The sequence below is a fragment of the Bradyrhizobium jicamae genome (assembly GCF_018130695.1).
Taxonomy (GTDB): Bacteria; Pseudomonadota; Alphaproteobacteria; order Rhizobiales; family Xanthobacteraceae; genus Bradyrhizobium; species Bradyrhizobium jicamae_B.
In genome coordinates this window covers 57,672-110,441 of sequence record NZ_JAFCJX010000029.1, presented here as the reverse complement: position 1 = coordinate 110,441, position 52,770 = coordinate 57,672, and the positions used below count along the sequence as shown (strand labels likewise).

Below are 52,770 nucleotides of genomic sequence, written 5' to 3'. Positions count from 1 at the left end.
GATGGCTTTACGGCTTATACGTGCTCGCCCTGGTGAGACTCTGCGTTTGTGCCACCATCATCCGCGATCGGCTTTGGGCCTTTCGCGTGCTTGCCACCTGCATCGGGGCGGCAGGCCCACACGACTTCACCGTCCGCCTTGCGCACACACGCCTGTCGCACGCCCAGCGGCCACCGCATCTGCACCCGCGTCCGTGGCGTTCGCGAGCGCCCCTCGTGTCGGGTGAGACGGGCGCATTAGACACCTGATTTGGGCGGATGTCAAGCGCAATTCGTCGAATCAGAACACTATTTCTGAAAAATTTTAGTTCGTAGGATGGGTGGAGCGCAGTGATACCCATCATCTCGCCGCGCGGCACGAAAGTGATGGGGATCGCTTCCGCCTTCGCTCTTCGAGCTACGGCGGACAAGTCGCTCCACCCATCCTACAGATCCCACCGTCTATCTCACTATCTCACTCCAGCGCCGCCTGCCCTGCGAGCGAGACCACGTTGTCCTGAGCGCCGGAGCCGCCGCTGACGCCGATGGCGCCGACGATCTTGCCGTTGACAACAAGCAGATTGCCGCCGCGCGAGGCGATGACGTCGTCGAGGGTCGCGAGATAGGAAAAATATGGCCCCTTGCCCATCAGGTTCTCGAAGGCCAGCGTCGGGCGACGGTAGCGGGTCGCGGTGCGCGCCTTGTGCTGGGCGATGCCGGTCGAGGCGTATTGGCAATTGTCCTGCTTCTCGAAATAGACGAGATCGCCGGCCGGATTGACGATCGCGATGCAGAACGCATTCCAGTTGCGCTTGGCCGTCTCGGCGACGGCGGCGGCCGCGACCTTCTTCGCGGTCTCCAGATTGATCGGCTCGCCATAAGGCGGCGGCGCCAGCGCGGCGGCGACGACGTCGTTCGGATTATCCGGGTTCGACGGCACCTGGGCCGAAGCCGCCGTGATCGTCGCGAACGCAATGCAGGCCGCCCCCGCGAGCGCAGTGAAGTAACGCATATCATCCTCCCAAGTGTTTTTTCTGCCCCCGGTCGATCGCCGGGCGCGCGGACGATAGCGATTGGCTGGTTTCATGCAAGGCGCGATCTGCAGTTGCAGCGCACTATGCTGTCGACTTTGGACTGGAAGCGGTGCGTTGCCGTCGCCTGCGAACGAACCACATCATGGCGTTTAACAACCAGCTCGGCACGTTCAAATGGCGCAGCGTTTCGACCTGCTCCTGATCTTCGCGCCCCCGAAAGCTCGCATCGGAAAAATAATCCTGCTCGCTGGCGCACCAGTCCAATGTCCGCGTGATTTCCTCCCGCAACGACGCCGAGTCCGGAAGGCTGGCTGCGAAGTCCAATTCGCGCCGAAGACAAATCGATTCGATCCGGTGACGTAGCTTCTCTTCATAGAGGATTCCCCACCGTTCCAGCCTCGCATGGGTTGCTTCGTGGACAATGGTGGAAGCCAATCTCTCGAGCGTCATCGTCTCCTCGAGGACATAGCGTTCGTCGAGGACACAGGCGTTCAGCGACCCTTCGTACTGTGCTCTCGCGCCAGGGATCAGGTTGACCCATATTCGGTCGAGATCGCGAATGACGCGCGAATAGTAGAGCGGGGCATGGCGCTTGATCAGTTGAAGTGCATCCTCGACGCGACGCAAGGCGGGATAGGATTCGACCTCATGCTCCCAGCTCCCCACCCAAAGCCCATCGATCTGGCGGCCTTTTGACAGCCAGAGCGCCAATCTGTCGACACGGGCGGGCTTTCGGTCTGGCTTTCTGACCACGACGAGGCCACGCGATTGTTGCGGCGATTCCAAACCTCACCCCTGCTTTGTCGACGACAATAGGCCGGGCCTCTTTTGAGTTGATTAAAAATCTTTCCTCAATTTGCATTTGATCCTGATCGGCCTTGGACTGGACAGATGACGCCTTCGACGGAAAGATAGTCGTTAACCAAAACTGGGGAACGACAACATGGATCTGGGCCTGAAGGGACGAAACGCCGTGGTGCTCGGCGGCACACGGGGCATTGGCCGCGCGATCGCGGATACGCTCGCGAAGGAAGGCGCCAATGTCGCGATCTGCGCGCGCAATGCCGAGCAGGTGACGGGCGCGGTGGCCGAGTTGAAGGCCTCGGGCGTCAAGGTCACGGGCGCTTCCGTCGACATCACCGATGCGGCTGCGCTGAAGGCGTGGGTGGCCGGCGTGGCGCAAGAGCTCGGCAGCATCGACATGCTGTTCTCCAATGCCGGCGCGATGGCGCAGGGCGGCGATCCCGCCTCATGGGAGCAGAATTTCCGGCTCGACGTGCTCGGCGCGGTCAACGCCTTCGAGGCGGCGCGGCCGCATCTCGAGGCCAGCGGCGACAAGACCGGCGATGCCGCGTTCCTGATCATCTCCTCGGTGTCGGCCGCGCAAGCGGATCTCGCGAGCTCCTACGGTCCGATCAAGGCGGCGCTGATCCACATGGCCAAGGGCCTGGCGCGGCAATATGCGAAGAAGAAGATCCGCGTGAACGTGGTGTCGCCGGGCACGGTCTATTTCAAGGGCGGCGTCTGGAACATGGTCGAGCAGCACCAGCCGCAGCGCTTCCAGGACGCCCTGACGCGCAACCCGACCGGCCGCATGGCAACCCCGCAGGAGATCGCCAACGCCGCGGTGTTCCTGGCAAGCCCGGCGTCGTCATTCACGACGGGATCGAATTTGATCGTGGATGGCGCGATCTCGAACAGGGTGAATTTTTGAGGACGAGCAAAGAACCGTAGGGCGGATTAGCCGAAGGCGTAATCCGCCATTTCACTAGCGACAAAGAACGGTGGGTTACGCCTTCGGCTAATCCACCCTACAATCATCGGCGCTCGCCGAAATCCCCGCTCATCGCGGTATCGCCACCCCAATCTTCGGGAAATAGCCCCGCGCGGACGTCGCGATGAAACGAGGAATACGGCCAATCGCAAACCCTCGTCACATGGCCGTGCTTCTGCGGATTGATGTAGCAATACTCGACGTGACGGGCGTAGTCGACCTCGTCGCGGATCAGGTGTTCCCAGAACCGGCGCTGCCAAATGCCGCGTTCATGGCGAGCGAAGCGAACGGTGTTGAGTCTTTCCCCTTTCGGAAGCGCTTTTGCGAAGCGCGTCTTGATCAGCCGCCAGCGGATCGAGAAATCGGTATCGTCGGACGGCAGGCTCCACACCGCATGCAGATGATCCGGCAGGACGACGAAGGCGTCGATCGTGAAAGCGTAGTCGCGACGGGTGGCTGCAATCGCTTCGCGTAGCAAAGTGACGTGATCGACGAGCAGGGTCTGCCGTCGGTCCAGCAGATTGACCGTGAAGAACCAGCAGCCTCCGGGGGCGAGTGCGCGACGGTAGTTCGGCATGAGTTTTGTGTTTGGCTTTCAAGAGCGGCGGATTACGCCTTCGGCTAATCCGCCCTACGATTCCTGTGCTTGCATCAATGAAAATCCCTCGACGGCGGGAGGATGCGGACGTTGCGGGGGTGGCGGATTTTTTGCGGGGTGTTTTCGCCGTGGTCGCGGCGGTCGTCGTTGAGGGGCTCGACCAGCGCCGGGCCCGCCGGCACCGGATGCTTGCGGCTGAGTGAATCATTGGCGAGGCCGATCAGGTCGTGGGAGCGGTCTGTCATGCGCTGCGCGACGAGGTGCGTGACCTTTTCGGGGCTGCTCTGGATATAGCCCTCGACCTCGATCAGCCGCGCGCCCATCACCTCTTTCCGGTACTGCTCCATCACCTTCGGCCACACCACGATGTTGGCAATCCCGGTCTCGTCCTCCAGCGTCATGAACACGACGCCCTTGGCGCTGCCCGGGCGCTGGCGCACCAGCACGACGCCGGCGCAGCGGACGCGGCGGCGGTCGTTCCTGTGATCGATCTCGCGGCACGGCACGACGCGCTCGCGCGCAAACATCTCGCGCAGGAATTCCATCGGGTGGCCCTTCAGCGACAGGCGGATGGTCTGATAGTCGGCGACCACCTGCTCCGGCCGCGGCATCTCCGGCAGCGGTGGCGCGTTCTCGTCCGGCTGCTCGCGCGCGACTGCCGCCTCGAACAGCGGCAGCGCGACGTCGTCCGGCAGCCGCCGCACCTGCCACAGCGCCTCGCGGCGATCGAGCCCGATCGAGCGGAAGGCATCGGCGTCGGCGAGCAGGATCAGCGCGCGCTTGGGCAGGCCGGTGTCGCGGGCGAAGTCTTCGAGCGAGGTGAAGGGCCGGCGGTTGCGCGCGGCGACGATGCGGTCGGCCCAGTCTTGTTCTGCAACAGCTTGACCGCAGACTCGCTGCACCTCTCCCGCTTGCGGGGGAGGTCGGATCGCATCGTCAGATGCGATCCGGGTGGGGGTGTCTCCACGGTGGGATTCACGATGCGGAGACACCCCCACCCCACCCTCCCCCGCAAGCGGGAGAGGGAGCCTTACCACCTCCCGCGGATCGTTCTTCACGACACTATCTTTCTCATGCGGGGCTGACATGCGCCGCAACGCCTGGTCCCGCTTCAGCCTCTCCTCATCCTGATCCAGCCAGTGAAACCCATCGATCTGGCGAAAGCCGAGCCGCACCGCGCAATGGTCGCCGTCCCGTTCCTCCAGCGTGTTCTGCGCAAAACTATGGGACACATCGACCTCCCTCACCGTGACGCCGTTCTTGCGGGCGTCGCCGACGATCTGTGCGGGGGCGTAGAAGCCCATCGGCTGCGAGTTGAGCAGGCCGCAGCAGAAGGCGTCGGGGTGATAGTGCTTCAGCCATGAGGAGATGTAGACGAGCTGGGCAAAGCTTGCGGCGTGGCTTTCCGGGAAGCCGTAACTGCCAAAGCCCTTGATCTGGTCGAAACAGCTGGCGGCGAATTCGGCCGAATAGCCGCGCGCGACCATGTTGCCGACCAGCTTTGCCTCGTACTGGCCGATGGTGCCAACATTGCGGAAGGTCGCCATCGAGCGGCGCAGGCCGTTGGCCTCTTCCGAGCTGAATTTTGCCGCCTCGATCGCGATCCGCATCGCCTGCTCCTGGAACAGCGGCACGCCCTTGGTCTTGTGCAGCACCTTGTAGAGTTCGTCCGCGGGACCATGCTCGGGCGCCGGCGAGGGATACGTCACTTTTTCCTGGCCGTTCCGCCGCCGCAAGTACGGATGCACCATGTCGCCCTGGATCGGCCCGGGGCGCACGATCGCGACCTCGATGACGAGATCGTAGAACTCGCGTGGCTTGAGCCGCGGCAGCATGTTCATCTGCGCGCGGCTCTCGACCTGGAAGACGCCGAGCGATTCCCCGCGGCACAGCATGTCGTAGACGTTCGGATCGTCCTGCGGAACGGTGGCGAGCGCCCAGCGTTCGCCCTTGTGATCGTCGATCAGGTCGAAGCATTTGCGGATGCAGGTCAGCATGCCCAAAGCGAGCACGTCGACCTTCATCATGTTGAGCGCGTCGACGTCATCCTTGTCCCATTCGATGAAGGTGCGGTCGTCCATCGCGGCGTTGCCGATCGGCACATAGGTGTCGAGCCGATCCTGGGTCAGCACATAGCCGCCGACATGCTGCGAGAGATGGCGGGGGAATTCGATCAGCTCGGTGGCGAGATCGACGGCGAGCGTGATCATCGCGTTTTTCGGATCGAGCCCGGCCTGGCGCACCTGCATGTCGTTGAGGCCCTTGCCCCAGCTGCCCCACACGGTGTCGGCGAGCGCTGCGGTGACGTCTTCCGTCAAACCGAGCGCCTTGCCGACGTCGCGGATCGCGCTGCGCGGGCGATAATGGATGACGGTCGCGATGATGGCGGCGCGATGGCGGCCATAGCGGCGGTAGACATATTGCATCACCTCCTCGCGGCGCACATGCTCGAAATCGACGTCGATGTCGGGTGGCTCCAGCCGCTCCTTGGAGATGAAGCGCTCGAACAAGAGATCGACCTTGGTCGGATCGACCGAGGTGATGCCGAGCACGTAGCAGACGGCGGAGTTCGCCGCCGATCCCCGCCCCTGGCACAGGATGTTCTGACTGCGCGCGTAATGGACGATGTCGTGCACGGTGAGGAAGTAGTGCGCGTATTTCAGCTCCGATATCAGCGCGAGTTCCTTGTTCAGGGTGTCGCGGAGTTTCTTGTCGATCTTGCCACGGAAATATTTTTGCACGCCGGCCCAGGTCAGGTCTTCGAGATGCTGCTGCGCGGTTTTTCCGGGCGGCACCGGCTCGTCCGGATATTGGTATTTGAGCTGGTCCAGCGAGAAGGTGATGCGGGCGGCGAAGCGCATGGTCTCCGTGATCGCTTCCGGCAGGTCGCGGAACAGCCGCGCCATCTCATAGGCCGGCTTCAGATGCCGTTCGGCATTGGCCTGTAGCCTGCGGCCGACGGCTTCGATGGTGGTCTTCTCGCGAATACATGTCAGCACATCCTGCAGCGGACGGCGCGCAGGGTGATGATAGAGCACCTCGTTGGTGGCGAGCAGCGGCACCGCGGCTGTGGTCGCGATGGCGTGGAGCTGCGCGAGGCGGCGCTTGTCGTCGCCGCGATAGAGCAGGCTTGCGGCGAGCCAGACGCCATCGGCGGGGCTTGATTTCAACTGCGCGAGAAGATCGAGCGTTTTTGCCACGTCGAAACGGTGCGGCAGTGCCAGCACGAGCAACTGGCCTTCGGCGTAGTCGAGGAGATCAGAGAGTTTGAGATGGCACTCCCCCTTTTCGATGCGGATGATGTCGTCGCCGCGCTTGCCGCGGGTGAGCAGCTGGCAGAGCCGGCCGTAAGCGGCGCGGTCGCGCGGATAAACCAGGATATCGGGCGTGCCGTCGCTGAAGACGATGCGCGAGCCGATCAGGAGCTTTGGTGGATGGGTGACCTTGTCGTTCTCGAGTTCCTTCCAGGCGCGCACCACACCGGCCAGCGAGTTGTGATCGGCAAGGCCGATCACGCCAAGGCCGAGCCGGCTCGCCTCATGAACATAGGCGCGCGGATCGGAGCCGCCGCGCAGGAAGGAGAAATTGCTGGTGATGCCGATCTCGGCATAGTCGGGCGGCGCTTTCATGCGAACAACCCGTGCACATACCAGTTGGCGGTAACAGGCTTGCCCTCCTCGTCGCGCAGCTCGTTCTCATAGAGGCCGTCGCGAAAGATCCAGAAGCGCTGGCCTTCGGCGTCTTCGACGCGGAAGTAATCACGCGTCAGCGACTGGCCGTCCTGCTTCCACCATTCCATCGCGATCCGCTCGGGCCCCTCGACCCGCACCACCGCATGCAGCGCGCGGCGCCAGGTGAACTGATGCGGCGGACCGTCGGGCACCGCCGCGAACGGGACCTTGATGGGCTCCGGGCGATCGAACAGACGCAGAGGCCGCAGCGGCGGTTCGCCGGCGATGCGCTCCGGCCAGGCGGCGGCGGTCGCGACGGCGAGATTCTGTTGCGCGGGCACGGCAAGCGCGGCGCGTTCGGGGATGTGGCTGTCGAGCGGCAGATGCACGACGACGCGCTTTCCCCCGATGCGGGCGGCGATGCGATCGATCAGCGCGGACAGCTCGTCATTGTCATGCACGTTGGCGTCGAGATCGCGCTGCTGCTGCACCACGATCTCGGTACGGCCGGCGGCGAGACGGATGAGATCGAAGCCGAAGCCGGGATCGAGCGGATCGCTTAAGGCATCGAGCCGCTCGCGGAACAGGCGGTCGATCATGTCTGACTTTGTGACCGGACGGCCGGTGTCGACCACGATGGTGCGGACCGCGCCGTCGGTGCGGAAGAAGCTCGCTTCAAGCTGGCGGGCGCCCTTGCCCTGCTTGTCCATCGCTGACACCAGCATCCCGGCGAGATGGGTCAACGTCATCGCGATCACGGTGTCGGTGGCGACGGGTTCGGGAAAACGCTTCTCGACGATGTAATCGGGCAGCGGCTTTCGGGGACTGATCGGGGCATCGCCCTGGCCGAGCGCGTGACCGAGCAGCGTGGTGAAGGCGGCGCCGAAGCGCGCGGATATCTCGTGCGGCGCGCGCGAGGCGACGTCGCCGATGGTCTTCAGCCCCGCGCGGCGCAGGCCCGCGGTGATGGCATCAGCCGCGCCGAGCGCGGAGACCGGCAACGGGCCGACCGCATCGGCCTCCTCGCCATCGGCGATGATTTTGCCCGAGGCATGCCGCGTCAGCGTGCGCGCCGCGATCGAGGTGCCGGCGATCGCGCCACTCACCGCAAAGCCGCGCCGGCTCAGCGCGCCCGTCACGGATTGCAGCAGCGCCCGCTCGCCGCCGAACAGATGCGCGCAGCCGGTGATGTCGAGGAACAGCCCGTAAGGCAGATCGAGCGCCACCAGCGGCGTGAAGCGATCGCACCAGTCGGCGATGTCGTTCAGCGTCTTGGCATCGGCTAAGGGATCGGCGTCGTAGACGATCAGCTCCGGACAGATCGCCCGCGCATTGGCGAGCGGCAGCCCGATCGAGAGACCGGCGCGGACCGCGGCCTCGTCGAGTGATTGGATCAGGATGGCGTTGTGGTCCTTGGCGACGACGACGCTGGCTACTTTCTTCGCCTCCCCCGCTTGCGGGGGAGGCCGGATCGCATCGCCAGATGCGATCCGGGTGGGGGCTCTCTCGAAAGCGGGACTCGTGGAGATACCCCCACCCCAACCCTCCCCCGCAAGCGGGAGAGGGAGCCCGACCACCGCCCGCATGTCAGCCGGCGAGACGGCGTTCTGTGTGAGTGACCGCTGGATGCGGTCGATGGGGAGGCGTGGCAGCCAGAGGCTGAGGATACGCCGACGGTTCAGAGAAAAGGCACGCATCACATTTCCATTCCATGATCCAGCGGCCGACCGGGCCATGACGATTGCGGGCAAGCTCGGCGTCGAAGCGCGGCGCGCCCCAGGCGCTTGCGGCATTGCCCGGCGGCGAATGCGCCGCGCGGACGATCCAGCGCGTCTCCGCAGTCGAGGGGATCGGCGTCGCCGCAACGCGCAGCACCAGCGCGGTGACGCCGGAGGCTTGCGCGGCCAAGGTCAATTTGCGGCTGGCGACGAGATCGAGCTGGCGCACATTGCCCCAGACCTCGAGCACGACCGCGCCGAGCGCATCGCAGGCCAGCGCATCCGCCGTCGTGCGTAGCGCAGTGTCGACATCGGCTGCGCGCACGGTCACCAGCAATCGCGGATCGAGGCCGAGCTCGGCGAGCCCGCTCATCGACAGCGCCCCGGATTCCTGATCGGCAAAATCCTGCCGCACCCAGACCAGCGGTTTTCGCGATGACAAACGGCCAGCGAGCCCCGCGATGAAACCGGTTGCCGCGCCGCCCTGATGGCCGCCGGCGAAGACCTCATGCAGCGCGGCCGCCGCGAGCCCGCCGCGCAGCATCGCATCGGCGCCCGCATGGCCGAGCGCGACGCGGTTCGGCAGCGTCGCCTCGGTGGGCGCCTCGATGCGCGCGATGTCGCCGCGCAAGGACGCAAGCGTGCTCATGCGTGCGCCGTCCATCTGCGCCGCTCCTTCGAAAGAGTGTTGGGGCCGTGACTGGATCTCAAAAGGGAGAACCAGAAGCTGGCTCATTTGTTCATGATATGTTCTAATATAAAGCTAACAGGCCCGGATGAGTCAATCAGAATACGGACTTTCTTGATTCATCAGCGGAATCAAAGGGATTCGAGCATGGATGTGCAACGTAAACTGGCGATCCTGGCGGATGCCGCGAAATACGACGCGTCCTGCGCCTCCTCCGGGACGGAGCAGCGGGACTCCAGCGACGGCAAGGGCCTCGGCTCGACCTCGGGCATGGGCATCTGCCACTCCTACGCGCCGGACGGACGCTGCATCTCGCTGTTGAAGGTGCTGCTGACCAATGCCTGCAATTACGATTGCCTCTATTGCGTCAACCGCGCCTCCTCCAACGTGCCGCGCGCCCGCTTCACCATCGACGAGATCGTCAAGCTGACGCTCGACTTCTACCGGCGCAACTACATCGAAGGCCTGTTCCTCTCTTCCGGCATCATCCGCAGCGCCGACTACACGATGGAGCAGGTCGTGAGCGTGGCGCGCAGCTTGCGCGAACAACATCACTTCCGCGGCTACATTCATCTGAAGACGATACCGGAGGCCGACGACGCGCTGATCGCGGAGGCCGGCAAATATGCCGACCGGCTCTCGATCAATATCGAGATGCCCGAGGAAGGCAGTCTCGCAAAGCTCGCACCGGAGAAGGACGTGCGCGCGATCCGCCGCACCATGGGGCGGCTGCGGCTGAAGCTCGACGAGGCGCAGGAGGCGAAGACCACAAAAGCCAAGCCGCAGCGCTTCGCGCCGGCCGGCCAGAGCACGCAGATGATCGTCGGCGCCGACAGCGCTGATGACAGCACGATCCTCAACACCAGCGCCAATCTCTACGGCGCCTACAAGCTCAAGCGCGTCTACTACTCCGCGTTCAGCCCGATCCCCGATGCCAGCCGCGCACTGCCGCTGATCGCGCCGCCCCTGGTGCGCGAGCATCGGCTCTATCAGGCCGACTGGCTGATGCGGTTCTACGGCTTCGACGTCGGCGAGATCGTCGATGGCGCAGCGCAAGGCATGCTGCCGCTCGACATCGATCCGAAGCTCGCCTGGGCGCTGCGCCATCGCGACCGCTTTCCGCTCGATGTGAACCGCGCCAGCCGCGAGGAATTGCTGCGCGTGCCGGGCTTCGGCACCAAGGCCGTCGACCGCATCATCGCCACGCGTCGCGTCACATCGATCCGATCGGCGGACCTGACGCGGCTGCACATTCCCAGGAACAAGGCGCTTCCGTTCATCGTTCTCAGTGATCACCGGCCGTCGGCGCGATTGCTCGATGAAGCGGGACTGGTGGAACGATTCAAGCCGAAAGCCACGCAATTGGGATTTGGGTTCTGATGCACATCATCACCCTCGACGGCGAAACCGATTTCGACGGCTGGCGCAAGGCGGCGCGGCTGATGGCGCTGAACGAGGTGAAGCCGGAAGACGTGACATGGACGGTGCGCGACGGCGAGCCGGAATTGTTCGCGGCGTCAGCGACCGATGAACTGCCCGATGTGCCGCAGGGCACGTTCAACGTCCCGAGTAAATTCGTCGAGCTGGCGAAGGCTGCGATCCTGCATCGCAACCCTGAAAGATTCGCCCTGCTCTATCGCCTGCTGTGGCGGCTGCGCGGCCATCACGATCTGCTCAACATCGCCACCGACGCCGATGTCGCCGAGATCATCGCGATGGCGCGCGCGGTGCATCGCGACGAGCACAAAATGCACGCCTTCGTTCGCTTCCGCGAGGTCGGCCGCGAGCACAAGGCGCATTTCGTCGCCTGGTTCGAGCCTGAGCATCACATCGTCGAGCTTGCCGCCCCGTTCTTCGCGCGGCGCTTTGCCGACATGCCCTGGTCGATCCTGACCCCCGACGTCTGCGCGCATTGGGACGGCCACGAGATCGCGATAACCCAAGGCGTGGCCAAGTCGGAGGCGCCGACGGAAGATCGGCTGGAGGAAACCTGGCGCAGCTACTACGCCGCGATCTTCAATCCGGCGCGGCTCAAGGTGAAGGCGATGCAGACGGAGATGCCGCGCAAATACTGGAGGAACCTGCCGGAGGCCTCGTTGATTAAACCGCTGATCGCGGACGCCGCGCGCACGACCAGCACGATGATTGAAAGCGAGGCGAGCGAACCGCACAAGCCGCAGAAGCAGGAACCAGCGCAGGATCCGTCGCTCCAGGATTTATCAATGGCCCGCAAGCCCGCGCATGACAGCATTGCCGCGCTCCGCGAGGAAGCCGCCAACTGCCGCGCCTGTCCGCTGTGGAAGGACGCGACACAGACCGTGTTCGGCGAAGGCCCGCAAAGCGCCACCGTGATGCTGGTCGGCGAGCAGCCCGGCGACAAGGAGGATCTCGCCGGCCATCCCTTCGTCGGTCCCGCCGGCCAGATGCTCGATCGCGCGCTGGAGGAAGCCGGCATCGACCGGGCCAAGGTCTACGTCACCAATGCGGTGAAGCATTTCAAATTCGTGCCACGCGGAAAAATCCGCCTGCACCAGAAGCCGAACACGCCGGAGATCCGCGCCTGCCGGCAATGGTACGAACGCGAGCTCGCCGCGATCGAGCCGGAGCTCGTCGTAGCGCTCGGCGCCACCGCCGCGCAGAGCGTGCTCGGCAAGGCGACGCCGATCAACAGGAACCGCGGCCATCTGATCGAGCATGACGGCGTCAAGGTGCTCGTCACCGTGCATCCGTCCTATCTGCTGCGATTGCCGGATGCGGACGCGAGGGCGCGTGAGTACGCGCGCTTCGTCGACGACCTCAAGCTCGCTGCAGGATGGCTGCGACGCGCGCACGCCGCGTGATCGTCGCACGCATCTTTCTCACCCTCATGGTGAGGAGCGCATGGCGCGTCTCCGGACGATGCTTCGCATCGCCGGGCGAACCATGAGGCCCCATCAGTGGCCTGCATCCTTCGAGACGCCCGCTTCGCGGGCTCCTCAGGATGAGGGGAGACGATGATGCAATAGGACCAGATCGCACTTCATCGCGACGCCGGCAAAGTTCCCGCAAGCTTACGGAACTCTGGAACTGCACGGGGCGTGAAAAAATCGAAAGCGCCTAGAATATACCTACAACCCTGAATTGACATGTGCTATAGTCGCTCCTCTCAGGCATTGGGCGTCATGTTCACGCCATGACGTACCCTGAGGTCGGCGCGCTGCGCGAATTGCTAGCCCCATTTGCGCGGCGCGCCACCTCTCTCTTGCCGTCCGCAACTTGCCCCTCATCTCGTCAGCAGCAGCACGCCGGCTGCCGGTTTTTCCCATTCACATCATTTTCCATCATCGTCAGCGGATTGCTGCGTCGCGTCGCTTGCATGCCGGCTGAGCTGTCGAACGCGAAGCGTCAACGATTCCAGCGAGGCACGCCGCGCTGACCAAGCATCACGCGCGTTATCTCCGCACGGCGATCACGCTCATGCTGCACATGCTCTGAATAACGTTGCGGGTGTCATCTAACCTTCAAGTCGGTCGGCGAAAATAGAGCCCTCATAGTATTTTCGACGGGGCGTCAGGAATGACCGATATCACACTCAATTCATCCATGGCCGAGGGAGCACCGGTCGAGCCGGCGTCGCGGCCTAATCTCGATAAGGGTTTTAACCCGCTCACCATGATCCTTTTCTTCGGCATCCTCGCCGCGGGCCTGCTCTATGTGGCCTACAGCATCTATGCCGACGTCGACGCGACCGGCACCCGCGTCACGTCCTACCTGCCCTACGTCCTGCTGATCGTTGCGCTCCTGATCGCGCTCGGCTTCGAGTTCGTCAACGGCTTCCATGACACCGCCAACGCGGTCGCGACCGTGATCTACACCCACTCGCTGCCGGCGGAATTCGCGGTGATGTGGTCAGGCCTGTTCAACTTCCTCGGCGTCTTGACCTCGACCGGCGCTGTGGCGTTCGGCATCGTCTCGCTGCTGCCGGTGGAATTGATCCTCCAGGTCGGCTCCACCGCCGGCTTCGCGATGGTGTTCGCGCTCTTGATCGCCGCGATCCTCTGGAATCTCGGCACCTGGTATTTCGGCCTGCCGGCCTCCTCCTCGCACACGCTGATCGGCTCGATCATCGGCGTCGGCGTTGCGAATGCGCTGATGCGCGGCCGCGACGGCACCTCGGGCGTGGATTGGGGCAAGGCCACCGAGATCGGCTATGCGCTGCTGCTGTCGCCACTGGTCGGCTTCATCTGCGCCGCCGGCTTGCTGCTGCTGCTCAAGGTGATCATCAAGAACCCGGCGCTGTACGCCGCGCCCGAGGGCACCAAGGCCCCGCCGCTCTGGATCCGCGGCCTCCTGATCCTAACCTGCACCGGCGTCAGTTTCGCGCACGGTTCGAACGACGGCCAGAAGGGCATGGGCCTGATCATGCTGATCCTGATCGGCACGGTGCCGACCGCTTACGCGCTGAACCGCGCCCTGCCGGAGAACCAGGTCGCCCAGTTCCAGAAGGTCTCGGAAGCCGCCTCCAAGGTGGTTGCCGCCAAGGGCGCCGGCCATTCGATCATCGGCGATCCCCGTCCTGCGGTGACGCAGTACATCACCTCCCACCACATCAGCGAAGGCACCTATCCCTCGCTGTCGGTGCTGGTGAAGGATGTCGGCGATCAGGTCGCCAAGTACGGCTCGCTGAACAAGGTGCCGGCGGAAGTGGTCGGCAACACCCGTAACGACATGTACCTGACCTCGGAAGCGATCCGCTTCCTGATGAAGGACAAGGAAAACGACCTCAACAAGGAAGAGATCGCGACCCTGAACGCGTACAAGGGCGGGCTCGACAGCGCCACGAAATTCATCCCGACCTGGGTGAAGGTTGCGATCGCGATCGCGCTTGGGCTGGGCACCATGGTCGGCTGGAAGCGCATCGTCGTCACCGTCGGCGAGAAGATCGGCAAGACCCACCTGACCTATGCGCAGGGCGCCTCCGCCGAGCTCGTCGCCGCCGCCACCATCGGCGCCGCCGACGTGTTCGGCCTGCCGGTCTCGACGACGCACGTGCTGTCGTCAGGTGTCGCAGGCACCATGGCCGCGAACGGATCAGGACTACAAGTCGCCACCATCAGGAACATGGTGATGGCCTGGGTGCTGACCCTGCCCGTCGCGATCCTGCTGTCGGGCACGCTGTATGTGATCTTCTCGAAGGTGTTCTGAGCTGCAAGCTGCGGTCGAAACCAGAGGGGCCCGCACCAAAGTGCGGGCCTTTTGCTTGAGCAATCAAGCCAACCCGTCATTGCGAGCGAAGCGAAGCAATCCATTCCTCCGCTTGCAGAAGCATGGATTGCTTCCCGTCCTCGTTAAGAAGAGGCGCAAGTTCCACGACACAGGTGCTTTCGGACCTAAGCAGACGTCAGCCGAGGGACTCTCCGAGCTGGATCGGTCGACAATGACCCAAAGCGGGTATAGGGCGCTCGGCCTGACCCACGTGAGTCCGTTCTCACTTCGACTAAGAGATTGTTGCTTTAGCTTTTCGGCGCGCCTCGTTGTGAAACTCATACCGGCATTTATCGCTACAGAAGCGAGACCCCGCCCGCTTCTTGTTGCGGGGGTCACGTTCTCCACCCTCAAGGAATGGCTTGCCACATTTGTTGCAGGTGCGCGAAGTCGTTCCCTGTGCCACCATTTGCGCCGCGTGATAAATCAGAGCAGCTCGAGTGGAACTCGGTTGAATATGCAGCCTAACCGGACGACTAGAAAGAAGGAGGTTGAGATGATCGTGAGGAGCGATCATTTGAGGAGGAAGATCGAATTCATTGAAGTTGCGCAGAGAAAAAATCAATTGGACCGTATCAGCGGCGGCAATCCAGTCACGCAGAGATTCGCAGGGAGTGACATTGGAATCGAACTCATCTCGGTCCGGGATGCCCTCTCCGACATTCAGCATTCCGATGCACCGGGCAATAGCGAGCACGTTTCTTTTGAGCGCAGATAGTTGGTCGGGATCGAAGTTTATCGGCTCAGTCCGAATTTTATCGAGTTCATATAATTCCCTCCGCCTCGATGTGGCTGACTTAAGCCTCTTCCGAATATCGCTCCACCTCACCTCTTGGGCTCTGCGCAACTCCGAAACTTTCGTTTGCAGTAAGAGTCCCACCGCATAATCTAGAACCTTGCGACTAGGCCTTAGTGACTTCGCGGCGCTAACCTGAAGAAGATATGGCGCATCTGGCGGCGCATCAAAATCAGACTCTAAAAACTCAGCTGCGCTGCCCCCATAAACCTCGGCCGCGAATGCGGCCATGTTGGTCTTTGCCGGCGGTTCATCGAACCGCCTGATTTCGTATTTGCCCACCCAACACTGAAAATCAAATAGTGGCTCAGGCATTTGAGTCGTCGCTGACACGGATTTTTCGCTACACGGATATTATTCGTTTACACGGATACTATTGCTTATTCGTATCATGAAATCGTATTCAATTCAACGGGGGCTGCGGCAACAAGGACTTCATCATGCGTGACTACACATTCGAACAATCTCTACGAACGGGAAAAGACCGCTCTCGCAATTGGCTCGTCAAGGAATGCATCTCCGAACATCCCAATGATGAGGCCGCGGCCCACGAAAGCCTCAAGGCCGAGAGCGAGCGAGGACACTGGACCATCTCTGAACGCTTTGCCCGAAGAGAAAAAACGCCGTCCTATATCGCGGAAAGGACGATGCGGCAAAAAGCCGGCACGTAGTGCCGCTGGCATAGCAACGAAGCAATCCCTAACTTGCGGCGCGATGGATTGCTTCGCTTCGCTCGCAATGACGGCCGCGGACGCAGCGCCCTCACGCCGCCATCGCGTTCTCGACGATCTTGATGAAATACGAGGTCCCGTAGACGATCGCCTCGTCGTTGAAATTGTAGGCGGGGTGGTGGAGACCGGCGCTGTCGCCGCAGAAGATGAAGGCGCCGGGGTGGGATTCCAGCATGTAGGAGAAATCCTCCGCGCCCATCAGCGGCGGCATCTCGTGGACGTTGCCGTGGCCGGCCATTGGCGCGGGCTTTTTGTTTGGCGGCGAAACACCAGACCGTTCACGCGGCGATCTCCCTCGCCAACTCAACGAGCAGGTCGCGCGCCCATTTGTGCAGGCCGGATTTGGCGGTCCGTGCGCTCCAGTGCATGTCGATCGGGATCGGGACCCGGAACGGCAGCGGTGCGACATGCAGGCTGCCGCGCATGGTGCGGGCCAGATAATGCGGAATCGTGGCCACGAGACGGCTGCCGGCGATGATGCGCTCCAGGCTGTCATGGCTGGGCAGGGTGACCGCCGGCTCCAGCACGATGTCACGGGCCTTGAGGACATCGAGGTAGAGCGGTTGCCACTCTCCGCTATGGGTGACGAAGACATGCTCCGCCCTGGCGTAGGCCGACAGCGTGATGCGGCCGCGCGCGAGCGGATTGGCCGGGTCCATGACGCAGACATAGTGGTCGGTGAGAATGTGTCGCCGGAAGATGCTGCCGCCGACGATGCCGACCGGTCCGAGCAGGATGTCGCACTGGTTCTGCTTGAGATGAACATCGCCATGGCCGCCGGCATCGAGCAGCAACAGACGCGCGCGCGGCGCCGTCGCGCGCAAGCGGGCACTGAACTGCGGGATCAGGATCTGCCGTTCGTGATGGTTGCAGGAAATCGCCACGGTGCCTTGCGCGGCGGCCGGATCGAACGCCGCGGGTGAGGCCAGCCCCTCGATCTCGCCGATCATCTCCCGCGCCCACCGCACCAGATCGTCGCACCGCTCGGTGGCGCTGACGCCGTTGCCCTGGCGGACGAACAGCGGATCGCGCAACGCGCCGCGCAACCGCTCGATGGCATAGCTGATGGTGGACTGGTTGACGTCGAGCCGCCTGGCGGCCGCGGAAAATGATTGCAGATCGTGGACCAGAACGAGCGTCCGCAAGCTTCCGATGTCGATCGGATCGATCGGCGAATTGACCGTCACGCATCACCTCCGGCTGGGGCGCCCGGCCCCAGCGTAGCACAAGGTCATGCATGAATTCGATAGGCTTGATCGGAGCCATCGAATTGAGCCATTTGGCATCCCCAGCTAGCCTCCTCAAAAATCGCTTCGGGGAGGACGACCATGACCGCGACCGTGCCTGTCGTCACGGATATCTCCTATCAGGACCTGCTCGACGATCCCTACCCGGCCTTCCGCCGCCTGCGCGACACGGCACCCGCGGTCTTCGTGGACGCTGCGAAGCTGACACTGGTGACGCGCTTCGACGACATCACGCGGATCGAGCGCGATCCCGCGACCTACTCGGCCGACAATCCCGCCTCGCTCGTCAACAAGGTGATGGGGCCGACTTTCATGCGCAAGGACGGCGCCGAACATGCGATCGGCCGCAAGGCGATCGAGCCGTCATTCAAGCCGACCACGATCAGGGAGCATTGGACGCCGCGCTTTGCCGAGATCTGCACCAATCTGGTCGAGTCCCTGATCGCGGTGGGAGAAGCGGATTTGTTCAGCGCACTGGCCGCGCCGATGGCCTCCCTGACCTTGATGGAGATGATCGGCTTCGACGAGATGCCGTGGCAGACGCTTGCCTACTGGTCGCAATCGCTCATCGACGGCGCGGGCAATTACGCAGGCGATGCCGAGATCGAGCGGAAAGCGATGCAGGCTGGTGCCGACATCGACGCCGCAATCGATGCGGTGCTCGACCGTCACCGCGCCAATCGCAATCCCTCGATCCTGTCGTCCATGGTTCATGCGGATCCGCCGATGCCGATCGAGGGCATCCGCGCCAACATCAAGGTCATCATCGGCGGCGGACTGAACGAGCCGCGCGACGCCATCCTCACGCTCGTCCTCGGCCTGCTGGCCAACCCGGCGCAAAGAGACCGCGTTCTGGCCGAGCCGGAGCTGTGGCCGGCCGCCTTCGAGGAGGCGGTGCGCTGGATTTCGCCGATCGGCATGTACCCGCGCCGCGTTACCCGCACCGTCGAGCTCTCCGGCGTGACGCTTCCGGAAGGCCTTCAGATCGGGCTCTGCGTCGGCGCCGCGAACCGCGACGACAATCGCTTTCCCGATCCCGACAGCTTCAACATCTTCAGGCCGAAGCAATCGCATCTGGCGTTCGGGTCAGGACCGCATTTCTGCGCCGGCACCTGGGTGTCGCGGCTCACCGTCGGCAGGATCGTGGTGCCGATGCTGTTTGAACGCCTTCGTAACCTGCGCCTGCGTGACGATGCGCCGCCGGTCGTGCTCGGCTGGGTGTTTCGCGGTCCGGTGTCGCTGCCGGTCAGATGGGATGCTTGAGCCGTAGTGACGGTTCAAGGGACTCGACTCACCCCGCTGGATCCGCAGAGCGGCTAACTTAGCCTGCGCGGATCGACCGATTCCAGATCAATCTCCACCATCGTCGCCTGCTCTTCGGACAAGCGCTTTTCGAGGTATTGCCGTTCAACCTCGCTCAATTTCGTTTCGAGTAGCCGCCGATATCGATCGATGTTGCACCTGTGTGCCCGCAGACGAGCGACTCCTTCCTCAGTCATCCTCATCCTCTCGACGGGCGTGACGTGGTCATGCAGATCGCCAGCTCAAACGGCTGCGTTCCGACGCGCGACGGAAATTCGAATCATCAGGAAAGCCTCCCCGCCGCCCCTCGGGCTGCCCGAAACTTCGACGCGCCAGCTATTGTCCTGCCACAACGGCCCGTCAGGTTCGTCGAGAATTTTTCTGGTCAGCTCGATTGCCGCTGCCTGCGCAGCGGTGATGTCGGGAAGCTCCAGCCCGATGTCATCGAGGATGGAGACGCCGTTGTGAACATGGAAGAAGTAGCGCGTCATTCGCGCGGCTCTCTCGAAAGGGCGGCAGCGGAGCGCGCGATCCCGGCCCCGACGTCGATGTGATCCGTTAATCAATAAAACGGAATTGGCGGCAGAGGGGTGCCTCTTTTGAAGGAGGGAGCATGACCTTAATGGGTAAGCCTTCTCATTCCCTCAAGCGTCGGGCTCATCGCGGGATGCCACCATGCGTCGGCGATTGCCCCCTCAATCGTCCGCCAATCGGTACAAAACCGCCTTGGTTGCAGTGCAACCATAGCTCGATCGCCTGTCATCGCAACTCTACAAGAGCAAAAGCCCGCACGAAAGTACGGGCCTTTTGCTTTGGGCAGACGTCGAGCCACATCCGTCATTGCGAGCGAAGCGAAGCAATCCATTCCTCAGCATGCTGAACCATGGATTGCTTCGTCGCTTCGCTCCTCGCAATGACGATCGAGGCAAAACGGCTCACGCCGCCATCGCGTTCTCGACGATCTTGATGAAATACGACGTCCCGTAGACGATCGCCTCGTCGTTGAAATTGTAGGCGGGGTGATGGAGGCCTGCGCTGTCGCCGTTGCCGCAGAAGATGAAGGCGCCGGGGCGGGATTCCAGCATGTAGGAGAAATCCTCTCCGCCCATCAGCGGCGGCATCTCGTGCACGTTGGCCTCGCCCGCAACCTCCCTGGCGATCCGGGTCGCGAACTGGGTCTGGGCGCCGTGGTTGACGGTGACGGGATAGCCGCGCTGGTAGTTCAGCGTGATCTTCGCGCCGGTGACCTGGGCAATGCCCGCGACCACCTCGCCGATCCGCTTCTCGACCAGCTGGCGAACCTCCGGCATCAGCGTGCGCACCGTGCCGCGCAATTCCGCGGTCTGCGGGATCACATTGCGGGCGTTGCCGGCATGGAATTCGCAAATCGAGATCACGGCCGAATCCAGCGGATCGACGCTGCGCGCGACGACCGACTGCAGCGCAGTAATGAGCTGCGCGCCGACCATCACGGAATCGATGCACTTGTGCGGCCGCGCGGCGTGGCCGCCGAGACCTTCGATGCTGATATTGACCTCGTCGGTCGCCGCCATGATCGGACCCGAGCGGATCGCGAAGGAGCCAATCGGAATACCGGGGCCGTTGTGCATGCCGTAGACCTGCTCGATGCCGAAGCGGTCCATCAGCCCGTCCTGGATCATGGCGCGGGCACCCGCGCCGCCCTCCTCGGCCGGCTGGAAGATCACGACCGCGGTGCCGGCGAAATTGCGGGTCTCGGCGAGGTAGCGGGCCGCACCGAGCAGCATCGCGGTGTGGCCGTCATGGCCGCAGGCGTGCATCTTGCCCGGCGTCTTGGAGGCGTAAGGCAGATTGGTCGCTTCCTGGATCGGCAGCGCGTCCATGTCGGCGCGGAGCCCGATGACCTTGACGTCGCCTTCGCCGGCCGGCTTCTTGCCCTTGATCACGCCGACCACCCCGGTCTTGCCCAAACCGGTCACGATCTCGTCGCAGCCGAACTCCTTGAGCCTGGCAGCCACGAATGATGCAGTGCGGTGCACGTCGTACAGCAGCTCGGGGTTTTCGTGGATGTCGCGGCGCCAGGCCTGGATATCGGGCTGCAGATCGGCGACGCGGTTGACGATGGGCATGGGAGTCCGGACCTCAAATGTTGGAACAATTGGCGCCTCTCTAGCATGCAAGGGCCGGTCCACCCAACTGGCCAAACGGAGCCCCCGCCCTGCCCCGGACGCAGGCTTGTCCCGCCGCCCCGCGTCTGACTAATAGGTCCCCGGAAGAGAAACGACCGGGACGAGGACATGCCGCGCAGGCTCGAGGGGGATTTCGACTATGTCGTCGTGGGCGCCGGCACGGCCGGCTGCATCATGGCCAACCGCCTGTCGGCCGATCCCAGAAAGCGGGTGCTGCTGCTGGAGGCCGGCGGCAACGACAACTGGATCTGGTTTCACATCCCGGTCGGCTACCTCTTTGCGATCGGCAATCCGCGTTCCGACTGGATGTTCAAGACCGAGGCCGAGCCCGGGCTGAACGGCCGCGCGCTGGCCTATCCGCGCGGCAAGGTGATCGGCGGCTCCTCGGCGATCAACGCCATGATCTCGATGCGCGGACAGGCCGCGGACTACGACCATTGGCGCCAGCTCGGACTGAAAGGCTGGAGCTACAGCGACGTGCTGCCGGTGTTTCGGCGGCTCGAGGATCACTTCCTCGGGGAAAGCGAGCATCACGGCACCGGCGGCGGCTGGCGCATCGAGGCGCCCAGGCTGTCATGGGAGGTGCTCGACGCGGTCGGCAATGCCGCCGAGGAGATGGGCATCAGGCGCATCCCGGATTTCAACACCGGCGACAACGAAGGCACCAGCTATTTCCACGTCAACCAGAAGCGCGGCCGGCGCTGGTCGTCGGCGCGCGGCTTCCTCAAGCCGGTGCTGAACCGCGGCAATCTGCGGCTCGAGACCCACGTGCTGGTCGACCGCCTGATCATCGAGAGCGGCCGCGCCGCCGGCGTGCGCTTCATCCAGGGCGGCGAGACCATCGAGGCGCGCACCAAGGGCGAGGTCATCCTGTGCGCCGGGTCGATCGGCTCGACCCAGGTGCTGCACCGTTCCGGCATCGGCCCGTCGGAATGGCTGTCGCCGCTCGGCATCGACATCGTGCTCGACCGCCAGGGCGTCGGGCAAAATCTGCAGGACCATTTGCAGCAGCGCGCGATCTACAAGGTGAGTGGCGTGCGCACGCTGAACGAGACCTATTACAATCTGTTCCGCCGCGGCCTGATGGGGCTCGACTACGCCTTCCGCCGCCGCGGGCCGCTGACCATGGCGCCGTCGCAGCTCGGCATCTTCACCCGCTCGGACGAACGGCGCGCGCGGGCCAACATCCAGTTCCATGTGCAGCCATTGTCACTGGATAAATTCGGCGATCCCCTGCATCGGTTCCCCGCCATCACCGTCAGCGCCTGCAACCTGCAGCCGACCTCGCGCGGCACCGTGCGCATCCGCTCGGCAGCGCCGGACGAGAAGCCGTCGATCGCGCCGAATTATCTGTCGACCGACGACGACCGCCAGGTCGCGGCCGATGCCATCAGGACCACGCGGCGGCTGATGAAGCAGAAGGCGCTGGAGAAATACCGCCCCGAGGAATTCCTGCCCGGCCCGTCCGTCGGCGACGACGATGCCTCGCTGGCGAAAGCCGCCGGCGACATCGGCACCACGATCTTCCACCCGGTCGGCACCGCCAAGATGGGCACCGCCAGCGACGCGATGGCTGTGGTCGACGAGCGCCTGCGCTTCTACGGCCTCGATGGCTTGCGCATTGCCGACGCCTCGGTGATGCCGACCATCACCTCGGGCAACACCAACACGCCGACCGCGATGATCGCCGAGAAGGGCGCGGCGATGATCCTGGAAGACGCGCGATAGGAATTTTGGACGTGACCGGCACCGACAGGATCCTGTTGTTCTCCTACGGCACGCTGCAGCTGGAAAGCGTGCAGCTCTCGTCGTTCGGCCGGAAGCTGACGGGCAATCACGATGCGATGCCGGGCTTCAAGAAGGCCATGGTCGAGATCACCGACGCGGACGTGCTCGCCAAGAGCGGCGAGCGGTTTCATCCGATCGTCAGCCCGAGCGATGATCCGAACGACAGCGTCGAGGGGATGGTGTTCGAGATCACCGCCGAGGAGCTCGCTGCGGCGGACCGGTATGAGGTCGCGGATTACAAGCGGGTCGAGGTGAAGCTGCGCTCGGGGCTGAAGGCGTGGGTTTATGTCAAGGCATAGTGTTCAATGGACCAGCGGCCGCGGCCCAGATATTGACGAACACCTATAGGTATATTACTATAATCGAGTGAATGATCTCCTCCGCATGATCAAGCCTGCCGTTTTTGTAGGCTCCAGCCAAAAGGAGCTTCGGGCATTTCCCGCTGCCGTGCGCAGCGAAATCGGACAGTCCCTCTTTGAGGCGCAACTCGGCGAACATCCGCACAACGCCAAGCCGCTGAAAGGCCTGAGCGGCGTTCTGGAGATCAGGGACAATTTTGACGGCGATGCCTACCGCGCCGTGTACACAATTCGTTTGGAAGGTGTTCTCTACGTGCTGCATGCGTTTCAGAAGAAATCCACACGCGGTATCGCAACGCCACAGAGGTATATGGATCTGATCCGTCAGCGCTTGCGCGACGCTGAGAGCATTCACAAGACGACGAACGGAGACCGGTGATGACCGCCAAGAAAAAACTCCCCGCCCATACCAAAGGGTCCCGCAACATCTTCGCCGATCTCGGTCTGCCCAACGCCGAGGAACATCAGTTGAAGGCCGCATTGGTCGTTCAACTCAAACGACTGATGGCAGAGCGGCGGTTGACCCAGACGGCGGCCGCCGAGCTCGTCGACATGAAGCAGCCCGATCTATCGAAGCTCCTTCGGGGTCACTTCAGGCTGGTGTCGGTGGAAAAACTGATGCGTATGCTGACCGCATTCGACCAGGACGTGGAGATCAGGTTAAAGCCGCATCGCAAGCGTGGCGAAGCAGGCCGTATTACGCTCGTTGCTGCATAGAGGCGCAAACTGCGGCAGATGGCATCCCCAAAGCGCGTCTTCGTTGGCGACGACAATGCGCGCATCGCGCTGGCGCGGTGGGGCGACGAGCGCTCGGGCAAACCACCGGCGCTGCTGCTGCACGGCACCGGCTTTGTCGCCGAGGTCTGGATCGACGTGGCCGAAGCGCTTGCTGCCGATTACACCGTCTATTCGGTCGATCGGCGCGGCCACGGCTTGAGCCACAAGCCGGCGGCCGACGGCTATCACTTCGCTGACTTCGCGGACGATCTCTGCATGGTGATCGAGCGGCTCGGTCTCCGCGGCATCTATGGCATCGGCCACAGCGCCGGCGCCACCGATCTGCTGCTGACGGCGAAGCTGATGCCAGACCGCTTCGCACGCCTGTTCGTGATGGAGCCGACGGTGATGGACCCGCGCGCGATGCGCGGCGGCGGTCTGAGCGATCAATCGACTTCCGCCGTGCAAGGTGTGTTACGGCGACGGGCCGAGTTCGAGAGCGCCGAAGACGCCTTCCGGCGCTATCGCATGGCGGCCGCGTTTGCGCCGTGGTCGGAGACGGCGCTGTGGGCCTACATCCGCCATGGCTTTGAAATGCTGTCGGACGGGCGCGTGCGGCTGCGCTGCACGCCGGAGATCGAGTCGGCGCTGCTCCTGCCGATCTTCCAGGCGATGGAGCAGGTCTACGCCGGCGACGCGCGCGGCAATCCGTTCAGCTGGCTCCTCGACATCACATGCCCGGTGCAGATCGCGACGACCGAGCAATCCTGGCCGATCTATCGCGAGATGGCCGCGCGTGCGGCGGCGCTGATCCCGCATGCCAGCGAGATCAGCTTTGCAGGTGTCGGCCACAGCGTGGTGCAGGAACTGCCGGAGCGCGTGCTGAGCGCGATCTGGGCATTCGCGACGGACGACCAGCGCGCGGCGCCTTAAGTTGCAGCATGGTAACTTTCAACGGCCAAGAGTTGCGATAGTATCCGCGGATTCGGGGATCGTGGGCATAACATGCGTCAGGCTTTGGCGATTGTTGCGATGGTGGTCTCGATGCTGATGCACAGCGCTCACGCCCAGCCGCTCACCGTCGATCCGGAATCGATCGTTCCCCTGCCCGGCAAGTTCGATATGGAGGCCCCGGCGCCCGACGTGCCGCCGGAGATGGCCCGCTTCTCCGGCGCATGGATCGGCACGTGGCACGACGACCGGCATATCCTGGTGGTCGAGCGCATCACGCGCGACGGCCATGCCAATGTGGTGTTCGCGCAATCGGACTCGGCCCTCTACGGCTCGAACCGCGAATGGTGGCGCGACACGGCCGAGATCGTCGACGGCGTGCTGACCATGACCGGCTTCCGCATCTTCCGCTACGCCTTCGACGGACCGGACCGGTTGTACCTGACCGCGACCATGAAGAACGGCGCGGTCACCTCGGGACTGCTGGTGCGCGCCGATCCGGCGCGCCTGGCCGCGGGTGAGCGGCCGGCCGCATGGCCGTGGCCCGGTGAGCATGTCTCCGTTCCGCATCTGAAAGTCCGCACGCCCGACGGCACGCGGCCGATCATGCTCGAAGGAACGTTCTATCCGCCTGATGGCACGGCTCCTGCGCCGCTTGCGATCTTCACCCATGGCTCCGACGTCGGAAAGAACCAGCTGCGCAGCTGGTCGTTCTCGACCGAAGCGCGCTGGCTGCGCGACAATGGCTTTGCCGTGCTGGTGCTGATGCGGCGGGGGCGCGGGACCTCCGAGGGCATCAATGGCGAGGAGGATTTCGGGCGCGACCACGACGGCGGCCTCAATGATGTCTCGGCTGGCGTCGCGGAAGCCGTCGATGATCTCGACTCCGCGATTGCCTTTGGCCGCACGCTGCCCGGCGTGAAGCCTGGCCCGGTGCTGCTCGCCGGCCAGTCACGCGGCGGCTTTCTCGCCATGCATTATGCCGGCCTCAAGCCGAATGAGGTGATGGGCGTGGTGAACTTCGTCGGCGGCTGGTACCCGTACGGTCCGGTGACGACGTCGTATTACGCCAATGCCGGCCGTGGTGCGGCGGACAAGGTCCCGCAGCTCTGGCTTTATGCCGATAACGACCGCCTCTACCCGGAAGCGCTGATCCGCGAATACCATCAGGCCTTCACCGCCGCCGGCGGCAGCGTCCGCTTCGAACTGCTGCACGGCGTTCCCGGCGACGGCCACCTGTTGCGGCTCTATCCCGAACGCTGGCGAGCGATCGGTGATGCGTTTCTGGGGGCGCTCAGGCACTGACGTGCACCGTAGCAGTCTTACTACCACCTTTGCCCCCTCCGCCTACTCGGATTGGGTAGTTCATCCAACGAACCCGGATTGCGACTATGCGGCGCAATTGAGTGGTCGCGTTGTTGGCGCGGCACTGATTCCTGTCAAAGCCAGAGATAGGCGCACCGAGCTCGCGAAAGCTGATCGCGACTTGAGCTCCTCAAGCTGTCATCCAATTCGCAGTACAATCAAGGGAGGAAGCAATGGCAAGTGCATATTCAGTTCTGTCGATTTCCTCTGTTGCTGCCGTTCTCATGGCTGACCCTGTCCAGGCTCAAGGCATTCCCCAGGAAGGCCCCGTCTCCGTCATCTTCACTGCCACGCCCATTCCAGCTCCCAAGCCAATGCCAATCGGCGGCGGCAAGGAATTTGCTCACATAAATCAGGCCATGGCAGCCTCAAACGAGTCGGGAAACCCTGTACTCCACAACATGGGTGGACGCTGCCAGCTGAGCCGCCTTACGGATCCGTCGGCCAAGACCGCGGAAATTCACGGTTTCTGCACTTACGTCGACAAGGACGGCGATCAAACGTTCGAGCAATGCGACTGGATGCCCGGGGGACCGAACAGTTGCAAGATAACCGGTGGAACCGGCAAATTCGAAGGCCTTCAAGCCGAACTCGTCGTCACCATCGCTCCTCTCAAGAGCAATTTCGATGGCATCGGTCAGGTCATTGGCTACAAGAAGGGGACATACAAGTTCGTCAAGACGAACTGATGCATCCTCTTCCTCGCAATGAATGATCTGCTCCTGTAGCCCGGATTCCGCTGCGCGCCATCCGGGCTACGGCACTTCCCGCGCTCGCTCACGAAATCGTCATCACCCCCGCCTGGATTGCCCCTCACTGCGGGAATAACCGCCTGCCCCCTCCGATCATGGACCCCGGAAGCCCAATTCCGGGCCCTCTCGGAGATTTGCCATGAGCGCGTTCGACCACGACCACGATGAAGGAAGCGGCGTCAGCCGACGCAAGGTGCTGGAGTGCATGACCTGGGCCGGCACCGGCGTGCTCTGGACCATCACCGGTGGCGTGCCGCGCTCGCTCGGCCTGGTCGGCTCGGCGGAGGCCGCCGAGGCCAGCAAGGCCATGACCTTCATGCAGATCAGCGACAGCCATGTCGGCTTCGACAAGCCGGCCAATCCCAACGCGCTCGGAACGCTGGAAGAGGCGGTGGGCAAGATCAACGCGATGCCGGCAAAACCCTCCTTCATGATCCACACCGGCGACATCACGCATCTGTCGAAGGCCAAGGAGTTCGACGATGCCGACCGCATCATCTCCCAGACCAAGCTCGACGTGCATTACGTGCCGGGCGAGCACGATTTCATCGACGAGGAAGTCAAGCTCTACAAGGAGCGTTACGGCAAGGGCACCAGGGGCGCCGGCTACTATTCCTTCGACGCCGGCGGCGTGCATTTCGTCGGCCTCGTCAACGTCGTCGACCTCAAGGCCGGCGGCCTCGGCAATCTCGGCAATGACCAACTCGAATGGCTGGAGAACGATCTCAAGGGCCGCTCGAAGTCGACGCCGATCGTGCTGTTCGCGCACATCCCGCTCTGGACGGTGTATCCGACCTGGGGCTGGGGTACCGAGGACGGCGCCCGCGCGCTCGATTACGTCAAGGGCTTCGGCTCGGTCACCGTGCTGAACGGCCACATCCACCAGGTGATGCAGAAGGTCGAGGGCAACGTCACCTTCCACACCGCACGCTCCACTGCGTTTCCGCAGCCGGCACCGGGGGCTGCGCCCTCGCCCGGCCCGATGAAGGTCGAGGACAGCAAGCTGCGCAGCATGCTCGGCGTCGCCACCGTCAACTTCAAGCAGGTCAACTCGCCGCTGGCGATCGTCGACACGCCGCTGCAGGGCTAAGGGACATACGACCGATGAGTTCGATCAATCGACGCGACTTCGGCATCGCCGTGGTCGCAACCATGCTGCTGCCCGTCACCATGGCACGCGCCGAGGACTCCGAGGCAAAGGACCTGGAAGTCCACATCGACAATTTCGTGTTCGAGCCCGCGCAGCTTGCCGTGAAGGCCGGCACCTCGGTGACCTGGATGAACCGCGACGACATCCCGCACACCGTGGTGTGCGCAGGCAAGTTCAGGTCCAAGACGCTCGATACCGACGACAAGTTCACCTTCACCTTCACGGCGGCCGGCGAATACAAGTATTTTTGTTCGCTGCATCCGCACATGCAGGGCACAATCAAGGTTGAGTAACGTGCCAAACCAAGGCATCACAACCCTGCCCGGCCGGTGGGTTTCCGCCGCCGGCCGGGCCCGACCTGTTTCCGGACCTGCCGGGAAGGACACGATGGTTGCCAAAGCGTCGGACGATGATCCCGAAAAGGCGCGGCGCTTTCGCGAGGCGGCGCTGCCCTACCTCGACGATGCCTACACGCTCGCGCGATTCCTGCTGCGTGATGCGGCCGACGCCGAGGACGCGGTGCAGGAGTGCTATCTGCGCGCCTACAAGCATTTCGACAGCTATCGCGGGCCGGCGATGAAGCCGTGGCTGTTCGCGATCCTGCGCAACGTCTGCCGCGCCGAATATGCCCGCCGCAAGACCGCGCCGGTCACCGCGGTCGACGACAAGCCGGAGACCGTCGAGCAGACACCGATGTGGAACGAGGCGCCGGAGACGCCGGAGTCGCATCTGATGCGCCGCTTCGACGGCGACACCGTGCGCAAGCTGATCGCAGCGCTCGCCGAACCGTTCCGCGAGACCTTCGTGCTGCGGGAGATCCAGAACCTTTCTTACCGCGAGATCGCCGATGTCGCCGCGGTGCCTGTCGGCACCGTGATGTCGCGGCTCGCACGCGCCCGCGCCATGCTGCGATCGGCCTGGCTTGCGGAACAGGAGCACGTGAAATGAACTGCGAGGAAGCGGAAGTGCTGCTTCATGCGCTGCTCGACGGTGAGCTCGACGCCGGCCATGCGCGCGAGGTCGAGGCCCACGTCGCCGGATGCGCGCATTGCGCCGCGCTGATGAAGGACTATCGCGAGATGAGCGCGGCGCTGGCGGACGCCAATCTGCACTACAAGGCGCCCCTCGAGCTGCGCAAGCGGATCGAGAAGTCGCTGCCCCAGCCGGTCGCCACGCCGAGCCGCCGCTCGCTGCTGCGCGGCTTTGCGATGGGCTCGGCGGTGTCGGCGATGGCGGCCACCGGCCTGATCGCGGTCGTGCTGCGCAATGACGACACGCAGCGCATCCAGTCGGAAGTGGTGTCGGCGCATCTGCGCTCGCTGCAGGCCGGCCACCTCACCGACGTGATCTCGACCGACCAGCACACGGTGAAGCCGTGGTTCAACGGCAAGCTCGACGTCTCGCCGCCGGTGATCGATCTCACCTCGCAAGGTTTCACGCTAATCGGCGGCCGGCTCGACTATGTCGACACCCGCGCCATCGGCGCCGTCGTCTACAAGCGCCGCCAGCACGTGATCAATCTGTTCGTGGCGCAGACCGCCAGCACCGAGCGTCAGGCCGCCAAGATCTCGACGCTGCAGGGCTTCAACATCCGCCGCTGGAGCGACCACGGCATGAACTACTGGGCCGTCAGCGATCTCGGCGCCGACGAGCTCTCGGAGTTCGGCGACAAGTTCGAAACCGCGATGAAGGCGAACAAGGAAGGGTGAGCTTGTAGGGCGGATTAGCCGAAGGCGTAATCCGCCGACCGATATCGCCGGGAAAGATGGCGGATTACGCTTCGCTAATCCGCCCTACGAATCCCGCGGACGGCTATGGCACTTATTCCTGCGGCGGAAAGCGGTCGAACGTCGGCAGTTCGTGCGCGCGTTCCATCCAGCGCAGCCGTTCGGCGACCTGCATATGCACCGTCGGCGGCACCGCATCGGGATCGTCGCAGGTTGCGCTCTGAACGTCGATGACGCCGGGAGTCATGTCCGCATTGGTGTAGAACAGGCCGGTGCCGCAGTCGGCGCAGAAGTGGCGGCGGCCATGCTCTGACGATGCGTAGACCTTCGGTGTTCCCTTCAACACCTGGACCGCCTTTTCAGGATACATCGACCAGCCGACCATCGGCGCGCCGGCATGGCGTCGGCAGTCCACGCAATGACACAACGCGTGGACCAGCGGTTCCCCTTCGACTTGATAGCGGATAGCACCGCAGTGGCAGCGGCCGGTGACATTGGTCATGTTGAACTCCCGTCGCCGCGCGTGCGCAGCCCCTCGTGCAGGCGGATCGATCGGGTCGGGACCTAATGATGGCGAAGCGTCATCGCCATGCGCCCTACTGTCGCGCGGTTACGCCGACTTCCTGACCGCGTTGTCGACCAGCGTCTTGCCGAGCGACCAGATTGCGCCGGGGACCTTGTGGCTGCCGGCGATGACGTCGTCGAACGACTTGGCGATCCAGCGGCAATCCTCTTCGGAGATCACGAGCGGCGGCAGCAGCTTGATGGTGTGGCTGCCGTGGCCGGCGACTTGCGTCAGGATCTTGTGGTCCTTGAACAGCGGCACGGTGATGAGCTGGCAGAACAGGCCCTTGTTGGCGGTCTCCAGCAGATTCCACGAGGCCTTCAGCTTGAGCGATTTCGGCGGGCCGAACTCGACGCCGATCATCAGGCCCTTGCCGCGGACTTCCTTCATCAGCTCGTAGCCGGGCACCATGCCTTGCAGCGCGAGGCGCAGCTCGGCGCCGCGCTTGGCGGCGTTCTCGACCAGCTTCTCCGCCTTCATGACTTCGAGCGTCGCAATGCCCGCGGCCATCGCCAGATCGTTTTTCGCAAAAGTCGAGCCGTGCACGACCGCGCGGTCCATCTGGTTGAAGATCTTGTCGAAGATGTTCTTGCGCGTCAGCAGCGCGCCGATCGGCACATGTCCGCCGGACAGCGCCTTGGCCAGCAGCACCATGTCGGGCTCGATGTTCCAGTGCTCGATCGCAAGGAATTTTCCGGTGCGGCCGAGGCCGGTCTGGATCTCGTCGGCGATGAACAGCGTGCCGTATTTGCGGCACAGCGCCAGCGCGGCGGGCAGGAATTCGTCGCTGGGCATGTTGACGCCCTTGCCCTGGATCGGCTCGACGATGAACGCGCCGACCTGGCGCGACGACAAAGCTTTTTCGAGGGCTGCGAGATCGTTGAACGGAATCGGGGTGCAGCCCGGCAGCAGCGGTTCGAAGCCGCCGCGGAAATTGCTGTCATCCGTCAGCGACAGCGCGCCATAGGAGAGCCCGTGGAACGAATGGCCGCAGTACACGATGCCGGGACGCCCGGTCGCGCCACGCGCGAACTTGATCGCGGCTTCGACGGTTTCGGCGCCGGAATTGGCGAAAAACACCTTGTCCAGATATGGAACATGTTCCAAAAGGCGTTCCGCCAGCACGCCGGCGAGCGTCGAGACGTCGAGTTGCACCAGATTGGGCAGATCGGCGTCGAGCACGCTCTTCAGCGCGGTGCGCAGGGTCGGATGGTTGCGGCCAATCGCAAAAACGCCAAATCCGCTGAGTAGATCGAGATACCGAGCCCCCTGACGATCGTAGAGATAGGCCCCTTGCCCCTTCTGGAAACCGACGTCGTAGCCGATGGTCTTGAGAACGCGAACGAGCTGTTCGTTGAGATGACGCGTGTGCATGGCACCGCGCTGTCCCTCACGCTCTGCGAAAATCTCGGAAACGTCAAAATTGGAACTTAGCATTCGCTACATACGTCGTTTGATGGCCATTTCGTCAACTCAAAACGCAAACTAGCGGCGTTTTGACCCCGCTCTGATCGTCTACTTAAGCATAGGTCTGAACCATGTTGCACTGCCCAAGAACGTTCGCGCGTACAATAGGCTTTTCAGGTTTATTTTTGGCCACCGTAATAACACCTGCTCTGGCGGCCGACCCGACCGGCGACTGGCGAGTCGCCGATGGTGTCGCCAACATCCGCGTTGCCCAATGCAATGGCAGCATGTGGGGTGTCGTGTCCTGGGAAAAAACCCCCGGCGGCAAGGACAGCAATAATCCCGACCCCGCCAAGCAGAGCCGACCGACCCTGGGCATGCCGATCCTGATCGACATGAAGAAGAAGCCCGGCACGGATGCGTGGGAAGGTCAGGTCTACAACGCCAAGGACGGCCAGTCCTACAGTTCGACCATCACGCCTGTTGGCACCAACCAGCTGCAGATCCAGGGCTGCGTGCTCGGTTTCCTCTGCGGCGGCGAGACCTGGACGCGTGTCGCCCCGCCGATCCCGTCGAGCCCGACCAACAGCATGGCCAAGGGCACCGCGCCGAAGTCGACCTCGCCGCAGGCCGCCCAGCAGGCGCCGAAGACCACGGGCTCGGTGTCTTCAACCAAGCCCGGTCAGAAGCAGGCCAACGCCAATCCGTCAGGTGACGTCGTTGGCGATATCTGCCTCATCAGCGACATTGCGCGGTTTACCCATTAGCGCCGGCTGGAACAGCAACACCGCCGCGAGCGTGGTGACGAGCGAAAGCGCAAGCAGCTTGCCCATGCTCGCGGTACCGGGATGACTTGAGAGCCACAGGCTGCCGAACGCAGTCGCCGTGGTCAGCGCGCTGAAGAAGATCGCGCGCGTCAGGCTCGATTGCAGCAGGTTCGTCCTGCCCTGCCGCCATGCCGTGACATAGTAGATCTTGAAGGCGACGCCGACGCCGAGCAGCAGCGGCAGAGCGACGATGTTGGCGAAGTTGAGCGGCAGGCCGATCAACACGCAAATCTCCAGCGTCACGATGCCGGCGACCAAGAGCGGCACGATCGTCATCAGCACGTCGACGATCCGTCGCAGCGTCAGGTACAGCAGCAGGCTGATCATAACGAGTGCAAGGATGCCGGCGTGGATGAACGCCCGCACCACGGTGTCGCCGGATTTCAGGATCGAGACCGGGCCGCCGATCGCGGTCGGCTCGGCGGCGAGCACCACGTCGGCAAAGCGGCGCAGATTGTCGTTGTCGTTCGGATCGCCTTTCGGCTCGGCCTCGACGCGCATCAAGCCGTCCTTGGCCTTCCAGCTCTCGACCAGTTCCGGCGGCAGCGTCTGCAGCGTGACGGTCTCGGCCTTCAGCGTATTGCGCAGCTGATCGAATACGATCTTCATCGGCGCGATGAAGACGTCCTGCGCCTTGTCGCGCGTGGCCTGGTTCGAATCCGCGAGCTTCTGCAGATCATCGGCGAGGCGCCGCGCGGCGACGCCGCCCGGGCCCTTGTTGTCGCCGGCGGTCCTGCGGAGATTGTCGACGGTGCTCTTCAGCGCCTCGACATTCTCCTGGTCCGACGGCGCAGCGTCGATCGAATCCGGATTGAGCGCGGGACCGAGCGTCTTCGCCGCCTGCGCGATCAGCTTCAGCTTGGCCGGCTGATCCTGGGGGATGAAGCTGTCGAGCGACATCACGCGCGAGACTTCCGGCAGCTTCTCGAGCTTGGCCTCGATCTTCTTCGCGTCGTCCTCCGACTTCGTCATCACGTTGATGGCGTTGGCGCCGGTGTTCGGATCCTTGCGCAGGTCGAGGAAGGTCGCGATCGATTCCGCCTTCGGGTTGCGCAGGTTGATCGGGTTGAAGTCGAACTTCATGTAATAGAGCAGCGGCAGGCCGGCGAGCGTCACCAGCAGCGTGCCGACGATGATCGGGACGCGGTGATCTTCCAGGAAGCGATCGACCGGCGCGAGGAAGGCGTAGCCGACCGGGTCCTTCTCGCCCGCCGGATGCAGCAGGTTGAGCAGCGCCGGCAGCGTCGTGATGCTGGTGAGGAACGCCACCAGCATGCCGGCGCCGGCGATCTTGCCGAGCTCGGAGATGCCCTTGTAATCGGTCGGCAGGAAGCAGAGGAAGCCGGCCGCGGTCGCCATCGCCGCGAGCGACAGCGGCACCGCCGAGCGCCGCGCCGCGTTCTCCAGCGCCAGCGTCACATTGTCGTTCTTGAAGCGCTCGGAGCGGTAGCGGACGCTGAACTGAATGCCGAAGTCGACGCCGAGGCCGACGAACAGCACCGCGAACGCGATCGAGAGCAGGTTCAGCGATCCCACCATCATCAGGCCGACCGCGGTCGTGATCGCAAGGCCGATGAACAGATTGACGAACACCGCGAAGATGATCTTGCCCGAATGCAGCGCCATCCAGAGGATCAGCAGCACGACCACGACGGTGCCGATGCCGTTCGTGATCGCCCCTTCCTGCACGGTCGCATATTCCTCATTGGCCATCGGCACCGGGCCGGTCAGGCGGACGCGCGCGCCGTAATTGTCGGCGAATTTCAGATCGACGGCGGCCTGCCGGATCGCATCGGTCGCGGTCTTGCCGGGCTCCAGCGCGGTGTAGTCGATGATCGGCTTGACCTCGATGAAGGCGCGCTTGTCGGAATCGGTCAGCGGCTTGTCACTGGTCAGCTCGCGCCAGGAGAAGGTCGCGTTGCCCTTGGTCAGGACCTTCTCGACCGTGTCGGAGATCAGGTTGAAGGGGCGCGCGGTGTTGTCGAGCTTGACCTGGCCACGCTTGATGCCGGCAAGCCCGGTCTCCAGCGCGCCGGTCAGGCCGCGGATCGAGGGATCGCCCGCCATGATCTCGATCAGGGGGGCTGCGGATTCGAGCTGGCCGGTCACCTTGCCGACCTCTTCGGTCGGCAGATAGAGCAAGCCGTTCTTCTCGAAGAACTCGCCGGATCCGAGCGCGGTGACAGCCTCAAAATTCTTCTTGTCGGTGGACAGCTTGTCGGCCAGCGCCTTGGCCGCCGAGCTGGTCAGCTCAGGCGTCGGCGCCTCGACCACGGCCAGGATTAGCCGCTCGCGGTCGAACGCCTGCTCGAACTGTTGGTCGCGCTTGCGCCAGTCCAGGTCGGGCGAGATCAGCTTGTTGATGTCGGTGTTGATCGCGAAATTGCGCGCCGCGTAGTAGCCGGACCCGACCGCGAGCAGCAGCGAAAAAATCACCACAGGAAGGGCAAAGCGCGTGCACGCTCGAACAATCGAGACAACAATACTTGTCAGCACAATGTTTCTTTCTGGTCGTCTGGGGAGCTGCCGAAAAACGCCCGCTGTCTAGCGGAGTTCCCGGTGCCAACCTAATGTTGTTTTGGTTACTTTCCGCGAGGAGACGGCGAAGCGGCCCCAAACGGCTGGAACGCCCGGTATAGCCCCCCTCAAAGGGCGAGAAAGTGACGAACAAGTGAGGGGGACGGAGGGTCGCAGGGGGCGATTACCCACACCAGAATACCTCAAGCCATATTCCCAATAGATGGCACACCTTTCCTTATTGCTCATTTTTTGACACAAAGCCCCGTACTTCCATGTGCTTGGGACGTGGATTGGTACGGGACAACCATGGTGCGGTACTTGCAACGGCAGTTGCGGATGTCCGCGCCGGGCATAAGTCCGGCGGCAGGGGCCGCCTGGCATTGGATGAGATTGGTGCAATTTGCGTAACGGACGTCCTATGGAAGTTTTTCTTGCCCAGCCGCGCGGCTTTTGCGCGGGCGTCGTGCGTGCGATCGAGATCGTCGAGCGCGCGCTCGAGAAGTATGGCCCGCCGGTCTATGTCCGCCATGAGATCGTTCACAACAAATACGTCGTCGAGAGCCTGAAGAAGAAGGGCGCGATCTTCGTCGAGGAGCTGTCCGAGGTTCCGCCGCAGTCGATGACCGTGTTCTCGGCCCATGGCGTGGCCCGCAGCGTCGAGGAGGAGGCCGCCGAGCGCGACCTGCCCGTGCTCAATGCCACCTGCCCGCTGGTCACCAAGGTCCATAACCAGGGCAAGCGCTACATCTCCAAGGGGCGGTCCCTGATCCTGATCGGCCATGCCGGCCACCCCGAGGTCGAGGGAACCATGGGCCAGGTTCCAGGCCCCGTCCTGCTGGTCCAGAACGTGAACGACGTCGCGGAACTGACCCTGCCGACCGATACTCCGGTGGCCTACATCACCCAGACCACCCTGTCCGTGGACGATACCAAGGACATTATCGCGGCCCTTCAGGCCAAATTTACAGATATTCAAGGCCCGGACATCCGGGATATCTGCTATGCGACACAGAACCGCCAATCTGCGGTAAGGGACCTGAGCAAACTGGTCGATGTTATCCTGGTGGTGGGGGCCGCCAATAGTTCCAACTCAAACCGGCTGCGTGAAATCGGCACCGAGGTTGGTGTTCCGAGTTATCTCATTGCTGACGGCAGCGCGCTCAATCCCGATTGGTTGAAGGATGCGAAGGCCGTCGGAATCACGGCGGGCGCCTCGGCGCCCGAAGTTCTGGTCGATGACGTGATCGAAGCCTTGAAACGCATCGGACCTGTTTCCGTCTCGGTCGTCCCCGGCCGGGAAGAGAATATCGAATTCCGGCTTCCAGCCGAACTCACTGCGGGCTGATCCAACCGTTCCTACCGAAAGTCCAGAAAGAAACCTTGCTAATGGCTATACCGTTCTTCAAGGAAATGCGTATCGGCGGCTATCTGATCAAGCAGAAGCTGCTTGGCCGTAAACGCTATCCCCTCGTGCTGATGCTCGAGCCGCTGTTCCGTTGCAACCTCGCCTGCGTCGGCTGCGGCAAGATCGACTATCCGGATGCGATCCTCAATCGCCGCATGACCGCCCAGGAGTGCTGGGACGCGGCCGACGAGTGCGGCGCGCCGATGGTTGCGATCCCCGGCGGCGAGCCGCTGATCCACAAGGAGATCGGCGAGATCGTGCGCGGACTGGTCGCGCGCAAGAAGTTCGTCTCGCTGTGCACCAACGCGCTGCTCTTGGAGAAGAAGCTCGATCTGTTCGAGCCCTCGCCGTATCTGTTCTTCTCGGTGCATCTCGACGGCCTGAAGGACCATCACGACAAGGCGGTGTCGCAGAAGGGCGTGTTCGACCGCGCCGTCTCCGCGATCAAGGCCGCAAAGGCACGCGGCTTCACGGTCAACGTCAACGCCACGATCTTCGACGGCCATCCGGCGGAGGAGATCGCAAAATTCCTCGACCTCACTGTCGAGCTCGGCGTCGGCGTCTCGATGTCGCCCGGCTACGCCTATGAGCGTGCGCCGGACCAGGAGCACTTCCTGAACCGCACCAAGACCAAGAAGCTGTTCCGCGACGTCTTTGCGATGGGCAAGGGCAAGAAGTGGAACTTCATGCATTCCGGCCTGTTCCTCGACTTCCTCGCGGGCAACCAGGAATACGAGTGCACGCCGTGGGGCATGCCCGCGCGCAACATCTTCGGCTGGCAGAAGCCCTGCTACCTGCTCGGCGAAGGCTATGCGAAGACCTTCAAGGAGCTGATGGAAACCACCGACTGGGAGACCTACGGCACCGGCAAGTACGAGAAGTGCGCCGACTGCATGGCGCATTGCGGCTACGAGCCGACGGCTGCGACCGCAGCGCTCAACAACCCGCTGAAGGCGATGTGGGTGGCGCTGCGCGGCATCAGGACCACCGGCCCGCTGGCGCCCGAGATCGACATGTCCAAGCAGCGTCCGGCGCAGTACATCTTCTCGGAGCAGGTGCAGAAGAAGCTCTCCGAGATCCGCCGCGACGAAGCCGCCGCCGCCGAGCGCAAGGCCGCCGCCAAGACCGCCTCGACCGCCGCTTAAGCTTCCAACCTCCCCTTGAAAAGGGGAGGTCGCTTTGCTCGTGAGAGCAAAGCGGGTGGGGATCAAGTCTCTCCCGAATGCTGGTGCGCGCGGCAGACCCCCATCCCGACCTTCCCCCTTTCAGGGGGAAGGAGAAGCAAGCAAACAAAAGGGCCCGATCGCTCAGCGATCGGGCCCTTTGCTTTCATCTGAGGCAGACCAAGTGGCGCTTTAGGCTTCGACCGGGACCAGCACGTCGCTGCCGAGCAGGAAGCCGCGGCAGCCGCGCAGCGAGCGCAGCGCGCGGTTGAAGTCGATGCCGGTCGAGACCAGTGCCCGCAGCGTGCGCGGATTGCGGGCGAGCCCACTGAGCACCTTGCGCAGGTCGATCTCACCGTTCGGCTTGACTGCCGATTTCGCCAGTTCCGGCAGCGCGCGATGCGCGGGATCGCTGATGACGCGCAGCGCCGCGAAGGGAATGCCGGCATTGGCGGCATAGGCGGCGGCGATATGACTTTCCATGTCGACGGCGGCGGCCCCCGTGACCGAGCGCAGCGCGGCCTTGCAGGCCCTGGCGGCGACGACCTGCTCGACGCCGGCGAGGCTGCCACGAACGATCTTGCGGCGCTTCAGCGCGGCGCTGGTGATCATCTCCTCGTCAAGCGCAGAACCGGTCAGGAACTTGGTATCGCCGGCCATCACCTCGGTCGCGACCACGACGTCGCCGGACTTCAGCGACGGGTCCAGACCGCCGGCCACGCCGAACGAGATCACCCCCCGAAAGCTGGTCGGATCCAGCGTCGCCAGCAGCGCACGAAGCTGCTGCGGGTCGCTCGAGCTGCAAATCACGATCATGCCGGGCCCGGCCGCGATGCGGGCCTCCTGCACCAATCCAGTGACAATCAACACCGGCCGAGGATCAATCTTGCTGTCCACGGTCTCAGCGGCCCCCGCCCCCAAAATCACATCCCGACCCCTACCACCCTGCTGTTGGTGCTTCTCAAATTCCGATACCGCGCCAGCGCCCAGAGCGGAAAGAACTTCGAGTAGCCATGATATCGCAAGTAAAACACCCGCGGAAACCCTGTTGCGGTGTACCTTTGTTCATCCCACAGCCCTTTTTCGGTCTGTGTTGCCTTTAGGTACTCCACACCCCGTATGACTGCGGGGTTTTCAACCTCTCCCGCCGCCATCAATGCAAGCAAAGCCCATGCCGTTTGTGAGGAGGTCGACGGCGCGACCTCATAGCCCCGGTAATCCAGCCGATAGCTGACGGCATCCTCGCCCCAGCCGCCATCCTGATTCTGGATCGACACCAGCCAGTCTACCGCTTTCCGCATCATCGGATCGGCGTGATCGATGCCTGCGACATTAAGCGCGCAGAGAACCGACCAGGTGCCGTAGATGTAGTTGAGGCCCCAGCGGCCGTACCATGACCCTTCCGCGAGCTGGGTGCGGCGCAGATAGGCAATGCCGTCGGCGAGCGCCTTGCTGGTTGTCTCGGTCTCGCCGAGCTGGCCCAGCATCGAGACGCAGCGCGCGGTGACGTCCTCGGTCGGCGGGTCGAGCAGCGCGCCGTGATCCGAGAACGGGATGTTGTTCAGGTAATATTCGAGGTTGTTGGCATCGAACGCGGCCCAGCCGCCGTCGCGGCTCTGCAGTCCCTCGATCCACTCGCGGCCGCGCGCGATCGCGTCGTCATATTCCTTGCTGCCGGTCTGGCGCCGCGCCCGGTCCATCGCCATCACGACCACCGCGGTGTCGTCGAGATCGGGATAGTGGTCGTTGTTGTACTGGAACGCCCAGCCGCCCGGACGCACGTTCGGCGCCTTCACGGCCCAGTCGCCCTTCAGCTCCAGCACCTGGCGCGGCTTCAGCCAGTCGAGGCCCTGCTTGGCCTTGGCGAAGGTCTCCTCGCCGCCGGCCTCCTGCAGCGCGTGGGCAACCAGCGCGGTGTCCCAGATCGGCGAGACGCAGGGCTGGCAATAGGCCTCGTCCTCGCCGATCACGAGCAGCTTGTCGATGCCGCGCCGCGTGGTGGCGCGCGGCGGGAAATTCTCGTCCTTGCCGAGCGCCTCGTACATCATGACGATGTTGGCCATCGGCGGATAGATCGCGCCCATGCCGTCCTCGCCGTTCAGCCGCTCCTCGGTGAAGGCGAGCGCCGCGTCGATCGCGCGCTGGCGCAGCGACTTCGGAAACATCGGCTCAATCACGCGCAGGATGCCGTCGAGCGCGCGGAACAGATAGAACCAGCTCGCCTTCTGGTGCGGTGCCTTCGGCGCCATGCGCAGCGATTTGGGATCCTGCAGGAACAATTCGTCGATGCCGACGCCCTTCGGATTCTTCGCGCGCGGCTTCAACGCCGCGAGCACCATCAGCGGCACCATGGTGGTGCGCGCCCAGTAGGAGATCTTGTTGATGTGGAACGGCGACCACATCGGCAGCAGCATGATCTCGATCGGCAGCACCGGCGTGGCGCGCCAGGTCACGACGCCGTAGAGCGCGAGCAGGAAACGCGTGAACACGTTGCTGCCGGCGGCGCCGCCGCGCGAGCGGATCGCCTCGCGCGCCCGCACCATATGCGGCGCGTCGATGGAATCGCCGATCATCTTCAGCGCGAAATACGACTTCACGCTGGCGCTCATGTCGAACGGACCGTCATGCACCAGCGGCCAGCCGCCATGCGCACCCTGCGTGCGCCGCAGATATTTTGCGATCTTGGCTTCGAGCGCGCTGTCGACGGGCTCGGCAAGATAGTGGCGCAGCAGGATGTATTCGGCTGGAATCGTGCTGTCGGCCTCGAGCTCGAACACCCAATGACCGTCGGACTGGCGATAGAAGAGCAGCGCTTCGGTCGCCGAAGAGATGCTCTTCTCCAGCGCGACCGGGTCGACTGTGACGTGATCTCTCGAAAGCATTTCGCTCGATATCCTCTTCATCGCGGGCCGGCTGGTAAAAGCGGGCTCGCTCAAAACAGATCGATTCTAGCGTCTGGCAAGAACCAGATCGGCGGCGCGATCACCCGACCGCACCGATCCCTCGATGGTTGCGGGCAACCCGGTAGCAGTCCAGTCACCGGCAAGGAACAGGTTTTTTTGCGCGGTTTCGGGCCCCGGCCGCAGCGCATTCTGCTCCGGCGTCGCTGCGAAGGTGGCGCGGCGCTCGCGCACGATCTGCCAGGCCGGCAATTCGCCGGAGACGCCGGCGGCCTTGCAGACGTCGTTCCAGATCGCCTGCGCCAGCTCTTCTCTGGGCATGTCGACCAGGCGGTCGCCATTGCTGATGGTGACGGAGAGCCGCCCAGGAAATGCGAACAGCCATTCGACGAGCCCGCCGACGACGCCGAGGATCGGCGCCGCATCGCGCGGCGGATCAAACCGGAAATGCGCATTGACGATGGCGCGGAATTCGGTCGGCGTCTTCAGTCCCGGCAGCAGCGAGGCTGCCGCGCGCGGCGGCACTGCGAGCACCACGGCGTCGTCAGCGCCGAGCGCAACCTTGTCCTCGCCGCCGAAATCGAGTTGGGCGACCTTGTCGCCATTCACAGTGAAGCCGCGCAGCTCATGGCCGAACTGCACGCTGTTGCCGCGCTGCTGGAGCAGCTTCACGGCCGGCTCGATCAGGACTGAACTCAAACCATCGCGCGCAATCAGCGGACGGCAGGCCTGGCCGCCTGCCAAGAGCGTTTCGCGCACGATGGCGCCGGCGAGGCCCGCCGAGCCCTCGGGCGGATCGACGTTGAGGGCGGCGAGCAGCAGCGGCTGCACCAGGCGGTCATACAGCGTGCCCTCGCAGGGGATCGATTTGCCGACCAGCCTGTCGGTACCTGCCCACACGAGAGGCGCCAGTGCCAGATAATCGCGCAGGCTGGTGTCGGGGACGCGGCGGCCCTCGTCGAACACCCAGGTCGGCAGGCGAGAGTCACCGAGATCGAGCTGCCAGCGCTGACCGGTCTTCAGGTCGACGAACGGAAACTGCGCCTGCTTCGGCCCGACCAGTCCCGCCTCGGTGCCGATCGAGCGGGCATAGCTCACCGCATGGTGGTTGCCCGACAGCAGGAGATGGTTGCCGTTGTCGATGGTGAGGTTGGTCGCAGCGTCGAAATAGGAGCGGCAGCGGCCGCCGGCCTGCTGCGTCGCCTCGTGGACGAACACCTTGTAATTGGCGTTCGACAGCCGGACGGCCGCCGAGAGGCCGGAAATGCCGGCGCCGATGATATGAACGGTCTTTTGCATCAGATGATCGCGTAACGCAGGAGAATGCCGATCTTGGCGAGCTTCGAAACCTTCACCGGCGCGCGCGGCGCGGCGAATCCGCGGGCGATCAGGAGATCGAGGATCGCGCGGTAGTATTTCGACATGATCCGCGGCGCCCGCACCTTGCGGCGCGAGTTGCGCGCCATGATCTCGTCGGACTTCTGGAAGTGCATCTTGGCGCGCTCGGCGAGCGGCGCGCAGACCTTCGGCAGGAAGCGATCGGCGGTGACGCGCGCCGGATCATTGTTGGTGATGCCGGCATGCAAGAGCAACTCGCGCGGCAGATAAAGCCGACCGAGCCCCGCATCCTCGTCGATGTCGCGCAGGATGTTGGTGAGCTGCAGCGCACGGCCGAGATGATAGGCGAGCTGGATGCCGTCATCCTCGGGCAGGCCGAACACGCGCACCGACAGCCGTCCTACGGCGCTGGCGACACGGTCGCAATAGAGATCGAGGGTCGCGAGATCGGGCGCGCGGATGTCCTGCGGCACGTCCATCTCCATGCCGTCGACAACAGCCAGGAAATCCTCGCGCTTCAGGCCGAAGGTTTTGACCTGGTCGACATAGTCCTTCAGCCGCTCCGGCGAACGGCCCTGGTAGAGCGCGTCGATGTCGTCGCGCCACTGCTGCAGCGCCGCCAGCCGCTCGGGCCGCGGGCCGTCGGAGTCGGCGATATCGTCGACCTGCCGGCAAAAGCTGTAGATCTGGAACATCGCCTCGCGCTGCGCGGCCGGCAGGATGCGCATCGCGGCATAGAACGAGCTGCCGGATGCGGCGCTGCCGTAATTTGCGTTGGCCGCCGCCGTCTCGACACTCATGCGCCTGCTGCCGTCTTGGAAACCGAACGGCGCCCGATCGTGCGCTGCGCCACCTCGCCCGCGACACCGCCGAGGCTTTGCAGCAGCAACTCAACCGGGCTCAGATGAACGCGCTCGCTCAGGGGATCGCGCACCTTCAGCATGTTGACGATCTTGTCGGCGAAAGCCTGGATCACCGAGATTTCGAGGCCGAGGCGGAAATCCCGGACCTCGGCGGCGAGCGATTTGCTCTCGTCGAGCAGATCCGCGGTGCGCACCGCGAGCGCTTGCAGGCACTTCAGCAATTCCGGCGACGACTTGGTGCCGCCGAGCATCTCGACGGTGGCGCCCGAGTCGGCCAGCGCATCGCGCGGCAGGTAGACGCGGTTCAGGTTCTTGTAGTCCTTGGCGCAGTCCTGCAGATGATTGTTGATCTGCAGACCGGCGCATAGCGCGTCCGATGCAGCCCAGGTCGAGACGTCCTCGCCGTGGACGTCGAGCATGAAGCGGCCGACCGGCATCGCCGAGTAGCGGCAATAATCGATCACGTCGTCCCAGTTCTCGTAGCGCAGCTTGGTGACGTCCATGCGGAAGGCGATCAGCACGTCGAGCGCGTGGCGCGGCGGCATGCCGCGCTCGGCCAGCGCGTGGCGCAGATTGACGGCTTCCTTCTGGGTGTCGCCCTGGCCGTTGAGCTCGGCCTCCATCAGGTCGAGATAGCGCAGCTTCTCGTCCGGCGGCAGCGTGGCGTGATCGGCGATGTCGTCGGCGGTGCGGACGAAATTGTAGAACGCCAGGATCAGGGCGCGATGCCTTGGATGAATGATCCACGACGCGACGGGAAAATTCTCGTCACGGTGGGTCTTTCCGGATCGCAGGTCGCTCGCGCTGGTCATCGGGGATTTGGCTACACGGGTCTGGCACGGGCGCCGCGCAATCGTCAGGCGCGTGCGGGGGATTGCGTGCCCCATATAGGGGAATACGCCGCCAAAACCAATGCTATCTGTGATCGCCGGCACATCGGCCCGCACCGGCGATCAAGCCGCCGGCGGGGCATTTTTGACGATGTCGGGAGGCGAAACCGGCCCTTACTGGCCGTGGTTCTTCAGGACCTGGTCGCAGGCCTGGCTGATGTTCTTACGATTCTGCTGCAGGCAGGCCAGGATCGTGAAATCGCCCTGATCGATCACCGAACGGCAGTGCTTCTGCACGTCACGCGAGCAGGCCTTCTGCTCCTCGGGAGTGCCCGAACGCTGTTGCTGCTGGGCGAAGGCTTGAGTGGAAAGCGGGGCCGACAAAATGGCGAGAGCCAGGAGAAATTTACGCATCTTATTCCTTCATTTCCGACAGCAGAAAATCTGTTCCCGAAAAGCGCTTCGGCATGGCCGGGACGGATTTGTTGGGATTTGCAGACGCCGCGTAGCGCGGACTTACGCAAACTACAAGCGCTGCTAAATGCGGCTAAATTTGCATCGCTGCAAATCACGTTATAAATCATTGAATTACCTGAAACAATCCGGCATTGGTCTTGGCGGAATTCGAGGGACGCGGAGAAACCTGGCGCCAGGCGTGAGGCGATCCCTATCTAAGTTTTGATTCCGCTGTGTGGATGACGGCAGCCTTCACAGGCATGCTGTGATTTGAACCTAACATTACGGCGGGGACACTAAATCTTCGATGCGGCGAGACGTTATCTTTCAAAGACAACGTCGTTTTTGATGGGAAAAATTCACGATGCAACTGTTTCGTTCCAGCCTTTTCGGTCGGGCATTCACGGCTGCCGGTGTCGGCGCTGCACTGATCCTCTCGATCTCAGCCGGCCACACCCAGTCCGCCGGACCGTTCGCCGGCTTCGACGGCAACTGGAGCGGAACCGGCACGGTTTCGTTGTCCAACGGCACCACCGAGCACATCCGCTGCAAGGCCGACTACAAGGTCGCGCCGTCGGGGATGAACCTGAAGCAGAACCTGCACTGCGCCAGCGACAGCTACAAATTCGACCTCTCCAGCGACGTCACCAGCCAGGGCGAGCGCATCTCCGGCAATTGGAGCGAGAAGAGCCGCAACATCTTCGGCAATCTGCAGGGCACCGCCGGTGGCGGCCAGATCGACGTGTTCGTCGAAGCCTCGGGATTTGCCGCCAACCTCAACCTGCGCACCAACGGCAGCAAGCAGGTCGTGCAGATCGACTCCAAGGGTGAAATCCGCGGCGTCTCGATCACGATGACCAAGGGCTGAGATCGCCTCCTCGAATCAAAAGGGCTCGGTTCCGAAGGGAACCGAGCCCTTTGTTTTTGCGCACATGGCGCGCGGATTATTCGGCCGCTTTCGCGTGCTCCACGGGCTTGCCGCGGATCTTCTCGGCCATGTTGATCAGGAACATCGCGGTCGGCCGCAGGATGAAGAGGTCGGCGATCAGCGCCGCCACCATCGAGAACGCACTGAGCCAGCCGAACAGCCTGAGCGACGGCAGGTCGGAGAACACGGTGACGACGAGGCCGCAGGCCAGCACCACCGTGGTCAGGATCAGCGCCGGTCCGACCAGCACGGTCGCGCGCTCCACCGCAACGTCTGAAGTAACACCGGGCTTGGTCTCCAGCCGCAAGCGGTTGAGGAAGTGGATGGTGGCGCTGAGGCCGAGACCGAACGACACCGTGAGCGCGACGACACTCGCAAACTGCAGCCCCTCCCCGAGCGCCCACAGCACGGTGCCGGACAGCACGACCGGGAAGATGCCCGGCAGGATGCAGGACAGCATCACCACGACCGAGCGGAAGGCGAGACCAATGAAGATCGCGACCAGCAGGAATTCCACGGTGAGGCCGTGATTGAGCTTCTGGATCATATTGGCGCTGTTGCGCGCGGCGATTGCCGACAGGCCGGTGACCGCGATCTCGTAGCCGGGATGCTTGGCGCGCACCTTGTCCAATTCATGATCGAGCTTCTCGACCACGGGTAGGATCTGGCTCGAATCCAGATCCGGCACGCGGCCCGACACCACGACGGCCTTTTGGTCGGCCGAGATGAAGCGGCGCACCAGATGCTCGGGAATCACGCTGACATATTCCTTCAGCGTCGCGACATCGTTGCTCCCGGCCTTCTCGGCGAGCCAGCGCCGCAGCGTTTCCAGCGACCAGACGTTGCCGACGCCGGCGGCAGTCTCGACCACCGAATGCACCTCGGCGATCGTATCCAGCGTGTCCTTGCTGTAGAGATCGGCGCCCTTGGGGAATTCGATCAGCACGTCGATCGGATTGGCGCCGGTCAGCTTGGCATCGAGGCGGCTCGAGGCCGCCACCGCCTGCCGCTTGTCCGGCACCTGATCAGCGAGCCGATAGCGCGGCTCGAGGTTGGCATAGATGATGCCGAGGCCACCGACCACGATGACCGCGAGCAGGCTGAACAGGCCGGGACGGCCGACCATGCGCACCGCGATCCAGTAGCAGAAATTGCGCAGCATCTGGACGCCGGCGTCGGCGCCCTGGAACTTGACCGCAAAGATCCTCTCGTTGCGCACCAGCAGCACGCCGAACGCGGGCACCAGGCTCAGCACCGCGAGCAGCGCGATGATGGTGGCGGCAAGGCCGGCCTCGCCGAACTTGCGGATCAGCTCGGAGTCCGAGAACTGCAGCGCGATGAAGGAAATGCCGGCGGTGCCGTGGGTCAGCACGCAGGCCGGCCCGACCACCAGCACCGCGTTCTTGAACGCGGTGTATTTGTCCTGCCCCGCGATCAGCCGGTCGCGCGCCGCAAACGTCAGCTGCATCGAGTCGGAGAACGAGATCACCATGATGAGCGGCGTCATCACGTTGAGGAACATGTTGAGATTGAAGCCGGCCCAGCCGAGGCCGCCGAGCGCGAGCAGGATCGCGATAATCGGCGGGAACGCCGCGATCACCATGAAGGAGATCTTGCGGAAGAAGATGATCGCGATGATGCAGCCGGCAAGGATGCCGAGGATGTTGTAGGTCAGCCCGTCGCGCTTGACCGCGTTGCGGATCTCGAGCTGCATGACGGGCACGCCGGAGAGCTGCGCATTGAGGCCGCTGCCCGAGAGATCATCGGCCATGATCTTGCGCATGTCGCCGACGACCTTGCCGAGCTTGTTGCTGCTGACCACTTCGGGCTCGAGCGACAGCACGATCAGCGCCAGCGTGCCGTCCTCCGACAAGAGCTTGCCGCGGATGATCTCGTTGGATTTCACGGTCTCGACGAACTTGTCGTAGGCGGCGCCCTGCGGCAGCTCCGGCGGGAACAGCGCAGCCGGCAGCTTGCCGGGCTCCGGCGCCTGGCGGGCCGAGAACAGCGAGACCAGGCCGCGCACGCCCTCGACCAGCTGCAGGTCGGTGACCATGTCACGGATCTTCTCGAGGTTGTCGCGCGCCAGCAGCGTCTTGCCCTCGACCACGACCAGCACGTCGAACTCGGTCGCCGGGAAGCGCTTGGTGACCGCCTCATACTGCTTGTAGTCCTTGGAATCGGAGCGGAACAGCTGGCTCAGCGAATCGTCGATCTTGATGCGCTCGATGCCGAACACGGCGGCGACCATCAGCGCGAACAGGATGATGACCGACAGCAGCGGCGCCTTGATCGCGATCAGCCCGAGCCGCTCCAGCCCGAAGGCGATGCTGGTCCCGGACTGCGGCTCCTCGATCTTTTCGACGTGGACGTGACTATCCGAGTTCTTGTCGAGCATGCCCTGTCCAGTTCTCGCAACGGTGCAATCGGTTAGGTTGGGTTCGGGGCGCGAATGAGGCTCGTCAGCACGTCAGATCAGCGCTAGCCCTTGAAAACACGCGAATAATAACCGGCGCCGGTTTTACAGGCCGAAGCCCCTGCTCGCAAGCGCGGGAAGACGGTCGAATCGGCACGGAACCGCCGAAAATCACGATTAAGTATCTGATTTGTCACACTGTGCGATCGCAGGCACCGACGTCCCACCACCGCTTTCATCTTTCAGTGCGACGCCCGTGATCCTCCGTCCCAGCCCCTCGCGGACCAGCCAGCCGATTCTGAAGGCAGCTTCCTCGTAAGTGAGGCCCTTGCCGTGGATGTTGGAGACGCAGTTGCGCTCGGCATCGGTCAGGCCGATCCTTGGACCGTAGGTCAGATAGGCGCCGAGGCTGTCGGGCGCCGAGAGCCCGGGCCGCTCGCCGATCAGCATCACCAGCATTTTCGCGCCGATGATGGCGCCGATCTCGTCGCCGAGCGCGACGCGGGCACTGGAGGCGATCGCGACCACATCAGTGTCGATGCCGTCAGCCGCAAGCCGCGGCAGCAGATGGCGGACCAGTTCGACGGCGTGGACGTTCACGGCCGTCGGTGACAGTCCATCGCCAATCACGATGGCGCAGGATGGCGACGGCGCGCCCCTGCCCTCCAGCAGACGCTTTGCCGCGGGATCGAGCATGCGGCCGAGATCGGGACGCCGCAGATAGTCGCGCCGGTTGCGCGCCTGGCTCGCCACCTCGACCGGCGCGAGGTTCAGCGCGACGAGGCCCGTCATCAGCCCGGCGACGTCGATCGCGGCATGGACGGCATCGCGGGCACGCGCGTGATCGAGCGTGAAGGAGAGCAGCGCCTCGGTCGGCAGGCCGGCGCCGGAACGACCGAGGCCAACGCGCGCCGGCGTCAGCGCGCGCAGCTCGGCGAGCGAACGGGACGACGGCGGTAGCGATGTCGTGTCACTATTCGGCAGGGACGGAAGCCTCGCGCAGGCGGAGCGAATAGTTCGACGCGTTCTGCCGGCCGCTGGAAGCGGCGCGGGCAAAGGTGATCAGATGATGCGCGATCATCGCCGGCCCGATCAGGCCCTCGATGTCGCCGCGCTTCAGCCGGCCCCACGCGAACTTCCAGAACACGCGCTTGTAGTCGCCGAGCACGCCGACCTTCCAGAAGATGTTGCGCAGCATGATCAGGCCGCGCTTGATGTTGGGCCAGCTCTTCATCTCCGGGCTGACCGGCACCTTGATGCGGTTCGCATAGGTGTAGTCGCACTGATACTGGTAGCGCGCGAACAGCTTCTCCGGCTGGTAGGCGATCTCCATGCATTTGCGCCAGGACGAGACTACGTCGTCATAGGGCAGCAGGAATTCGACATTGGAGTCGCGGCTCTCGTCGTCGATCAGCCGCCCGGCCTTCTCGAGGCGATCCCATAGCGGCGTCTTCGGCAAAGCCTGCAGCAGGTTGATCGTCAGCAGCGGAATGCGGGACTCGTCGACGAACGACAGCAGCGCATTGCCGGTCTCGGGCTTGTCGGTGTCGAGCCCCATGATGATGCCGGAGACCACCTCCATGCCGTAGGAATTGATGGTCTGCACGCCCTCGAGAATCGGGACCATCATGTTGTGGTCCTTGTGCATCGCCTTCAGCGCGTCGGGATCCGGCGTCTCGATGCCGCAGAAGATCGTGACGAAGAACGCCTCGCGCATCTTCTCCAGGATCTCGGGCCGCTTGGCGATGTTGAGCGTCGCCTCACAGGCGAGCCGCGTGACATAACCGGTGCGCTTCTGCCACTCGACCAGATGCGGCAACAGGTCCACCGCGGCCTTGCGGTTGCCGATGAAATTGTCGTCGACGAAATAGACCGTGTCGGTCATGCCGCATGCGCGCAGCTTGTCGAGCTCGGCGATGATCTGCTCCGGCGACTTCAGCCGCGGATTGCGGCCGTAGAGGCCGGGGATGTCGCAGAACTCGCACTGATAGGGACAACCCGAGGAGAACTGGATGCTGCCGAGAAAGTATTTCTTGGTCTCGGCGAGCTCATAGGCCGGCAGCGGAAAGTCCGTCATCGGCAGGCGGTCGAGGGTCTTCAGCACCACCTGCTCGTCGGGACGCGTGGTGTCGTCCGCGAGCCGCTTGATCAATTCGTTGGTGGCGTCGCCGAGCTCGCCGACATGGAGATAGTCGAACGACGGATAGTAATCCGGGCAGGCGCTGACCGAGGGGCCACCGATCGCAACCGGCAGATCGTGGTCATGGGCGCGATGGCAGATGTCGTTCATCTGCTGGCGCTGGATGTGCATGCCGCTGACGAAGACCGCATCGGCCCATTCGAAATCGGCCTTGGTCGCCGGGTTCAAATTCTCGTCGATGAAGCGAACCGGCCAGGTCTCGGGCAGATAGGCCGCGATCAGCAGCAACCCCTGCGGCGGCATGAAGGCGCGGACGCCGTCGGTCAGGGGATAAGCGTGTTCGAAGGTGCCAAAAGCCGACGTGTATCGCGGGAAGACGCAGAGGATACGTCGGATCGTTTCAATGCCTTCAGCTCTCATCAATGACCCTCAAGCGAAGCACAACCAAATCTAAGCACGTCATTGAAGGCTGGGCCAGAAATCTTTCAAGATTATGTCACTCCCCAACGCCGTCACGTTCAGATGGTTGCGTAAAAAACCGCCTCCTTTATGCGATCAACCTTGCGGCGAATTCGGGCAGCAGCCCTGCGTTGGCGGCAAGACGAAAATCGCCGCCCGCAAGGCCGCTGGTCGCGAGCCAGTCGTCGAACTCCGGCGCCCGCCGCAGTCCGAAGAGGTCGCGGATGTAGAGCGCGTCGTGAAACGAGGTCGACTGGTAGTTCAGCATCACGTCGTCGGCGCCGGGCACGCCCATGATGAAGGTGACGCCGGCCGCGGCCAGCAGCGTCAGGAGATTGTCCATGTCGTCCTGATCGGCCTCGGCATGGTTGGTGTAACAGACGTCGACACCGAGCGGCAGGCCGAGCAGCTTGCCGCAAAAATGATCCTCGAGCCCGGCGCGGATGATCTCCTTGCCGTCGTAGAGGTACTCGGGCCCGATGAAGCCGACCACGCTGTTGACCAGCAGCGGATCGAACGCGCGCGCCACCGCATAGGCCCGCGCCTCGCAGGTCTGCTGGTCGACCTGGTGATGGGCGTTGGCCGACAGTGCCGAGCCCTGCCCGGTCTCGAAATACATGACGTTGTCGCCGACCGTGCCGCGGCGAAGCGACAGCCCGGCGTCGCGCGCCTCCTTCAGCAGCGCGAGGTCGACGCCGAAGCTGCGGTTGGCGGCTTCCGTGCCGGCGATCGACTGGAAGACGAGATCGACCGGCAGCCCCTGCTTGATCAGGCCGAGCGTGGTCGTGACATGGGTGAGCACGCAGCCCTGGGTCGGAATCTTCAGCCGCGTGATGACGTCGTCGAGCAGCCGCAGAAGGCCGCCGATCACGGCGGGATCGTCGCTCGCCGGATTGATGCCGATGCAGGCATCACCGGAGCCGAGCAGCAGGCCGTCGAGGATCGAGGCGGTGATGCCCCTGATGTCGTCGAAGGGATGGTTGGGCTGCAGCCGTACGCTCATCCGTCCCTTCAGGCCGATCGTGTTGCGGAAGCGCGTCGTCACCTGGCACTTCTTCGCAACCCCGATCAGGTCCTGGTTGCGCATCAGCTTTGAGACGGCGGCGACCATTTCCGGCGTCAGGCCGCGCGCAATCGCGGACAGCGCCCCGGCGCTCGCGGCATCCGACAGCAGCCAGTCACGAAAACCGCCGACGGTGAGCGCGGCGACCGGCGCGAAGGCCGCCGCATCATGGCCGTCCAGGATCAGGCGGGTGACCTCGTCGTCCTCATAGGGGATGACGGCCTCGGTGAGGAACTGCTTCAGCGGAACGTCGGCCAGCGCGAGCCGGGCTGCGATCATCTCCTCGGCGCTGTCGGCGGCGATCCCGGCCAGCCGGTCGCCGGAGCGCGGCGGCGTCGCCTTGGCGAGCAGGTCGCGCAGATCATCGAATACGTAGGAGGTGGCATCGATGGCGCGGCGGTAGATCATGGCAGTTCTCACTTCCCCGAGGCGTCAGCCTAGAGCCATTTCCGTTCTAGCACCGCCTTGCGACCGCCGTGCCAACGGCTTCGGCTCAGCCTCCCCAGACGGTGTGCGCTCTGGTCGCAGGCACCCCTCCGGAGTTCTCCGGATGGAACCCGGCATGCCAAACAAGCCTTTGAAATAACTATACGAAAGTCGATGGATGGCAGGGGTCAAAAGTTCCCCCATTAAGACTTCCTCCATGAAAATTTTGCATGATTTTTCATCGGCCGACGGCGCTGTTCCGGCCTTTTTCCGAGAGCCCGCGATGACCGATCCCAACCCATCCCCTGATTCATTGACCGGGCGCACCATGGCCTCCCGCTTCTCGCTCGCAACCAAGCTGTATTCGATCTTTGCCCTGTTCGCGGTCCTGACCGCCGCCATCACCTTCCTGTCCGACTACAACGCCCGCCGGAACGCGGAGCTGACGGAGGCGGTCGACCTGGCGAGCCGGGCCGCCCTCAATGTCGAGCGGGTGAACTCGCTGGTCTATGCGGTGGTGATGGAATCCCGCGGGATCTACATGTCGACCGAACCGGCCACGGTGAAGAAATACGGCGACGGCCTGCTCAAGTTCAACGAGCGCATCACCGACGTGGTCAAGAACTGGGAGGCGATCGTCCAGGCCGACGATGCCGCGCAGTTCGCGACCTTCAAGACGCGCATCCAGAAGTTCGTCGAGTTCCGCAAGGAGCTGGTGCGGCGCGGCGTCGAGATCAACGCCGCCGCAGGCCGCGAATGGGGCGACAACGACGCCAATCGCGAAGTCCGCACCGCCCTGAACAAGGACCTCGAGGCGCTGTCCAAGGTCTATGCCGAGCGCAGCAAGAAGCTGGCGCATCAGACCGACTCCAACCGCGAGATGTCGTTCGTGCTGACCTGCCTCGGCGGCCTCGCGCTGATCGTGGTCGTGCTCGGCGTGCTGATCATCGCCCGCTCGGTGGCCCGTCCGCTGTCGCAGATCACCTCGACCATCAAGCGCGTCGCCGAAGGCGCCGAGAATGTCGAAGTCCCCCACGCGGCGCGCGGCGACGAGATCGGCGCGCTGGCCCGCGCCATCAGGATCTTCCAGGACGCGATGGCGCGCAACCGCGACCTCAACTCGCAGGTGGTGCAGGATTCCGAGGCGCGGGACGCCCGCGGCCGTCATATCCAAGCCTCCGTCGAGGCGTTCCGCACCACGATCAGCTCCGTGCTCCGCGCGGTCCACGACAACGCCGCCGCGATGCGCGGCACCGCGCAGAGCATTGCCAGCGTCGCCTCCAGCGCCAACAGCCGCGCGGTCGCA

The 52,770-nt window shown here is 63.7% G+C and carries 46 protein-coding genes and 1 pseudogene (1 of these 47 cut by a window edge); 22 read left to right on the top strand and 25 right to left on the bottom strand.

Annotated elements, in window-relative coordinates:
* Positions 1 to 453 precede the first annotated feature (453 nt).
* Positions 454 to 990, bottom strand: a complete 537-nt coding sequence (locus JQ604_RS32805) for a GlcG/HbpS family heme-binding protein (protein WP_212364853.1) — start codon at positions 988 to 990, stop codon at positions 454 to 456.
* A 103-nt stretch (positions 991 to 1,093) separates the two neighbouring features.
* The gene (locus tag JQ604_RS32800) at positions 1,094 to 1,798 is read right to left on the bottom strand and encodes a hypothetical protein (protein WP_212364852.1); all 705 of its coding nucleotides are present in this window, start codon (positions 1,796 to 1,798) and stop codon (positions 1,094 to 1,096) included.
* Positions 1,799 to 1,955: 157 nt separating this feature from the next.
* Here JQ604_RS32800 and JQ604_RS32795 point away from each other — a divergent pair, with 157 nt between their 5' ends.
* Positions 1,956 to 2,726 carry an SDR family NAD(P)-dependent oxidoreductase gene (locus JQ604_RS32795; RefSeq protein WP_212364851.1) on the top strand — a complete coding sequence of 257 codons (771 nt, stop codon included), beginning with the start codon at positions 1,956 to 1,958 and terminating at the stop codon, positions 2,724 to 2,726.
* A 103-nt stretch (positions 2,727 to 2,829) separates the two neighbouring features.
* Here the strand turns inward: JQ604_RS32795 and JQ604_RS32790 are convergent, their stop codons facing one another.
* The 4 genes from JQ604_RS32790 to JQ604_RS32775 all read right to left on the bottom strand — a co-directional run bounded on the left by JQ604_RS32790 (position 2,830) and on the right by JQ604_RS32775 (position 9,437).
* Complete coding sequence (locus JQ604_RS32790; protein WP_212364850.1) at positions 2,830 to 3,363, bottom strand: REP-associated tyrosine transposase; 534 nt, start codon at positions 3,361 to 3,363, stop codon at positions 2,830 to 2,832.
* A gap of 74 nt (positions 3,364 to 3,437) precedes the next feature.
* The gene (locus JQ604_RS32785) at positions 3,438 to 7,013 is read right to left on the bottom strand and encodes an error-prone DNA polymerase (RefSeq protein ID WP_212364849.1); all 3,576 of its coding nucleotides are present in this window, start codon (positions 7,011 to 7,013) and stop codon (positions 3,438 to 3,440) included.
* The gene (locus JQ604_RS32780; protein WP_249158987.1) at positions 7,010 to 8,752 is read right to left on the bottom strand and encodes a Y-family DNA polymerase; all 1,743 of its coding nucleotides are present in this window, start codon (positions 8,750 to 8,752) and stop codon (positions 7,010 to 7,012) included. The genes JQ604_RS32785 and JQ604_RS32780 overlap by 4 nt, the downstream gene beginning before the upstream one ends.
* A complete protein-coding gene (locus tag JQ604_RS32775; protein WP_212364848.1) occupies positions 8,643 to 9,437 on the bottom strand; it encodes an ImuA family protein in 795 nt (264 codons plus the stop codon). Before JQ604_RS32775 ends, JQ604_RS32780 begins: the two co-directional genes overlap by 110 nt.
* 171 nt (positions 9,438 to 9,608) lie before the next feature.
* Here JQ604_RS32775 and JQ604_RS32770 point away from each other — a divergent pair, with 171 nt between their 5' ends.
* From JQ604_RS32770 to JQ604_RS32760, 3 genes are all read left to right on the top strand, one after another.
* The gene (locus tag JQ604_RS32770; RefSeq protein WP_212364847.1) at positions 9,609 to 10,841 is read left to right on the top strand and encodes a putative DNA modification/repair radical SAM protein; all 1,233 of its coding nucleotides are present in this window, start codon (positions 9,609 to 9,611) and stop codon (positions 10,839 to 10,841) included.
* Positions 10,841 to 12,301: a UdgX family uracil-DNA binding protein gene (locus tag JQ604_RS32765; RefSeq protein ID WP_212364846.1), complete on the top strand. Its 1,461-nt coding sequence runs from the start codon at positions 10,841 to 10,843 to the stop codon at positions 12,299 to 12,301. The genes JQ604_RS32770 and JQ604_RS32765 overlap by 1 nt, the downstream gene beginning before the upstream one ends.
* 715 nt (positions 12,302 to 13,016) lie before the next feature.
* Positions 13,017 to 14,645 carry an inorganic phosphate transporter gene (locus tag JQ604_RS32760; RefSeq protein ID WP_212364845.1) on the top strand — a complete coding sequence of 543 codons (1,629 nt, stop codon included), beginning with the start codon at positions 13,017 to 13,019 and terminating at the stop codon, positions 14,643 to 14,645.
* Positions 14,646 to 14,937: 292 nt separating this feature from the next.
* Here JQ604_RS32760 and JQ604_RS32755 read toward each other — a convergent pair whose 3' ends face one another.
* Positions 14,938 to 15,834: a hypothetical protein gene (locus tag JQ604_RS32755; protein WP_212364844.1), complete on the bottom strand. Its 897-nt coding sequence runs from the start codon at positions 15,832 to 15,834 to the stop codon at positions 14,938 to 14,940.
* Positions 15,835 to 15,941: 107 nt separating this feature from the next.
* On the opposite strand from JQ604_RS32755, the gene JQ604_RS32750 reads away from it, so the two are divergent.
* A complete protein-coding gene (locus JQ604_RS32750) occupies positions 15,942 to 16,172 on the top strand; it encodes a hypothetical protein (protein ID WP_212364843.1) in 231 nt (76 codons plus the stop codon).
* A 91-nt stretch (positions 16,173 to 16,263) separates the two neighbouring features.
* Here the strand turns inward: JQ604_RS32750 and JQ604_RS32745 are convergent.
* Both JQ604_RS32745 and JQ604_RS32740 read right to left on the bottom strand, forming a co-directional pair.
* Positions 16,264 to 16,470 (bottom strand): annotated as a pseudogene (locus JQ604_RS32745) (M20/M25/M40 family metallo-hydrolase); the annotation flags it as partial.
* A 40-nt stretch (positions 16,471 to 16,510) separates the two neighbouring features.
* The gene (locus JQ604_RS32740) at positions 16,511 to 17,419 is read right to left on the bottom strand and encodes a LysR family transcriptional regulator (protein ID WP_212364842.1); all 909 of its coding nucleotides are present in this window, start codon (positions 17,417 to 17,419) and stop codon (positions 16,511 to 16,513) included.
* Positions 17,420 to 17,560: 141 nt separating this feature from the next.
* Here JQ604_RS32740 and JQ604_RS32735 point away from each other — a divergent pair, with 141 nt between their 5' ends.
* Positions 17,561 to 18,742 carry a cytochrome P450 gene (locus tag JQ604_RS32735; protein ID WP_212364841.1) on the top strand — a complete coding sequence of 394 codons (1,182 nt, stop codon included), beginning with the start codon at positions 17,561 to 17,563 and terminating at the stop codon, positions 18,740 to 18,742.
* A 53-nt stretch (positions 18,743 to 18,795) separates the two neighbouring features.
* Here JQ604_RS32735 and JQ604_RS32730 read toward each other — a convergent pair whose 3' ends face one another.
* From JQ604_RS32730 to JQ604_RS32720, 3 genes are all read right to left on the bottom strand, one after another.
* Entirely contained in the window at positions 18,796 to 18,978 is a 183-nt protein-coding gene (locus tag JQ604_RS32730) for a hypothetical protein (protein WP_212364840.1), read from the bottom strand.
* 45 nt (positions 18,979 to 19,023) lie between these two features.
* On the bottom strand, positions 19,024 to 19,272 hold the full coding sequence (locus tag JQ604_RS32725; RefSeq protein WP_212364839.1) for a DUF6894 family protein: 249 nt from the start codon (positions 19,270 to 19,272) through the stop codon (positions 19,024 to 19,026).
* A gap of 444 nt (positions 19,273 to 19,716) precedes the next feature.
* Positions 19,717 to 20,889 (bottom strand): M20 aminoacylase family protein, encoded by a 1,173-nt coding sequence (locus JQ604_RS32720; RefSeq protein WP_212364838.1) that lies wholly within the window; start codon positions 20,887 to 20,889, stop codon positions 19,717 to 19,719.
* Between the two features lie 168 nt (positions 20,890 to 21,057).
* On the opposite strand from JQ604_RS32720, the gene JQ604_RS32715 reads away from it, so the two are divergent.
* The 11 genes from JQ604_RS32715 (at position 21,058) to JQ604_RS32665 (ending at position 29,740) form a co-directional block, all read left to right on the top strand.
* Complete coding sequence (locus JQ604_RS32715) at positions 21,058 to 22,677, top strand: GMC family oxidoreductase (protein WP_212364837.1); 1,620 nt, start codon at positions 21,058 to 21,060, stop codon at positions 22,675 to 22,677.
* Positions 22,678 to 22,688: 11 nt separating this feature from the next.
* The gene (locus tag JQ604_RS32710) at positions 22,689 to 23,036 is read left to right on the top strand and encodes a gamma-glutamylcyclotransferase family protein (protein ID WP_212364836.1); all 348 of its coding nucleotides are present in this window, start codon (positions 22,689 to 22,691) and stop codon (positions 23,034 to 23,036) included.
* Positions 23,037 to 23,121: 85 nt separating this feature from the next.
* Entirely contained in the window at positions 23,122 to 23,475 is a 354-nt protein-coding gene (locus tag JQ604_RS32705) for a type II toxin-antitoxin system RelE/ParE family toxin (protein ID WP_249158986.1), read from the top strand.
* A complete protein-coding gene (locus JQ604_RS32700) occupies positions 23,475 to 23,813 on the top strand; it encodes a helix-turn-helix domain-containing protein (RefSeq protein ID WP_212364834.1) in 339 nt (112 codons plus the stop codon). The genes JQ604_RS32705 and JQ604_RS32700 overlap by 1 nt, the downstream gene beginning before the upstream one ends.
* 18 nt (positions 23,814 to 23,831) lie before the next feature.
* On the top strand, positions 23,832 to 24,746 hold the full coding sequence (locus JQ604_RS32695; protein ID WP_212364833.1) for an alpha/beta fold hydrolase: 915 nt from the start codon (positions 23,832 to 23,834) through the stop codon (positions 24,744 to 24,746).
* Between the two features lie 72 nt (positions 24,747 to 24,818).
* Positions 24,819 to 26,069, top strand: coding sequence for an alpha/beta hydrolase family protein (locus JQ604_RS32690; protein WP_212364832.1), 1,251 nt, complete (start codon positions 24,819 to 24,821; stop codon positions 26,067 to 26,069).
* Positions 26,070 to 26,302: 233 nt separating this feature from the next.
* On the top strand, positions 26,303 to 26,818 hold the full coding sequence (locus JQ604_RS32685; RefSeq protein ID WP_212364831.1) for a hypothetical protein: 516 nt from the start codon (positions 26,303 to 26,305) through the stop codon (positions 26,816 to 26,818).
* Between the two features lie 202 nt (positions 26,819 to 27,020).
* Positions 27,021 to 27,971: a metallophosphoesterase family protein gene (locus tag JQ604_RS32680; protein WP_212364830.1), complete on the top strand. Its 951-nt coding sequence runs from the start codon at positions 27,021 to 27,023 to the stop codon at positions 27,969 to 27,971.
* Positions 27,972 to 27,985: 14 nt separating this feature from the next.
* Positions 27,986 to 28,324 (top strand): cupredoxin domain-containing protein, encoded by a 339-nt coding sequence (locus JQ604_RS32675; RefSeq protein ID WP_212364829.1) that lies wholly within the window; start codon positions 27,986 to 27,988, stop codon positions 28,322 to 28,324.
* 94 nt (positions 28,325 to 28,418) lie between these two features.
* On the top strand, positions 28,419 to 28,979 hold the full coding sequence (locus tag JQ604_RS32670) for a sigma-70 family RNA polymerase sigma factor (protein WP_212364828.1): 561 nt from the start codon (positions 28,419 to 28,421) through the stop codon (positions 28,977 to 28,979).
* Positions 28,976 to 29,740, top strand: a complete 765-nt coding sequence (locus tag JQ604_RS32665; RefSeq protein ID WP_212364827.1) for an anti-sigma factor family protein — start codon at positions 28,976 to 28,978, stop codon at positions 29,738 to 29,740. Before JQ604_RS32670 ends, JQ604_RS32665 begins: the two co-directional genes overlap by 4 nt.
* A gap of 112 nt (positions 29,741 to 29,852) precedes the next feature.
* Here JQ604_RS32665 and JQ604_RS32660 read toward each other — a convergent pair whose 3' ends face one another.
* Both JQ604_RS32660 and hpnO read right to left on the bottom strand, forming a co-directional pair.
* Entirely contained in the window at positions 29,853 to 30,260 is a 408-nt protein-coding gene (locus tag JQ604_RS32660) for a GFA family protein (RefSeq protein ID WP_212364826.1), read from the bottom strand.
* Positions 30,261 to 30,368: 108 nt separating this feature from the next.
* Complete coding sequence (gene hpnO, locus JQ604_RS32655) at positions 30,369 to 31,760, bottom strand: aminobacteriohopanetriol synthase HpnO (protein ID WP_212364825.1); 1,392 nt, start codon at positions 31,758 to 31,760, stop codon at positions 30,369 to 30,371.
* A gap of 101 nt (positions 31,761 to 31,861) precedes the next feature.
* Between hpnO and JQ604_RS32650 the strand changes: the two genes are divergently transcribed.
* Entirely contained in the window at positions 31,862 to 32,497 is a 636-nt protein-coding gene (locus tag JQ604_RS32650) for a DUF2147 domain-containing protein (RefSeq protein WP_212364824.1), read from the top strand.
* Here JQ604_RS32650 and JQ604_RS32645 read toward each other — a convergent pair.
* Positions 32,438 to 35,053, bottom strand: coding sequence for an MMPL family transporter (locus JQ604_RS32645; RefSeq protein ID WP_212364823.1), 2,616 nt, complete (start codon positions 35,051 to 35,053; stop codon positions 32,438 to 32,440). The genes JQ604_RS32650 and JQ604_RS32645 overlap by 60 nt on opposite strands.
* 442 nt (positions 35,054 to 35,495) lie before the next feature.
* Between JQ604_RS32645 and ispH the strand changes: the two genes are divergently transcribed.
* Both ispH and hpnH read left to right on the top strand, forming a co-directional pair.
* Positions 35,496 to 36,422 carry a 4-hydroxy-3-methylbut-2-enyl diphosphate reductase gene (gene ispH, locus JQ604_RS32640; protein WP_212364822.1) on the top strand — a complete coding sequence of 309 codons (927 nt, stop codon included), beginning with the start codon at positions 35,496 to 35,498 and terminating at the stop codon, positions 36,420 to 36,422.
* Between the two features lie 41 nt (positions 36,423 to 36,463).
* On the top strand, positions 36,464 to 37,627 hold the full coding sequence (gene hpnH / locus JQ604_RS32635) for an adenosyl-hopene transferase HpnH (protein ID WP_212364821.1): 1,164 nt from the start codon (positions 36,464 to 36,466) through the stop codon (positions 37,625 to 37,627).
* A 210-nt stretch (positions 37,628 to 37,837) separates the two neighbouring features.
* Here the strand turns inward: hpnH and JQ604_RS32630 are convergent, their stop codons facing one another.
* The 6 genes from JQ604_RS32630 to JQ604_RS32605 all read right to left on the bottom strand — a co-directional run bounded on the left by JQ604_RS32630 (position 37,838) and on the right by JQ604_RS32605 (position 43,990).
* On the bottom strand, positions 37,838 to 38,572 hold the full coding sequence (locus JQ604_RS32630) for a phosphorylase (protein WP_433996306.1): 735 nt from the start codon (positions 38,570 to 38,572) through the stop codon (positions 37,838 to 37,840).
* On the bottom strand, positions 38,569 to 40,527 hold the full coding sequence (shc, locus tag JQ604_RS32625; protein WP_212364820.1) for a squalene--hopene cyclase: 1,959 nt from the start codon (positions 40,525 to 40,527) through the stop codon (positions 38,569 to 38,571). Before shc ends, JQ604_RS32630 begins: the two co-directional genes overlap by 4 nt.
* Positions 40,528 to 40,593: 66 nt before the next feature.
* Positions 40,594 to 41,844 carry a hydroxysqualene dehydroxylase HpnE gene (gene hpnE, locus JQ604_RS32620; protein ID WP_212364819.1) on the bottom strand — a complete coding sequence of 417 codons (1,251 nt, stop codon included), beginning with the start codon at positions 41,842 to 41,844 and terminating at the stop codon, positions 40,594 to 40,596.
* Entirely contained in the window at positions 41,844 to 42,683 is an 840-nt protein-coding gene (gene hpnD / locus JQ604_RS32615; protein WP_212364818.1) for a presqualene diphosphate synthase HpnD, read from the bottom strand. Before hpnD ends, hpnE begins: the two co-directional genes overlap by 1 nt.
* A complete protein-coding gene (gene hpnC, locus JQ604_RS32610; protein WP_212364817.1) occupies positions 42,680 to 43,558 on the bottom strand; it encodes a squalene synthase HpnC in 879 nt (292 codons plus the stop codon). Before hpnC ends, hpnD begins: the two co-directional genes overlap by 4 nt.
* A 192-nt stretch (positions 43,559 to 43,750) precedes the next feature.
* The gene (locus JQ604_RS32605) at positions 43,751 to 43,990 is read right to left on the bottom strand and encodes a cysteine rich repeat-containing protein (RefSeq protein ID WP_212364816.1); all 240 of its coding nucleotides are present in this window, start codon (positions 43,988 to 43,990) and stop codon (positions 43,751 to 43,753) included.
* A gap of 406 nt (positions 43,991 to 44,396) precedes the next feature.
* On the opposite strand from JQ604_RS32605, the gene JQ604_RS32600 reads away from it, so the two are divergent.
* Entirely contained in the window at positions 44,397 to 44,900 is a 504-nt protein-coding gene (locus tag JQ604_RS32600) for a hypothetical protein (protein WP_212364815.1), read from the top strand.
* 76 nt (positions 44,901 to 44,976) lie between these two features.
* Here the strand turns inward: JQ604_RS32600 and JQ604_RS32595 are convergent, their stop codons facing one another.
* The 4 genes from JQ604_RS32595 to JQ604_RS32580 all read right to left on the bottom strand — a co-directional run bounded on the left by JQ604_RS32595 (position 44,977) and on the right by JQ604_RS32580 (position 51,446).
* The gene (locus JQ604_RS32595) at positions 44,977 to 47,358 is read right to left on the bottom strand and encodes an efflux RND transporter permease subunit (RefSeq protein WP_212364814.1); all 2,382 of its coding nucleotides are present in this window, start codon (positions 47,356 to 47,358) and stop codon (positions 44,977 to 44,979) included.
* A gap of 195 nt (positions 47,359 to 47,553) precedes the next feature.
* On the bottom strand, positions 47,554 to 48,360 hold the full coding sequence (gene eutC / locus JQ604_RS32590; RefSeq protein ID WP_212364858.1) for an ethanolamine ammonia-lyase subunit EutC: 807 nt from the start codon (positions 48,358 to 48,360) through the stop codon (positions 47,554 to 47,556).
* Positions 48,350 to 49,936, bottom strand: a complete 1,587-nt coding sequence (locus JQ604_RS32585) for a B12-binding domain-containing radical SAM protein (RefSeq protein WP_212364813.1) — start codon at positions 49,934 to 49,936, stop codon at positions 48,350 to 48,352. The genes eutC and JQ604_RS32585 overlap by 11 nt, the downstream gene beginning before the upstream one ends.
* A gap of 127 nt (positions 49,937 to 50,063) precedes the next feature.
* On the bottom strand, positions 50,064 to 51,446 hold the full coding sequence (locus JQ604_RS32580; RefSeq protein WP_212364812.1) for an ethanolamine ammonia-lyase subunit EutB: 1,383 nt from the start codon (positions 51,444 to 51,446) through the stop codon (positions 50,064 to 50,066).
* Between the two features lie 301 nt (positions 51,447 to 51,747).
* On the opposite strand from JQ604_RS32580, the gene JQ604_RS32575 reads away from it, so the two are divergent.
* Positions 51,748 to 52,770, top strand: partial view of a methyl-accepting chemotaxis protein gene (locus tag JQ604_RS32575; RefSeq protein WP_249158985.1) — the 5' portion only. 705 nt of this gene lie beyond the right edge of the window; 1,023 of the gene's 1,728 nt are visible here — the first part of the coding sequence; the start codon lies at positions 51,748 to 51,750; its stop codon lies beyond the right edge, outside the window.

Coding starts and splice junctions, on each gene's coding strand:
- JQ604_RS32805 (WP_212364853.1), bottom strand. CDS start 990: ATGCGTTACTTCACTGCGCTCGCGGGGGCGGCCTGCATTGCGTTCGCG.
- JQ604_RS32795 (WP_212364851.1), top strand. CDS start 1,956: ATGGATCTGGGCCTGAAGGGACGAAACGCCGTGGTGCTCGGCGGCACA.
- JQ604_RS32790 (WP_212364850.1), bottom strand. CDS start 3,363: ATGCCGAACTACCGTCGCGCACTCGCCCCCGGAGGCTGCTGGTTCTTC.
- JQ604_RS32785 (WP_212364849.1), bottom strand. CDS start 7,013: ATGAAAGCGCCGCCCGACTATGCCGAGATCGGCATCACCAGCAATTTC.
- JQ604_RS32780 (WP_249158987.1), bottom strand. CDS start 8,752: ATGCGTGCCTTTTCTCTGAACCGTCGGCGTATCCTCAGCCTCTGGCTG.
- JQ604_RS32775 (WP_212364848.1), bottom strand. CDS start 9,437: ATGGACGGCGCACGCATGAGCACGCTTGCGTCCTTGCGCGGCGACATC.
- JQ604_RS32770 (WP_212364847.1), top strand. CDS start 9,609: ATGGATGTGCAACGTAAACTGGCGATCCTGGCGGATGCCGCGAAATAC.
- JQ604_RS32765 (WP_212364846.1), top strand. CDS start 10,841: ATGCACATCATCACCCTCGACGGCGAAACCGATTTCGACGGCTGGCGC.
- JQ604_RS32760 (WP_212364845.1), top strand. CDS start 13,017: ATGACCGATATCACACTCAATTCATCCATGGCCGAGGGAGCACCGGTC.
- JQ604_RS32750 (WP_212364843.1), top strand. CDS start 15,942: ATGCGTGACTACACATTCGAACAATCTCTACGAACGGGAAAAGACCGC.
- JQ604_RS32735 (WP_212364841.1), top strand. CDS start 17,561: ATGACCGCGACCGTGCCTGTCGTCACGGATATCTCCTATCAGGACCTG.
- JQ604_RS32730 (WP_212364840.1), bottom strand. CDS start 18,978: ATGACTGAGGAAGGAGTCGCTCGTCTGCGGGCACACAGGTGCAACATC.
- JQ604_RS32725 (WP_212364839.1), bottom strand. CDS start 19,272: ATGACGCGCTACTTCTTCCATGTTCACAACGGCGTCTCCATCCTCGAT.
- JQ604_RS32720 (WP_212364838.1), bottom strand. CDS start 20,889: ATGCCCATCGTCAACCGCGTCGCCGATCTGCAGCCCGATATCCAGGCC.
- JQ604_RS32715 (WP_212364837.1), top strand. CDS start 21,058: ATGCCGCGCAGGCTCGAGGGGGATTTCGACTATGTCGTCGTGGGCGCC.
- JQ604_RS32705 (WP_249158986.1), top strand. CDS start 23,122: ATGATCAAGCCTGCCGTTTTTGTAGGCTCCAGCCAAAAGGAGCTTCGG.
- JQ604_RS32700 (WP_212364834.1), top strand. CDS start 23,475: ATGACCGCCAAGAAAAAACTCCCCGCCCATACCAAAGGGTCCCGCAAC.
- JQ604_RS32695 (WP_212364833.1), top strand. CDS start 23,832: ATGGCATCCCCAAAGCGCGTCTTCGTTGGCGACGACAATGCGCGCATC.
- JQ604_RS32690 (WP_212364832.1), top strand. CDS start 24,819: ATGCGTCAGGCTTTGGCGATTGTTGCGATGGTGGTCTCGATGCTGATG.
- JQ604_RS32685 (WP_212364831.1), top strand. CDS start 26,303: ATGGCAAGTGCATATTCAGTTCTGTCGATTTCCTCTGTTGCTGCCGTT.
- JQ604_RS32680 (WP_212364830.1), top strand. CDS start 27,021: ATGAGCGCGTTCGACCACGACCACGATGAAGGAAGCGGCGTCAGCCGA.
- JQ604_RS32675 (WP_212364829.1), top strand. CDS start 27,986: ATGAGTTCGATCAATCGACGCGACTTCGGCATCGCCGTGGTCGCAACC.
- JQ604_RS32670 (WP_212364828.1), top strand. CDS start 28,419: ATGGTTGCCAAAGCGTCGGACGATGATCCCGAAAAGGCGCGGCGCTTT.
- JQ604_RS32665 (WP_212364827.1), top strand. CDS start 28,976: ATGAACTGCGAGGAAGCGGAAGTGCTGCTTCATGCGCTGCTCGACGGT.
- JQ604_RS32660 (WP_212364826.1), bottom strand. CDS start 30,260: ATGACCAATGTCACCGGCCGCTGCCACTGCGGTGCTATCCGCTATCAA.
- hpnO (WP_212364825.1), bottom strand. CDS start 31,760: ATGCTAAGTTCCAATTTTGACGTTTCCGAGATTTTCGCAGAGCGTGAG.
- JQ604_RS32650 (WP_212364824.1), top strand. CDS start 31,862: ATGTTGCACTGCCCAAGAACGTTCGCGCGTACAATAGGCTTTTCAGGT.
- ispH (WP_212364822.1), top strand. CDS start 35,496: ATGGAAGTTTTTCTTGCCCAGCCGCGCGGCTTTTGCGCGGGCGTCGTG.
- hpnH (WP_212364821.1), top strand. CDS start 36,464: ATGGCTATACCGTTCTTCAAGGAAATGCGTATCGGCGGCTATCTGATC.
- shc (WP_212364820.1), bottom strand. CDS start 40,527: ATGCTTTCGAGAGATCACGTCACAGTCGACCCGGTCGCGCTGGAGAAG.
- hpnE (WP_212364819.1), bottom strand. CDS start 41,844: ATGCAAAAGACCGTTCATATCATCGGCGCCGGCATTTCCGGCCTCTCG.
- hpnD (WP_212364818.1), bottom strand. CDS start 42,683: ATGAGTGTCGAGACGGCGGCGGCCAACGCAAATTACGGCAGCGCCGCA.
- hpnC (WP_212364817.1), bottom strand. CDS start 43,558: ATGACCAGCGCGAGCGACCTGCGATCCGGAAAGACCCACCGTGACGAG.
- JQ604_RS32605 (WP_212364816.1), bottom strand. CDS start 43,990: ATGCGTAAATTTCTCCTGGCTCTCGCCATTTTGTCGGCCCCGCTTTCC.
- JQ604_RS32600 (WP_212364815.1), top strand. CDS start 44,397: ATGCAACTGTTTCGTTCCAGCCTTTTCGGTCGGGCATTCACGGCTGCC.
- JQ604_RS32595 (WP_212364814.1), bottom strand. CDS start 47,358: ATGCTCGACAAGAACTCGGATAGTCACGTCCACGTCGAAAAGATCGAG.
- JQ604_RS32585 (WP_212364813.1), bottom strand. CDS start 49,936: ATGAGAGCTGAAGGCATTGAAACGATCCGACGTATCCTCTGCGTCTTC.
- JQ604_RS32580 (WP_212364812.1), bottom strand. CDS start 51,446: ATGATCTACCGCCGCGCCATCGATGCCACCTCCTACGTATTCGATGAT.